The sequence below is a fragment of the Limnomicrobium aquaticum genome (assembly GCF_040545545.1).
Taxonomy (GTDB): Bacteria; Pseudomonadota; Alphaproteobacteria; order Rhizobiales; family Rhizobiaceae; genus Ensifer_A; species Ensifer_A aquaticum.
This window is the reverse complement of the sequence record NZ_JBEPMB010000001.1, coordinates 393,787-451,075: the sequence shown is the minus strand read 5'-3', so window position 1 is coordinate 451,075 and position 57,289 is coordinate 393,787. Positions and strand designations below refer to the sequence as shown.

At 61.3% G+C, this 57,289-nt stretch carries 50 protein-coding genes and 1 other RNA gene (2 of these 51 running past the window's edge); 8 read left to right on the top strand and 43 right to left on the bottom strand.

Annotated features, from left to right (window positions below; translation table 11 throughout):
* From ABID16_RS02220 to mraZ, 30 genes are all read right to left on the bottom strand, one after another.
* Positions 1 to 632, bottom strand: partial view of an AzlC family ABC transporter permease gene (locus ABID16_RS02220; protein ID WP_354554722.1) — the 5' portion only. Its footprint begins 76 nt before the window's first position; only the first 632 of its 708 coding nucleotides appear in the window; the start codon lies at positions 630 to 632; the stop codon falls past the left edge of the window.
* Between the two features lie 118 nt (positions 633 to 750).
* Positions 751 to 1,824 carry a sensor histidine kinase gene (locus ABID16_RS02215; RefSeq protein ID WP_354554721.1) on the bottom strand — a complete coding sequence of 358 codons (1,074 nt, stop codon included), beginning with the start codon at positions 1,822 to 1,824 and terminating at the stop codon, positions 751 to 753.
* Positions 1,821 to 2,267, bottom strand: a complete 447-nt coding sequence (locus ABID16_RS02210) for a response regulator (protein ID WP_354554720.1) — start codon at positions 2,265 to 2,267, stop codon at positions 1,821 to 1,823. Before ABID16_RS02210 ends, ABID16_RS02215 begins: the two co-directional genes overlap by 4 nt.
* Entirely contained in the window at positions 2,267 to 4,366 is a 2,100-nt protein-coding gene (locus ABID16_RS02205; RefSeq protein WP_354554719.1) for a sensor histidine kinase, read from the bottom strand. Before ABID16_RS02205 ends, ABID16_RS02210 begins: the two co-directional genes overlap by 1 nt.
* Positions 4,367 to 4,574: 208 nt before the next feature.
* Positions 4,575 to 6,986: an NAD-dependent DNA ligase LigA gene (gene ligA, locus ABID16_RS02200; RefSeq protein WP_435532346.1), complete on the bottom strand. Its 2,412-nt coding sequence runs from the start codon at positions 6,984 to 6,986 to the stop codon at positions 4,575 to 4,577.
* 69 nt (positions 6,987 to 7,055) lie between these two features.
* Positions 7,056 to 7,865 carry an endonuclease/exonuclease/phosphatase family protein gene (locus ABID16_RS02195; protein WP_354554717.1) on the bottom strand — a complete coding sequence of 270 codons (810 nt, stop codon included), beginning with the start codon at positions 7,863 to 7,865 and terminating at the stop codon, positions 7,056 to 7,058.
* A gap of 21 nt (positions 7,866 to 7,886) precedes the next feature.
* Positions 7,887 to 9,329 (bottom strand): cardiolipin synthase, encoded by a 1,443-nt coding sequence (cls, locus tag ABID16_RS02190; RefSeq protein ID WP_354554716.1) that lies wholly within the window; start codon positions 9,327 to 9,329, stop codon positions 7,887 to 7,889.
* A gap of 32 nt (positions 9,330 to 9,361) precedes the next feature.
* Positions 9,362 to 9,628, bottom strand: a complete 267-nt coding sequence (locus tag ABID16_RS02185; RefSeq protein WP_354554715.1) for a DUF2442 domain-containing protein — start codon at positions 9,626 to 9,628, stop codon at positions 9,362 to 9,364.
* Between the two features lie 4 nt (positions 9,629 to 9,632).
* Entirely contained in the window at positions 9,633 to 9,893 is a 261-nt protein-coding gene (locus tag ABID16_RS02180) for a DUF4160 domain-containing protein (RefSeq protein WP_354554714.1), read from the bottom strand.
* Positions 9,894 to 9,897: 4 nt separating this feature from the next.
* Positions 9,898 to 11,562, bottom strand: a complete 1,665-nt coding sequence (gene recN / locus ABID16_RS02175) for a DNA repair protein RecN (protein WP_354554713.1) — start codon at positions 11,560 to 11,562, stop codon at positions 9,898 to 9,900.
* Between the two features lie 4 nt (positions 11,563 to 11,566).
* Entirely contained in the window at positions 11,567 to 12,439 is an 873-nt protein-coding gene (locus ABID16_RS02170) for an outer membrane protein assembly factor BamD (RefSeq protein ID WP_354554712.1), read from the bottom strand.
* Between the two features lie 243 nt (positions 12,440 to 12,682).
* Positions 12,683 to 13,639 carry a UDP-3-O-acyl-N-acetylglucosamine deacetylase gene (gene lpxC / locus ABID16_RS02165; protein ID WP_354554711.1) on the bottom strand — a complete coding sequence of 319 codons (957 nt, stop codon included), beginning with the start codon at positions 13,637 to 13,639 and terminating at the stop codon, positions 12,683 to 12,685.
* Positions 13,640 to 13,911: 272 nt separating this feature from the next.
* Positions 13,912 to 15,768, bottom strand: coding sequence for a cell division protein FtsZ (gene ftsZ / locus ABID16_RS02160; protein WP_354554710.1), 1,857 nt, complete (start codon positions 15,766 to 15,768; stop codon positions 13,912 to 13,914).
* Positions 15,769 to 15,847: 79 nt separating this feature from the next.
* The gene (ftsA, locus tag ABID16_RS02155) at positions 15,848 to 17,176 is read right to left on the bottom strand and encodes a cell division protein FtsA (RefSeq protein ID WP_354554709.1); all 1,329 of its coding nucleotides are present in this window, start codon (positions 17,174 to 17,176) and stop codon (positions 15,848 to 15,850) included.
* Complete coding sequence (locus ABID16_RS02150) at positions 17,173 to 18,096, bottom strand: cell division protein FtsQ/DivIB (protein WP_354555875.1); 924 nt, start codon at positions 18,094 to 18,096, stop codon at positions 17,173 to 17,175. Before ABID16_RS02150 ends, ftsA begins: the two co-directional genes overlap by 4 nt.
* Entirely contained in the window at positions 18,093 to 19,019 is a 927-nt protein-coding gene (locus ABID16_RS02145) for a D-alanine--D-alanine ligase (protein WP_354554708.1), read from the bottom strand. The genes ABID16_RS02150 and ABID16_RS02145 overlap by 4 nt, the downstream gene beginning before the upstream one ends.
* Positions 19,020 to 19,289: 270 nt before the next feature.
* Complete coding sequence (locus tag ABID16_RS02140) at positions 19,290 to 19,574, bottom strand: MoaD/ThiS family protein (RefSeq protein WP_354554707.1); 285 nt, start codon at positions 19,572 to 19,574, stop codon at positions 19,290 to 19,292.
* Entirely contained in the window at positions 19,567 to 20,649 is a 1,083-nt protein-coding gene (locus tag ABID16_RS02135) for a WD40/YVTN/BNR-like repeat-containing protein (RefSeq protein ID WP_354554706.1), read from the bottom strand. The genes ABID16_RS02140 and ABID16_RS02135 overlap by 8 nt, the downstream gene beginning before the upstream one ends.
* A 108-nt stretch (positions 20,650 to 20,757) precedes the next feature.
* Complete coding sequence (gene murB / locus ABID16_RS02130; RefSeq protein ID WP_354554705.1) at positions 20,758 to 21,732, bottom strand: UDP-N-acetylmuramate dehydrogenase; 975 nt, start codon at positions 21,730 to 21,732, stop codon at positions 20,758 to 20,760.
* Positions 21,733 to 21,737: 5 nt separating this feature from the next.
* The gene (gene murC / locus ABID16_RS02125) at positions 21,738 to 23,144 is read right to left on the bottom strand and encodes a UDP-N-acetylmuramate--L-alanine ligase (RefSeq protein ID WP_354554704.1); all 1,407 of its coding nucleotides are present in this window, start codon (positions 23,142 to 23,144) and stop codon (positions 21,738 to 21,740) included.
* The gene (gene murG, locus ABID16_RS02120; RefSeq protein ID WP_354554703.1) at positions 23,141 to 24,265 is read right to left on the bottom strand and encodes an undecaprenyldiphospho-muramoylpentapeptide beta-N-acetylglucosaminyltransferase; all 1,125 of its coding nucleotides are present in this window, start codon (positions 24,263 to 24,265) and stop codon (positions 23,141 to 23,143) included. Before murG ends, murC begins: the two co-directional genes overlap by 4 nt.
* A 6-nt stretch (positions 24,266 to 24,271) precedes the next feature.
* On the bottom strand, positions 24,272 to 25,426 hold the full coding sequence (gene ftsW / locus ABID16_RS02115) for a putative lipid II flippase FtsW (RefSeq protein WP_354554702.1): 1,155 nt from the start codon (positions 25,424 to 25,426) through the stop codon (positions 24,272 to 24,274).
* A gap of 21 nt (positions 25,427 to 25,447) precedes the next feature.
* Positions 25,448 to 26,839: a UDP-N-acetylmuramoyl-L-alanine--D-glutamate ligase gene (gene murD, locus ABID16_RS02110; protein ID WP_354554701.1), complete on the bottom strand. Its 1,392-nt coding sequence runs from the start codon at positions 26,837 to 26,839 to the stop codon at positions 25,448 to 25,450.
* A 6-nt stretch (positions 26,840 to 26,845) separates the two neighbouring features.
* Positions 26,846 to 27,946: a phospho-N-acetylmuramoyl-pentapeptide-transferase gene (gene mraY / locus ABID16_RS02105; protein WP_354554700.1), complete on the bottom strand. Its 1,101-nt coding sequence runs from the start codon at positions 27,944 to 27,946 to the stop codon at positions 26,846 to 26,848.
* Between the two features lie 24 nt (positions 27,947 to 27,970).
* Positions 27,971 to 29,404: a UDP-N-acetylmuramoylalanyl-D-glutamyl-2,6-diaminopimelate--D-alanyl-D-alanine ligase gene (locus ABID16_RS02100; protein ID WP_354554699.1), complete on the bottom strand. Its 1,434-nt coding sequence runs from the start codon at positions 29,402 to 29,404 to the stop codon at positions 27,971 to 27,973.
* Complete coding sequence (locus ABID16_RS02095) at positions 29,401 to 30,864, bottom strand: UDP-N-acetylmuramoyl-L-alanyl-D-glutamate--2,6-diaminopimelate ligase (RefSeq protein WP_354554698.1); 1,464 nt, start codon at positions 30,862 to 30,864, stop codon at positions 29,401 to 29,403. Before ABID16_RS02095 ends, ABID16_RS02100 begins: the two co-directional genes overlap by 4 nt.
* Positions 30,865 to 30,945: 81 nt before the next feature.
* Positions 30,946 to 32,700 carry a peptidoglycan D,D-transpeptidase FtsI family protein gene (locus ABID16_RS02090; protein ID WP_354554697.1) on the bottom strand — a complete coding sequence of 585 codons (1,755 nt, stop codon included), beginning with the start codon at positions 32,698 to 32,700 and terminating at the stop codon, positions 30,946 to 30,948.
* Positions 32,700 to 33,152: a cell division protein FtsL gene (gene ftsL / locus ABID16_RS02085; RefSeq protein ID WP_354554696.1), complete on the bottom strand. Its 453-nt coding sequence runs from the start codon at positions 33,150 to 33,152 to the stop codon at positions 32,700 to 32,702. The genes ABID16_RS02090 and ftsL overlap by 1 nt, the downstream gene beginning before the upstream one ends.
* 6 nt (positions 33,153 to 33,158) lie before the next feature.
* Positions 33,159 to 34,190, bottom strand: coding sequence for a 16S rRNA (cytosine(1402)-N(4))-methyltransferase RsmH (rsmH, locus tag ABID16_RS02080; RefSeq protein ID WP_354554695.1), 1,032 nt, complete (start codon positions 34,188 to 34,190; stop codon positions 33,159 to 33,161).
* A 32-nt stretch (positions 34,191 to 34,222) separates the two neighbouring features.
* Positions 34,223 to 34,645: a division/cell wall cluster transcriptional repressor MraZ gene (gene mraZ, locus ABID16_RS02075; protein ID WP_354554694.1), complete on the bottom strand. Its 423-nt coding sequence runs from the start codon at positions 34,643 to 34,645 to the stop codon at positions 34,223 to 34,225.
* A gap of 417 nt (positions 34,646 to 35,062) precedes the next feature.
* Between mraZ and ABID16_RS02070 the strand changes: the two genes are divergently transcribed.
* Positions 35,063 to 35,437, top strand: coding sequence for a type II toxin-antitoxin system RelE/ParE family toxin (locus ABID16_RS02070; protein ID WP_354554693.1), 375 nt, complete (start codon positions 35,063 to 35,065; stop codon positions 35,435 to 35,437).
* Entirely contained in the window at positions 35,434 to 35,730 is a 297-nt protein-coding gene (locus ABID16_RS02065; RefSeq protein WP_354554692.1) for a helix-turn-helix domain-containing protein, read from the top strand. Before ABID16_RS02070 ends, ABID16_RS02065 begins: the two co-directional genes overlap by 4 nt.
* Positions 35,731 to 35,764: 34 nt before the next feature.
* Here the strand turns inward: ABID16_RS02065 and rnpB are convergent.
* Positions 35,765 to 36,157, bottom strand: an RNA gene (gene rnpB, locus ABID16_RS02060) — RNase P RNA component class A.
* Between the two features lie 158 nt (positions 36,158 to 36,315).
* Positions 36,316 to 36,570: a DUF1127 domain-containing protein gene (locus ABID16_RS02055; RefSeq protein WP_354554691.1), complete on the bottom strand. Its 255-nt coding sequence runs from the start codon at positions 36,568 to 36,570 to the stop codon at positions 36,316 to 36,318.
* A gap of 110 nt (positions 36,571 to 36,680) precedes the next feature.
* Between ABID16_RS02055 and ABID16_RS02050 the strand changes: the two genes are divergently transcribed.
* Entirely contained in the window at positions 36,681 to 37,625 is a 945-nt protein-coding gene (locus ABID16_RS02050) for a LysR family transcriptional regulator (protein ID WP_354554690.1), read from the top strand.
* Here ABID16_RS02050 and ABID16_RS02045 read toward each other — a convergent pair.
* From ABID16_RS02045 to ABID16_RS02030, 4 genes are all read right to left on the bottom strand, one after another.
* Positions 37,611 to 38,789 (bottom strand): NAD(P)/FAD-dependent oxidoreductase, encoded by a 1,179-nt coding sequence (locus tag ABID16_RS02045; protein ID WP_354554689.1) that lies wholly within the window; start codon positions 38,787 to 38,789, stop codon positions 37,611 to 37,613. The two genes, ABID16_RS02050 and ABID16_RS02045, sit on opposite strands and share 15 nt — an antisense overlap.
* Positions 38,790 to 38,975: 186 nt before the next feature.
* Complete coding sequence (locus ABID16_RS02040; RefSeq protein WP_354554688.1) at positions 38,976 to 39,758, bottom strand: glycoside hydrolase family 25 protein; 783 nt, start codon at positions 39,756 to 39,758, stop codon at positions 38,976 to 38,978.
* A gap of 111 nt (positions 39,759 to 39,869) precedes the next feature.
* Positions 39,870 to 40,481 carry a class I SAM-dependent methyltransferase gene (locus ABID16_RS02035; protein WP_354555874.1) on the bottom strand — a complete coding sequence of 204 codons (612 nt, stop codon included), beginning with the start codon at positions 40,479 to 40,481 and terminating at the stop codon, positions 39,870 to 39,872.
* A 50-nt stretch (positions 40,482 to 40,531) separates the two neighbouring features.
* On the bottom strand, positions 40,532 to 41,779 hold the full coding sequence (locus tag ABID16_RS02030; RefSeq protein ID WP_354554687.1) for a BtaA family protein: 1,248 nt from the start codon (positions 41,777 to 41,779) through the stop codon (positions 40,532 to 40,534).
* A 156-nt stretch (positions 41,780 to 41,935) separates the two neighbouring features.
* Between ABID16_RS02030 and ABID16_RS02025 the strand changes: the two genes are divergently transcribed.
* Entirely contained in the window at positions 41,936 to 43,510 is a 1,575-nt protein-coding gene (locus tag ABID16_RS02025) for a putative bifunctional diguanylate cyclase/phosphodiesterase (protein ID WP_354554686.1), read from the top strand.
* Positions 43,511 to 43,636: 126 nt separating this feature from the next.
* The gene (locus tag ABID16_RS02020; protein ID WP_354554685.1) at positions 43,637 to 45,007 is read left to right on the top strand and encodes a serine hydrolase domain-containing protein; all 1,371 of its coding nucleotides are present in this window, start codon (positions 43,637 to 43,639) and stop codon (positions 45,005 to 45,007) included.
* A 169-nt stretch (positions 45,008 to 45,176) separates the two neighbouring features.
* On the opposite strand, the gene ABID16_RS02015 is transcribed toward ABID16_RS02020, so the two are convergent.
* The 4 genes from ABID16_RS02015 to ABID16_RS02000 all read right to left on the bottom strand — a co-directional run bounded on the left by ABID16_RS02015 (position 45,177) and on the right by ABID16_RS02000 (position 50,581).
* Positions 45,177 to 46,142 (bottom strand): transglycosylase SLT domain-containing protein, encoded by a 966-nt coding sequence (locus tag ABID16_RS02015; protein ID WP_354554684.1) that lies wholly within the window; start codon positions 46,140 to 46,142, stop codon positions 45,177 to 45,179.
* 143 nt (positions 46,143 to 46,285) lie between these two features.
* On the bottom strand, positions 46,286 to 46,918 hold the full coding sequence (locus tag ABID16_RS02010; protein WP_354554683.1) for a LysE family translocator: 633 nt from the start codon (positions 46,916 to 46,918) through the stop codon (positions 46,286 to 46,288).
* A gap of 178 nt (positions 46,919 to 47,096) precedes the next feature.
* Entirely contained in the window at positions 47,097 to 49,130 is a 2,034-nt protein-coding gene (locus tag ABID16_RS02005) for a methyl-accepting chemotaxis protein (RefSeq protein WP_354554682.1), read from the bottom strand.
* 239 nt (positions 49,131 to 49,369) lie between these two features.
* A complete protein-coding gene (locus tag ABID16_RS02000) occupies positions 49,370 to 50,581 on the bottom strand; it encodes a pyrophosphate--fructose-6-phosphate 1-phosphotransferase (protein WP_354554681.1) in 1,212 nt (403 codons plus the stop codon).
* Between the two features lie 290 nt (positions 50,582 to 50,871).
* On the opposite strand from ABID16_RS02000, the gene ABID16_RS01995 reads away from it, so the two are divergent.
* From ABID16_RS01995 to ABID16_RS01985, 3 genes are all read left to right on the top strand, one after another.
* Positions 50,872 to 51,609, top strand: a complete 738-nt coding sequence (locus ABID16_RS01995) for a TerB family tellurite resistance protein (protein ID WP_354554680.1) — start codon at positions 50,872 to 50,874, stop codon at positions 51,607 to 51,609.
* A complete protein-coding gene (locus ABID16_RS01990) occupies positions 51,606 to 52,370 on the top strand; it encodes an N-acetylmuramoyl-L-alanine amidase (protein WP_354554679.1) in 765 nt (254 codons plus the stop codon). The genes ABID16_RS01995 and ABID16_RS01990 overlap by 4 nt, the downstream gene beginning before the upstream one ends.
* Before the next feature lie 196 nt (positions 52,371 to 52,566).
* Positions 52,567 to 53,757: a lytic murein transglycosylase gene (locus tag ABID16_RS01985; protein WP_354554678.1), complete on the top strand. Its 1,191-nt coding sequence runs from the start codon at positions 52,567 to 52,569 to the stop codon at positions 53,755 to 53,757.
* 113 nt (positions 53,758 to 53,870) lie between these two features.
* Here the strand turns inward: ABID16_RS01985 and ABID16_RS01980 are convergent, their stop codons facing one another.
* The 3 genes from ABID16_RS01980 to ABID16_RS01970 form a co-directional block, all read right to left on the bottom strand.
* Entirely contained in the window at positions 53,871 to 55,277 is a 1,407-nt protein-coding gene (locus tag ABID16_RS01980) for a cation:proton antiporter domain-containing protein (protein WP_354554677.1), read from the bottom strand.
* A gap of 591 nt (positions 55,278 to 55,868) precedes the next feature.
* Positions 55,869 to 56,786, bottom strand: a complete 918-nt coding sequence (gene metF / locus ABID16_RS01975; RefSeq protein WP_354554676.1) for a methylenetetrahydrofolate reductase [NAD(P)H] — start codon at positions 56,784 to 56,786, stop codon at positions 55,869 to 55,871.
* Positions 56,787 to 57,289 carry the 3' portion of an ArsR/SmtB family transcription factor gene (locus ABID16_RS01970; RefSeq protein WP_354554675.1) on the bottom strand. Its footprint extends 499 nt past the window's final position, so 503 of the gene's 1,002 nt are visible here — the last part of the coding sequence; its start codon lies beyond the right edge, outside the window — the gene reads right to left on this strand; its stop codon occupies positions 56,787 to 56,789.

Below are 57,289 nucleotides of genomic sequence, written 5' to 3'. Positions count from 1 at the left end.
CCGATGCTGACATGCCAGGGCGAACCGACGAACTTGATGGCGGCAATAGACGCCAGCGAACTGGCAACCACCACCGGCAGCCAGTTCGGCCGCTTGCGGAAGCCCATGACGAGCCCGAGGAAATAGACCGGCAGCAGCACATCGAGCCCGATGGACTTCGGATCGCCGATAAAGGCGCCCAGCACGCAGCCGGCATAGGTCAGCACCATCCATGGAACATACAATCCGATACCAAGCCCCATGACCCAGCCGAAGGTGACCGGCTGACCCGAATGCGCCTGCCGCTCGATCTCGGCATAGTGCGGATCGGTCAGGAGGAAGAAGTTGACCGCCTTCTGCCACGGGGACAAGAGATCGACATGGCGTGCGATCGCGGCAGAGTAGAGAATGTGCCGGAAATTGACCGCCAGGATCGAAAGGATCACCACCCAGGCCGGCAGATGCTGATCGAAAAGGTTGACGCCGACGAGCTGGCTGGCCCCGGCATAAATGACGGCGCTCATCAGCGTTGCTTCCGCGATGCTCATGCCGTGTTGCACGGCCACTGCTCCGAAAAGCACGCCGAAGGGCGCGGCCGAGATAATGATGGGCGCGATGCGCCTAAGCCCGGCCTTGAAGTCTTTAATGAACATGCCGCTACCCTGCTGGAAAGAGTTCTTAAGACAACCCATCCAACGCGCGTTCAAGTGAATTCGCTTGATGACCGCTCAAATTTTTTTGAGGGTCTGGAAACAGACATCCAGCTCTGTGCTAGGCGGCATTGAGCGTGAAGCGGAAAATGCTGCCGCCCGAGGGCCGGGCTTCGCACCAGATGCGACCGCCATGGCGCTCGACGATCTTGCGGCAGATCGCCAGCCCCAGCCCCGTCCCTTCGATCTCCGCCTGCCGGTGCAGCCGTTGGAATGGCTGGAAGATCCGCTGCATCTCTGGCGGTGGCACGCCGATCCCGTTGTCGGAAACGGAAACCGTCACCTCGGGACCATCGCTCTGCGCTGAGATGAGAACCTCCGGACTGGCGGAGCCGCAATATTTGAGGCCGTTCCCCACGAGGTTCTGGAAGAGCTGCGTGAGCAGCGAAAGGTTGCCACGCACCAACGGCAGCGGATCGCAGGACACCGTGGCACCGCGGGCCGATATCTCGCTTGCGAGATTGGAGAGGCAACCCTCGACTGCACCATCCAGCGAAATGACCGACACCTCGATCGGCTTTTCGGTCATGGAGTAGCTCTGGAGGGTATTGATCAGGTCTTCCATCCGCCGTGCCGTGGCGAGCAGCCGATCACGGTTGGTGCGCAGTTGCTCGCGGTTGCCCTCCTCCAGATCGCGTTCGATGAACTCGACTAGATAGCGGATCTGATGGATCGGAGTCTTGAGGTCATGGGCAAGCACATGGCCGAAACGCTCCAGTTCCTCGCGCTGGTCGGTTACGATCCGCTCCAGTTCCGCCTTGCGCAGCGCGCTCTTGATCACATGCGCAATATAGCCTTCCGACAGCTGCGATTTCGGAACATAGTCGGCCGCACCCAGCTTGATCGCCTCGCTGGCGATCAGTTCATCCCCCTGCCCCGTCACCATGACGATGGGCAGCAGCGGGTGACGCTCGCGAATGGCGACGATCCCCTTCAGGCCATTTCCGCCGGGCATGCGATAGTCGATGATGGCGCAATCATAGGCACGCGCCTCGCAGGCAGCTTCGGCCTCGGCCAGATCGAGAGCCTCATCGATCTCGCACAAAAGACCGCAGCCACGGATAAGCCGCCGCAAATGCCTGCGGTCGCCGTCGTCGTCATCCGCGATGAGAAGTCGAAGCTTTGCCGATGTCATGCCGGCAGTTCCACGATCTTCCAGAAACTGTCGATCATCCCGACGAGGTTCAGGAAATCCACCCCGGCATTCTGCTTGACGATATAGCCCGCGACATTCAGGTCATAGGCAGCCGCCATGTCCTCCTCCCGCTTTGATGTCGTCAGGAGGAAAACGACCGTCCGCCGCAACTCCGGATGCGCGCGCAACGCCCTGACCAGCTCGATCCCGTTCATTCTGGGCATGTTCAGGTCAACGAGCAGCAGGATCGGCGGCCGGATCTGCGTCTTTTTCTCCGCTTCCGTGAGATAGGCGAGCGCTTCCACACCGTCCTGCGCCCGAATGATCGGATTTCCGATATTGGCCTTGGCGAAGGCGCGCGTGACCGCCTTCGCATCGCCGTCATCATCTTCGACAAGGAGGATCTTCACATCGGTTGCGCCCGATCTTGCAAACAGCGCCATCAAACAGCCTCCCCATTGTCCCTATCACCGGCCGGCCGCGGGTAGGAGAAAGAGAAAATGCTTCCCCTTTCGCCAGCCCGCACCACAGTGAGACGCATCCCCATGACTTCGATATGCTTGCGGACGATCGCCAGGCCCATGCCGCTGCCTTCCACACGATCGCGCGGTCTGAGCGTCTGAAACATCTTGAATATCTGCTCGTGATACTCATCCGGGATACCCGGCCCATCGTCAATCACGGAGATCAGGTAGGTCTGCGCGCCCTCCTCGCACTTGACAAGCACGGTCCCGACCTCGCGATCGTGATGTTTGAGCGCGTTTCCGATCAGATTGATCAGGATCTGCTGCAACGGCATGCGCGCAAAGGACGTCGCCTCGAAACCCTGGTCGAAGGTCACCGTCATGCCCGCCCGTTGTGGCAGCAGCGCCATGACGTCGTCATGCAACTGCGCACCCGTCACGACCTCGCGCCACTGGTTGTTCGTCTTGCGCCCGATGCGGGAATATTCGAGCAGGTCGTCGAGCAGCCGGTCCATGCGGCTGACCCGGCTGCGCAAGAGGTGCAAATTCTCGCGGCTCTCGGCATCCAGCTTGCCGGCAAGGTCCTCCTCCAGCCAGTTGGACGCATTGTCGATAACACGCAATGGTGCCTTCAGATCGTGCGAGGCCACGAAGGCAAACTCGTCCAGTTCCTGGTTTGAGCGCGCCAGCGCCTCGATCAGTCGCTCCCGCTCCGCCTCGGCCGCCTTGCGTCCGGAAATGTCGCGAACATTGCCTGTATAGATGCGCTGACCGTTGATGTTCGTCTCGCTGACGGAAAGCTCGACCGGAAACAGGGATCCGTCGCTCCGCCGCGCCGTCACCTCCCGCACGTGGCCGATCACCTGTCTGACCCCGGTCTGGCGGTAGCGATCGAGATAGATATCGTGGGCGCCAGGAGCGGCACCTCCCATGAGGGAATCGATACTCCGGCCGATGAGTTCGTCGGGCCGGTAGCCGAAGACCCGTTCCACGGCTGGATTGGCGGACAGGATCTCCCCTGCATCATTGATGGAAACGATGGCGTCGAGCGCACTGTCGATCACCGCCCGAGACCGCCCGGCGACATCGACCACATATTCGGCAAAGCGGCGCGAGGCGAGAAGCGAGACAATGACCACGCACAAAAGAATGAGCGCCCCGATGATCAGCGTCTCCCGCCGCGCCTCCCAGGCGAGTGACAGAAGCCTGCTTTCCGGCTCCCTGAGCGCCACCCCGACAAATCCGTAGGCCTGCTGGGCGTTGAAAAAGCGACGCACGACAAAGGAGATCGCACCGTCCTGGTGCACAGCAGCCTCTGCCCGGCCCGGCGCAATCTGCCGAGGGTCGATGAAAGCCGCGGCACTATCCCGATCGTGCATCAGAAAGCGCACGGTCTCCGAGCCGGCCAGCCGCTCGAAACGATCGCCATCGCTGTTGAACAGCAACACATCGCGTCCCTCCGGCGACTCGCGCAGAACGCTTTCAAGCATGACGGCGTAATCGACATCGATGATGGCGAAGCCGATCGCCCTGCCGGTTGCATCGGGCACCGGATAAAGAACGCGCCAGGTGGCAACGGGTGCTGCTGCAGGGGCATCGGGCCTTGGTGCCATCTCGACATGTGCATAGCGCGCAGTCCTGGTGAGCACATTGGATGCCGCCTCCTGAAAGAAGCGTTCGCGGGCAATCGAGACAAGCTCCGCGGCGGGAACCACTCTTGTCGTCGGCCCATTCTGAACGACCCGAACGACCTCGCGCCCGCCATCGAGCGACACGATCCGAACCTGCAGATAATCGCCGCGCCGCTCGAGAATGCGTCCGTAAACCGACGCAGCGGCGGCCAGATAGCGAACATTGCCCGGCTCCTGGATCAGGCCGGCGGCAAGCGGCCCCTCGGCGGCAAAGGCCGCGTCGCGTTCAACCGCGCCACCAGCAAAATCCAGATGCTGCGCGAGAAGCCGCGTCTCGGACGCGAGGCGCTCCAACGCGGTGGTGATCACCAGATCGGTCGCGCGCCGGTCGTAAAAGAACGCGACCACAGACACCGCAACAAAAGCAATGCCTACAGACAGGACCATGATCCTCGTCTGCAAGGAACGCGACACTTTCAAAGCGCGACTGGGCACGCCCGCTGCTCCCCCGGTTCGTTTCAAAGAGAGACAGTGTTAATCGAGCAGGCCCGAGCTGTGTATCGCGCAATCTAGGGGCTATATTTTTGATTCTTTGGCGATTTCGGAAAATCCACCAGAGACCGGCGAGCGTAGACCGTTAGCCATCCGGGCGTTTTCAAAGCCCCGCGATCAGCGACAACCAGCCATCCTCGTCCATGACCTGCACGCCAAGCTCCTGCGCCTTGGCGAGCTTCGATCCTGCACCCGGCCCGGCGACCAGGATATCGGTCTTGGACGACACCGAGCCCGCCACTTTCGCCCCAAGGCTCTCGGCCTTCGCCTTGGCCTCATCGCGAGTGAACTTCTCCAGCGAGCCGGTAAAGACGACCGTCTTGCCGGCAACCGGCGAGCCGGTCGTGTCGGCCGCCACCATCTGCTCAGGCTTCACTTCGGCGAGCAGCCGGTCGATCACCTCGATATTGCGCGGTTCATGGAAAAATTCGACCACGGCGCGCGCGACGACCTCGCCGATGCCGTCAATGTTGTTCAGGTCATTCCACGCATCCCCCGTAAACGTGCCGGCGGCCTGCATCCCCTCCAGAAACGCTTCGACCGACCCGTAAGACCGTGCGAGCAACTTCGCCGTCGTCTCACCGACATGGCGGATGCCGAGGGCGAAGATGAAGCGATTGAGCGCAATCGAACGGCGCGAATTGATCGCGGCATAAAGCTTCGTGACGCTGGTCGCGCCCCAGCCGTCACGATTTTCAAGCTTCGCCAGCGACCCGCGCTGCCGCTCCTCCAGCGTGAAAATGTCTGGCGCTGTGCGGATGGAAAGCGCCGGGTCGTCGGCAGTGAAGAAGAACTCGACCTGCTTCGTGCCCATCCCCTCGATATCGAAGGCGTTGCGAGAGACGAAATGGCGCAGATGTTCGATCGCCTGTGCCGAGCAGACGAAGCCGCCGGTGCAGCGGCGCACGCTGTCTTCCTTGCCGGTCTTCTCATTGATTTCCCGCACCGCATGGCTGCCGCAGACCGGGCACGTCCGGGGGAACTGATACGGCCCAGCCCCCTCGGGCCGCTTTTCCATCACGATATCGACGATCTGCGGAATGACGTCGCCGGCGCGCTGGACGATGACGGTGTCGCCGACGCGGATATCGCGGCCTTCGCGCAGTGGCTCGCCGGAATTGCCGATGCCCTTGATGTAATCCTCGTTGTGCAGCGTCGCATTGGTGACGACCACGCCGCCGACCGTGATCGGCTTCAACCGCGCCACCGGCGTCAGTGCCCCGGTGCGGCCAACCTGAATGTCGATCTCCAGCAGCTCGGTCGTTGCCTGCTCTGCCGGGAACTTGTGGGCGGTCGCCCAGCGCGGTGAGCGCGAGCGGAAGCCGAGCCGTTCCTGCAGGTCGAGCCGGTCCACCTTGTAGACAACGCCGTCGATATCGTAGTCGAGGCCGGCGCGAGCCATGCCGATTTGGCGATAATGTTCAATGAGTTCCGCTGCCGAATGGAATCGTTTCATGAGCGGATTGACCGGGAAACCCCAGCGCTCGAATACCTCGACATTGCCGAGCTGCGTTTCCGAAAGCGGCTCGGAAAGCTCGCCCCAGGCATAAGCGAAGAATTTCAGCTTGCGGCTCGCCGTCACCTTCGGGTCGAGCTGGCGAAGCGACCCCGCCGCCGTATTGCGCGGGTTCACATAGGTCTGCTTGCCCTCAGCCTCCATTTGCGCATTCAGCGCCAGAAAGGCGCTCTTGGCCATGTAGACCTCGCCGCGCACCTCGACGACGGCCGGGGCATCGGCGGGAAGCTGCTGCGGAATTTCGGAAATCGTGCGGATATTGGCCGTCACGTTTTCGCCAACCGCGCCGTCGCCGCGCGTGGCGGCGCTCACCATCTTCCCATTCTCGTAGCGGATCGACATGGAAAGCCCGTCGATCTTGGGTTCAGAGGTGAAGGCGATGGAATTGTCAGGCAAGCGTCCGAGGAAGCGATAGACGCTGGCGACAAAGTCCGTCACGTCCTCGTCGGTGAAAAGGTTGTCGAGCGAGAGCATCGGCCGCGCATGGACTACTTGTGAGAATGTCACAAGCGGCGCAGCACCCTTCATGTTTGCGATATCTCGAAGCAGTTCGGCGAACGGCTCACTATTTCTCAACAAAGCTTTATAGAAGCGGAGTAGCTCATCAAAAGCTGCATCCGACATCATTGGCTTGTCATATGTGTGATACTGTTCGTTGGCGTCCTTAATCACATCGTGCAGACTGTTCACATAGGCTGCAACAAATTTATCACCGTCATTTACTAATTGATTAAGCCTCTGAACACGCTTCTTTTCAGGTAGTTCATGAATAAATTCGTGAACTTCAAACAGAACATTGACCACATCATTGCCATAGCGCTGATCGAAAGATCGCAAAGCTTCTGCGAGCGGTGCTTTGTGCAGATTGGGAGCAATCAACAAATAATCGTCAGCAATCGAGTTGATTATTTCATTCCGATTTAGACCGAGCAATTTCATCGCGGATTCCTCAAACACAAGTAAGGGAAACACGACCACGGTCGCACGGTTCCCATTCATGACCAAAGCCAAGCGGAGTGTTCTTATCCCGTCGATTATTCTCGAACAACCTCACATCCAATTCGGCAGTCAAGTTATGACAGCATCGAGATCCACAACCGCCGCCAACGGCAGATGATCCGACGCCAGCCGCGCCAGCGGCGTGTCGTGAACGGCGATGTTGGCGATCATGCCCCTCCGATTGCCGATGATGCGATCGAGCGACAGGATCGGCATCCGCGCCGGAAAGCTCGGCAACGCCGGCGGAAGAGGCCCGACCACGGCTTCAAAATGCTTGAGCGCCGAACGCTTGCCGAGCCGCCATTCGTTGAAATCACCCATGAGCAACGTCGGGCAGTCACCGCGCCGGGACATGAGTTCGAGCAGGAATTCCGCCTGCTGCTGGCGCGACCGGCGCAGCAGACCGAGATGGGCAGCGATGATCCGCAGGCTCGCGCCGTTGTCGAGTTCCAGCTCCGCCACCAGCGCGCCGCGCGGCTCCAGCCCCGGCAGCGCCACTTCATGCACATCCTTCAACGCGCCCTTCCGCACAAGGATGACATTGCCGCGCCAGCCATGCGACTTGGAAACGGTCTTCATCGGCACGGCGACAAGTCCCGTCTCCAGCCGCAGGCGGTTGAGATCCAGCAACCCGGCGCGCTCGCCGAAACGCATGTCGGCTTCCTGCAGCGCCATGACGTCAGGGCCGATCTCGCGGATGACATCCATCACCCGGCCCGGATCGAACCTGCCGTCCGTGCCCACGCATTTGTGGACATTGTAGGAGGCAACGACCAGCCTCTCCTCCGCCTCGCCGAAAGCATGGCGCACCGATGCCTCCGTCCGCTTGCGCCGGATGGAGGAGACGAAAGCTTCTGCCAGATTTCGATGGGGTTTCATGACGGGATCGCGCATGGAAAACTACAGATAGGGTGAGGCAAGCCAGAAGATACGGTCGAGAAGACGGATCGGAAACGGCCGGCCGCGCAGCGTCTCCTGCGTCACTTCGCTCGCACCCTCCAACGCCTCGTCGAACCGGGCGTGAAGGTCGCGCACGAATGCGCGGTCATGCACCTCCATGTCGATTTCGAAATTCAGTCTCAGCGAGCGCGAGTCCATGTTGGAGGAGCCGATATAGGCCCATTTGTCATCGACGATCATCAGCTTCGAATGATTGAACACAGCGCCGGCCTTGAAGATGCGAACGCCACTGCGGATCGTCTCGCCGAACTGCGCGGTCATGGCGCGTGCAACAATGCCGAGATTGTTCTTGGCAGGCACGACGACCTCCACCGCCACGCCGCGCAGCGCGGCGGTGGCAATCGCACCCAGCAGAATGCCGTCCGGCAGGAAATACGGAGACATGATGCGAACGGAACGCTCGGCAACCGAAATTGCTCCCATCATGACCTTGTGATTGGTTTCGAGATTGGCGTCGGGCCCGGAAACCACCACGCGCGCCATCATCGACGTATCCTCGACAGGCTCGGTTGTTGCGCGCCAGGCGTCCCCCTCGAGCAATTCGCCAGTATCGAAATGCCAGTCATCAGCCGCGACAGCGAGAAGATCGCCGACAATCGGCCCGGTGACACGGAAATGCGTATCGAGCGCAGCCCCCGGCCCGCTGAAGGCCGCGCGGATATTCATGCCACCCATGAAGCCGATCCTGCCGTCGATCACCGCAATCTTGCGGTGGGTGCGCAGGTTTGCATAGGGAAGACGCAAGCCGGCGATGACCTGCCCGTTGAAGTCGGCAACGGGAATGGCCCGGTCGCGCAGAGTGGGCACGATGCTGGGCACCGAGTAGCGCGCGCCGACCGCATCGATCAGCACCCGCACCTCGACGCCACGCTGGACCGCCGCCGCAAGCCGTTCGGCAATGCGCAGACCGACCCGGTCGCGATCGAAGATATAGGTTTCCAGAATGACGCTGCGTTCGGCTGTGTCTATGGCCGTGCAAAGCGCATCATAGGTCTCGTCGCCGCTCGCCAGCACCGTGACCAGATTGCCGTCACGGAGCGGCCCGGCCACCCGGTCGCCCAGCGTCTTGAGCGCGCCGAAATGCGGACCGAAAGCCGTCTCGTAGTCCTCCTGCGACACCGGCTGCGACACGCGCTCGCCTCGCAGCCTCTCATTGCGCATCGTGCCGCGCGCGATAATTGACTGCCTACGCATCCGGTTGATCCCGGCCACCGCATAGATGACGGCGCCGAGAATGGGCGACAGTAGAATAACGCCCACCCAGCCGACCGCCGATCGTACATCCCGCTTGCTCATCGTCGCATGAATGGCCGCCACACCGCCCATGACGATCGAAAGCACGAGCAGAATATGCGGCCAGTAGGTCGTCAGAAGGGCATACACACGCGAACTCCTCGTGGATGGAGATGTTTGCCCTAGAGAACTCGCTCGACGGAGCCTCTTGTTCGGTCGGCGGTCAAGCTCTTGTACAGCGCATCTGGATCCAAATCCGCGCCATTGGGCCACAGCGGAGCACCGAAGGCGTCAATTTCAACGCGCTCGAAAAATGTCGGATCGCGCAAGGGCTCGAACATCGGGCCGAACAACCGATCCTTGAGCGCTATAACACCGGACAGACCATCGTCGAAAACGACTTCCAACTGATAATCCGGTCTGGCTGTCACCTTTGAGAGTTTTCTCATCAACCTATTCCAGTGGCTCGATCTTGTTCAAAGGCATGTGCTTCACCGCCAACGCCCAATCTGCGAGCAGTTCGTGTCGATGTTCCAAAGCCCACTCGACGACCATAACCTTCGCGCGCCTCGAAAGCGACCCTTCCATAAGCTCAAGCGTTTCTATGGAGAAGATTGCCTGTTCATCACCATAGTAGGCGTGAAAATGCGGCGGATTGTGATCGTCATAATACATGCGGATCACAATTCCAAAGAACTGGCAGATGATTGGCATCGCCCTATCCGCCCAGCAGGCTCGCCGCTGCGGCCCTCGCCTCATCGGTGACAGTCGCGCCTGCGAGCATGCGGGCGATTTCTTCGCGGCGGGCGGCCTCGTCCATGCGGTGGACACGGGTGGCGATCGTGCCGGCGTCACCCGTCGGTCCCTTGGAGATGAGGAGATGCGTGGCGGCGCGCGCGGCAACCTGCGGCGCATGGGTCACGGACAGGACTTGAACCTTCTCCGAAAGGCGCTTCAGCCGCTGGCCGATGGCATCCGCCACGGCCCCGCCCACACCGGTGTCGATTTCATCGAAGACCAGTGTCGGCGCCGAACCGCGGTCGGCAAGCGCCACCTTCAGCGCCAGCAGGAAGCGCGAAAGCTCGCCGCCTGACGCAACCTTCATGATGGGGCCGGGCCGCGTACCGGGATTGGTCTGGACGTGGAATTCGACAAGATCGATCCCCGAAGAAGCCGCATTGGCATCGTCGCTGGCCACATTGGCAAAGAAGCGGGCGCGCTCGAGCTTGAGCGCCGGAAGTTCCGCCATGACCGCTTCGGCCAGCGCCACGGCACCATTGTGCCGCTTGTCGGACAGCGTGCGGGCAAGCGCGAAGTAATGCTGCTTCGCCTCAGCAACGGCCGCCTCCAGCTTGCCGAGCTTTTCTTCGCCAGCATCAAGGTCTGCCAGATCGCCGATCATCCGCACGGCGAGCGCGGGCAAGTCGGACACAGGAACATTATACTTCCGCGACGCAGCGCGTAGAGCAAACAAGCGCTCTTCGACGCGCTCCAGTTCGCGCGGATCGAATTCCGTCTTGCGCAGTGCTGCCTCCACCGCCATCTGCGCATCGGACAACTGATTCAGCGCGCCATCGAGCAGCGCGACAGTGTCTTCAAGAAGACCTGGAACCTCATGGCTCTTGCGCTCCAGCCGTCTCAGCATGGAGGCAATTTCCGGCACGGGCGAGTGATTGCCATTGAGGAATTCGGAAGCCTCGGAAATGTCACCCGCAATGCGCTCGGACTTCTGCATGGCGGTGCGGCGCTCGGCCAGCACATCCTCTTCGCCGTCCTCCGGCGACAACTTTTCCAGCTCTTCAACGGCGGAGCGCAGGAAGTCGGCTTCGCGCGCGGCCGCCTCGACCTTCTGCCGATGCGTTTCGAACGCCTTCTCCGCCTGCTTCCAGCTTCGCCACGCCTGCCCCACCCGCTCGGCCTCTGCGGAAAGACCGGCAAAGGCGTCAAGCAGCAGGCGATGCGCATGCATGTCGACCAAAGCCCGGTCGTCATGCTGACCATGAATTTCGACAAGCAGGGCGCCCGCGTCGCGCATCAGTTGCACGCTGACCGGCTGGTCGTTGACATAGGCCTTGGTACGTCCGTCGGCGGATTGCTGACGGCGGAAAATCAGGTCGCCGTCGTCGTCGATCCCGTTTTCGCGCAGCAGGAGGCGCGTCGGATGCTCCATGCCGACATCGAACGAGGCAGTCACCTGCCCCTTTTCCATGCCGTGACGCACGAGCGAGCCATCGCCGCGTCCGCCCAGCGCAAGCGACAAACTGTCGAGGAGAATGGATTTGCCGGCACCCGTTTCGCCGGTCAAAACAGACAGGCCGGCAGAGAACTCAAGGTCCAGCCGTTCGATCAGAACGATATCGCGGATCGACAACTGGGCAAGCATGGTATCAGCCTTCGCCGAGCACCAGCTTCTTGGCAGCGCGGGAAATCCACGAGCCGGAATTTTCGCGCGGCTCCAGGCCGCCGGACTGCAGCAGCTTGTACGAATCCGCGTACCACTGGCTGTCGGGATAGTTGGCACCGAGGACCGCAGCAGCCGTCTGGGCTTCCGACGTCACGCCCATGGCGTAATAGCACTCCACCAGACGAGCGAGCGCTTCCTGGGTCTGGTTGGTGCTCTGGTAGCTTTCGACCACGTTGCGATAGCGCGAAACGGCGGCGATATATTCCTTGCGCTCCTGATAGTAGCGCCCCACCTGCATTTCCTTGCCGGCCAGCTGGTCCTTCGCCATGCGAACCTTGGCACGCGCATCGTCGGCATATTCGGAGGTCGGATAATTGTCGACGACAGCCTGCATCGCCTTCATCGTTTCGGCGGCATAACGCTGGTCCTGCGTCACGTCCGGGATCTTCTTGTAGAAGGCCAGGCCGACCAGATACTGAACGTAAGCTGCGTCCTTCGATTCCGGATACAGCTTCATGTAGCGGTTGCCGGCCGTGATGGCTTCGTCAAACTGGCCGTTGCGATAGTTGAGGAAGGTGCTCATCACGAGCGCCTTGCGGGCTTCTTCCGAGAAGGGATCCTGCTTGTCGATGGCGGCAAACTTTGCCTTCGCTTCGCCGACATTGCCGGCATTCAGGTTGGCCAACCCCTGAGCATAGAGCTTGTCCGCCGGATCCGTATTCGCCTTGATCTTGGTGATGTCGATATCCGGGTCGCTGTTGCACGCCGTCAGACCGGCCCCGGCCACGGCAAGCGCGACAGAGACGAGAACAAATCGTACTTTCTTGTTCAGCGCGGCGGTATTCGCAAATTCCATCGGAAAAGTCCCATTTGAAGCGGCCATGCTGAATATGTCAGAACCGCCAGTGACGCGTTTCTATCTCCAAACGCATGTCGAGAGCAACGCCATGATCGGCCTTTGCCGCAATTTTGTGGCGTTTCTAACAAAGAACAGCCCAATCGGGCTGTTCATCACGCAAGAATTTTTGAGATGAATGTCGTTTGTTCGAAATCAAGTCTCGTCACTCGACAAGTCTCAAGCCGATGAGACCTGCCCGGCTCAGGCGCTCCAGGGCGCGAATTCCGGCGCGTTAACCGCGATCATCTCGAAAGCGCGAACGCGCTGACGGCTCACGGGCGCTTCCACAACTTCGTAAGCCGACGGATCCTGCAACAGCGCCTTGAGCGCCAGTGCATTCATCTTGTGGCCGCCGCGATAGGAGCGGTAGCAGCCGATGAACTGTGCGCCGGCCAGCGCAAGGTCGCCCACGGCGTCCAGCGTCTTGTGACGGACGAACTCGTCGCCCTTGTAACGCAGGCCTTCCGGGTTCACGACCGTATCGTTGTCCGAAATGACCACCGAGTTTTCGAGCGAGGAGCCGAGCGCCAGACCGGCCGCCCAAAGACGCTCCACATCGCGCATGAAGCCGAACGTGCGGGCGCGGGAGAGCTCGTTCTTGAAGGAGGCTGCCGTCAGTTCGCCCTTCCAGGACTGCTTGCCGATCAGCGGTGTCGGAAAATCGATTTCCACTTCGAATCGCGTGCCGTCATGCGGAACGAACTCGCTCCAGCAATTGCCGGCTTCGATGCGCACGGGCTTGATCACACGAATGTAACGGCGCTTGACGCCCAGCGTCTGCGTCCCGGCCAGTTCCATGGCTTCGATAAACGGAGCGGAACTGCCGTCCATCACCGGAATTTCAGCGCCGGTGACCTGGATGACGACATTATCGACACCCATGGCATAGAGCGCTGCCATCAGATGTTCGATCGTGGCAACGGAGGTTGCGGGCGAAAAGCCGAGCATGGTGCAAAGATCGGTGTTGCCGACCTGCGACGAAACCGCCTTCAGCTCGGTGACATCACCATTCTCATGCATGCGATGGAAAACGATACCCGTACCGGCTTCAGCGGGCAGAAAGGTAACACTCACCTCCGATCCCGAATGAACGCCTACGCCCTCCAGCGTAAAAGAGTTTGCAATGGTTGTTTGCAAGCCCAGAAAATCAACGCCCATCAGAACCTTCCGATCATTACCTGCGGCCTTGGCCACCATTACGCATACTCGCTGACACCCGGAGCTTTCTTGGTCCATGTCTGCGCGGACTCACATAGATGAGCCCCTTGTCATGAAACTAGATAGTCCCCTCGCCCGAAAAGGCCAAATCACTGTTTTTATCGCTTTGTAACGTTTTGAAGCGATGCAGAGATCGAAATGTTTCCAATGTGTTAAAACGAAAACGCCCGGCCGTTTTCAGGCCGGGCGTTTGTAAGTCCCTGTGGACAAACTCAGTTCGACTGACGGCGCAGGAAGGCCGGGATTTCGAGCTGGTCATCCTCATGCGACGAGGCCGGCTTCGGCGCCGTGCGACCGAGGTCGTCGAGCTGACCGCGACGCGGAGCGTAGAGGCTGGCTTCAGCCGAAAGACCACGCCGCTGCTGCTGGGCAGCCTGGGGTGCGGTCATGTCGACGGGCGCTGCCGGCATCTCGTCTTCCTTGCGGCCGAGCGAGTTCGTCAGGCGCTTGAGCAGGCCCATCGGGCCGCGCTCATCACCATGCGAGGGCACATCGCGCGTGCGATGATCCATCTCGGCCTTCACGACCGGCGGGAAGTCTTCGATGCGCGGCATGCGGGCCATGTCGGGCTCGCGACGCTCCGTGACGGGCTGCATCACCGGCTCCGGCGCGATGGCGGCGACCATCGGCTGCGGCGCAACCGGCATCGGAGCGGGCTGCTCGACGCGCGGGGCAATTTCCATCATGGGCTCGGCACGGCGCGGCTCTTCCATGCGGGGAGCGGCGGCAACCGGCTCGACGCGCGGCAGGGGAGCCGGGGCGACGGGTGCTGCAGCGACCGGCTGCGGAACGGGACGCGGAGCAACCGGAGCCGGAGCAATGTCGGCCGGAGGCGCCGTGAAGAGACGGCTCTGCGGGCGGAACGTGTCTTGCTGGGCTGCCGGCTGCTGAACAGCGGCCGGAGCCGGCTGAACGGCGATTTCAAGCTCCCGCTCCATGGCGACTTCCGCCTGACGGATGGTTTCGGCGACCGGGTCAACGGTCTTGGCAGCCGGCTGCTGATAGGCCGGCGAAATGGCGGCAACCGGAGCAGACGTCACGGCTGCCGCCGGACGAGCGATCGGGCGTACCGGGGCGGCCGGGCGGACGTCCTCGGAGGAAACATTGCGGTCGATGCCGGTGGCAACGACCGACACGCGGATGATGCCTTCCAGCGATTCGTCGAAGGTGGCGCCGAGAATGATGTTGGCGTCCTGGTCGACTTCCTCGCGGATGCGGGTCGCAGCTTCGTCAACCTCGAACAGCGTCATGTCGCGACCGCCGGTGATGGAGATCAGCAACCCTTGCGCACCCTTCATCGAGGTTTCGTCGAGCAGCGGGTTGGCGATTGCAGCTTCCGCGGCAGCCATGGCGCGGCCATCGCCCGAAGCTTCGCCCGTACCCATCATCGCACGGCCCATTTCGCGCATGACGGAACGGACGTCGGCGAAATCGAGGTTGATGAGGCCTTCCTTGACCATCAGGTCGGTGATGCAGGCCACGCCCGAATAGAGCACCTGGTCGGCCATCGCAAAAGCATCTGCGAAGGTCGTCTTGTCGTTGGCGATGCGGAACAGGTTCTGGTTCGGGATGACGATCAGCGTGTCGACCGACTTCTGCAGTTCGGCGATACCCTGATCGGCCAGGCGCATGCGGCGCTGGCCTTCGAAGTGGAACGGCTTGGTGACGACGCCGACGGTCAGGATGCCCTTGTTGCGGGCGGCCTGGGCGACGATGGGGGCCGCACCCGTACCCGTGCCGCCGCCCATGCCGGCGGTGACGAAGCACATGTGGGTGCCGTTCAGGTGATCGATGATTTCATCGATGCATTCTTCAGCGGCAGCGCGACCGACTTCCGGCTGCGAACCCGCGCCGAGACCTTCGGTGACCTGCACGCCCATCTGGATGATGCGATCGGCCTTGCTCATGGTGAGCGCCTGCGCGTCGGTGTTCGCGACAACGAACTCCACGCCCTGCAGACCGGAATTGATCATGTTGTTGACTGCGTTACCGCCGCCACCGCCAACACCGAAAACGGTGATGCGTGGCTTCAGCTCCGTGATATCCGGCTTCTGCAACTTGATAGTCATGGTACCCGTTCCTTCCTGGTTCTTGCCGTTTCGCCGTAACGGCAGATTCGTGTTGTTCATGTGTTGACCGCCGTGGCGGTCAGAAACTGTCTTTGAGCCACTGCCCCACACGGGCGATGCGACCGTTGCCGCTGCCGAACCCGCTGAGCAGGCCACTTTGCGTCGCCAGCTGTTCAAGCTCGGCAACCTGCGGATAGATCATCAGACCCACCGCCGTCGAAAATGCAGGACCCTTGGCCGCAGCCGGCAGGCCCGAGACGCCCAGCGGACGTCCGACCCGCACATTGCGGGCCAGGATCTTGCGCGCCGTTTCCGGCAGGCCGATCAGCTGGCTGGCGCCACCCGTCAGCACGACCCGCTTGCCAACGACCGGCGAGAAGCCGGACTTGTGGATGCGGTCGCGGATCAGCTCCAGCGTTTCCTCGATGCGGGCGCGCACGATTCGCGAAACAAGCGCGCGAGGCACATTGACCGGCTGGCTCTCGCTGTCGCCGTCCATGGGCGGAACAGAAATGATCTCGCGCTCGTCCATCGTCGTCGCAATCGCCGACCCATGCACCGTCTTCAACCGCTCCGCGTCCTCGATCCGGGTGGAGAGGCCGCGCGCCAGGTCCGTCGTCACATGATGACCGCCGAGATTGACGGCATCGGTATGAACAAGCCGGCCTTCCGCGAAGACCGAGATCGTCGTCGTGCCACCGCCCATGTCGATGGCCGCACAGCCGAGTTCGGCCTCGTCGTCAACAAGTGCCGCAAGGCCGCTCGCATAGGGGGTCGCGATCATGCCTTCGACAGACAGATGCGCGCGGTTTACGGCCAATTCGAGATTCTTCAGCGCCGAGCGCTCGGCCGTCACGACATGCATGTCGACGCCGAGCAACTCGCCATACATTGAAACCGGGTCCTTGATGCCGCGTTCGCCGTCGAGCGAATAGCCCGTAGGCAGCGCATGCAGCATGGCGCGGTCCTGCTTCATCGACGACTGACTGGCAGCCTGCAGAACGCGGCGAAGATCAGTTTCCTGGACCTCCTGCCCGCCGAGATCGATCGACGCGGTATAAATGTCGCTTCCGAGACGTCCGCACGAGACGTTGACGATCAGGCTTTCGACCGTGAGGCCCGCCATCCGCTCGGCAGCATCGACGGCAAGGCGCACAACGCCCTCAGCGGCTTCCAGATCGGTGATCACGCCGTTCTTCACACCGCGCGACTTGTGATGGCCGATGCCGAGAATTTCGACATTGTGCGTGCGACCCGGAAGCACTTCGCTTTCCGGACGCGGCGTCAGCTTGCCGATCATGCAGACAATCTTCGTCGAACCGATGTCGAGCACCGAAACCACATGCGACCGCTTTGACGAAAGCGGCCGGAGGCGGGGCAGACCGAAGGAGGAACCAAACAGACTCACGCGCCCTTCTCCATCAGCTTCTTGAGCATTTTCGCGCGATCCGCGACCGCCTTGTCGCGGCGCGCAGCCGCACCTTCGGTCAGCTGGATCGTCGTGCGATCAGGCAGGCGCAGGTCAACCGTTTCGATATCACGCTCCAGAACCTGCTGATCCTGTTCCAACGTCGAGAGCGTGTGCATCGCACGGGCGATATTCTCTTCCGGCAGGCGAACGACCACGCCATTGTCCATGCGCAGATCCCAGCGGCGTCCGCCGACGCAGATATAGGCCTTGATACGCGCCTGAACGTCGGGCCAGTTCGAAAGCTGTTCGGCAAAGGCCGCAGCCTCGAGCTGTGCGCCATCACCGACGAAGAGCGGAAGGCTGGCAAACTTGTTGTCACGCAGCGGTGCGATCACCTTGCCATCCTTCTCGATCAGCGAAAGCTCGTCGCCATGCTGCCAGATACCATAGGCGGTGCGCTCGAAAAGCTTGATCTCGACCGTGCTCGGATAGACCTTGCGCACTTCGGCATTCTCGACCCAGGGCAGCGAAATCAGACGTTCGCGCGCACTGGCGGCACTGAGGAAGACAACCGAGGACGAGCCGTCGAGGCCAAGCTGCTGCAGAATGTCGATTTCGGACGTCTGCAGATTGCCGGAGACCTTCACGTTGTCGATGGAGAAACCGATGGCGGACGTCGTGGCTTCCGCAACCGCGCCCGTATGACCACCCAGCACCATGCCATAGAGGCCGGTCGCAGCAAAAAGCGACATGGCGGCGGCAATACCGGCAAAGCGTGGAATTGTGACCCGGCCGTTGGCCAGGGATACAGCCAGGCGAAACGCGCGACGAACCGGACGCGGCAGCACGCCCGCAGCATCCGGATCGGATGCCGCCGCACCGCCAAGACCGTAATACACCCTGCCCCGACGTCTCATCGCAAACACGACGCGTCCTCCACCATCCACGTGAGGAATTCACCAAAGGAATGACCGGCGTGCGCGGCCATTTCAGGCACAAGGGAGGTCGGGGTCATGCCCGGCTGCGTGTTGATCTCGAGCCAGATAAGTTCGCCATCTTCGGAAAAACGGTCGTCATACCTGAAGTCCGATCGGCTCACGCCACGGCAGCCGACCGCCTGATGCGCCTTCAGGGCCAATGTTTGTATTTTTTGGTAAATTTTCGGTGAAATCTGCGCAGGAAGAATGTGTTCCGAGCCACCAACTGCGTATTTCGAATCATAATCGTAGAAGCTATTCGCCTTCGACACGATTTCCGTGACGCCGAGCGCCACATCGCCCATGACGGCGCAGGTCAGCTCGCGGCCGTAGACATAGCGCTCCGCCATGACGCGGTCACCATAGCGCCATTCCGACGAGGTGATAACCTGCGGCGGATGCGACTGATCTTCCTTGACGATGATGACCCCGAACGACGAACCTTCCGCGACCGGCTTCACGACATAAGGCGGCTTGATCGGATGCTCGCTGGTGAAATCGAAGCGGTTCAGCACCTTGGCCTCGGCCACCGGCACGCCGGCAGCCTTGACGAGCGTCTTTGCAACCGCCTTGTCCATGGCAAGCGCCGAGGCCATGACGCCCGAATGCGTGTAGGGAATTTCCAGATATTCGAGAATTCCCTGGATCTTGCCGTCTTCGCCGAAAGGGCCATGCAGCGCATTGAACACGACGTCGGGCTTCAACTCAAGCAGAACGCTCGCGACATCATGCTCGACGTCGATGCGTGTGACCTTGTAGCCCGCAGTCTCAAGCGCGTCAGCGCAGGCGTTCCCCGACGAGAGGCTCACCGGCCGCTCGGAAGAAAACCCGCCCATCAGAACTGCGACATGCTTGACGCCCACGATACACCCCAATCTCTCTACACGATATTTTCCCGCCGCAGGCTTGCACGAGCCTTTTGTGAAACTCGAGCGCAATACCGCGAAAATCGTTAACCAATAGACCCACGAATGGTTAATGAAGCGTTTACTTTCGTTAACCGCGGGGCGTTACCGACAAAAATATTTCGGAAATGGCAAGAAAGGCACGTGGCGCCGAAGCCCCGAGAAATCAGGGGGTTGAGGAAGAGAATGAAGACAGGCCCGGCTCGTGTTCCAGGCTAGAACAAGGCGTCAACCGCCGCTGACGGCCGTGAGTACAAAGACCGTGGCGCCGGGCGCAATTTTCGTCGCCAGTGCGCTCCGCTCGCCGTCGATCATGATCGAAATGTGCTTGCGCACGGATGGCCGCGAATCTCTGAGGCACGCGCCCATTCCCGGCCAGCGCTGATCGAGTTCATCGATCAGCGTACCGACATTGGTGGCGGAGACGGTCAGCCGCCGCTCCGCCTCCGGATAGAGCCTCAGAAGCGCATCTGGCAGGACCACCTCGCAGGATGTGTCAGGTGTTTCACGCATCAATGACCATGGTCTCCACGGAATGAATGACCGGCAGATGCTGCGCGACCACACCCCATGTATCGCCCTCATCGCGGCTGCCGTAAAGCGTGCCCGTGTTGGTGCCGAAATAGATGCCCGCCTGATCGAGGTTATCGGTGGCCATCGCCTGGCGCAGCACGCCGAAGAAGGCATTCTCCTGCGGCAACCCGTTGCGCAGTGCCGACCATGTCGAGCCTGCATCACGGCTGCGCCACACGGCCGTCTTGCCATCCGGCACATAACGGCCCTCGATCGCCCCGTTGAGCGGAATGAAAAAAACCGTGTCCGCATCATGCGGATGGGCCGCTGCCGGGAAGCCGAACTCGGAAGGTAGCCCCTCCTCGATGCTCACCCACTGCTCACCGCCATCGTCGCAGCGATACATGCCCGTGTGATTCTGCTGGTAGAGCCGGTCGGGCCGTCCCGCAGCCATGACGATGCAATGCACGCATTGCCCCGTTTCGGGATATTGCATGCCTTCCGGCATGAAGCCGGCGCGCGTGCCCTTGTTGCGCGCGTCAAACGTCCTGCCGCCATCGGCGGTGTGGAAGACGCCCGCCGTCGAGATCGCCACCCAGAGTTCATTAGGATCATCGGGATGCGGCACGATCGAATGCAGGATAAGACCGCCCGCGCCCGGAACCCATGTTTCACGCGAAGGATGCGCGCGAAGTGACTCAACATGTTCGAAATTTTCGCCGTCGTCACCACTGACGAAAAGCCCTGCCGGCTCGACGCCGACATGAAGCCGGCCATGCGATTTCGCGAGGCTCCAGGCCGATTTTACCGGATCTTCGCCCTCAGCGTAGTTGAAGCCGTTGCCCGAGCGCGTCCACGTTACACCGAGATCGGTGGACTTCCAGACCGAGGGCCCGAACCACTCGTTGCCGCCCGCCGCATAGATCGTGCCTGTCGCGGCATCGCCAACGACATGGTTGATCGGCCAGGCGTCGCAGAATGGGCCCCTCAACGACCAGTCCTGCCGCGCCTCGTCGCTTTCCGCGATAAACGTGCCCTTCTTCGTACCGATCAACAGGATAACGCGCTTTGCCATGAACTCCCCTCCCTTGGATGGAGTTACCATAGCGCAAGTTTTCAATATGTTGAAGTCAACCTTTTATGAAAAGAAAAACGCCGGTGTCTCCGCCGGCGTCCGCTTCTTTTACTCGGTGGTGACGCCGAGAAACGGTTTGATCTCCAGCCCCGGCATGAAATTGCCGAGCCGCTTGATCTCCCATTCCAGCTTGATGCCGGAATGTTCGAACACGCGGGCGCGGACCATTTCGCCAAGATATTCGAGATCGTGGGCGGTGGCCTGCCCCGTATTGATCATGAAGTTGCAATGCAGCGGCGACATCTGCGCGCCCCCATTCAGCACGCCACGGCAGCCGGCCTCGTCGATCAGCACCCAGGCAGAGTGACCCTCCGGGTTCTTGAAGGTCGAGCCGCCGGTTTTCTCGCGCACGGGCTGCACCGTCTCGCGATGATGGCGCACGGCGTCCATTTCCTGGCGGATCTTCGCCTTGTCATCCGCATAGCCTTCGAAGACGCCATGGGTGAAGATCAGGCCTTCCGGAGCCGAGGAATGGCGATAGGCATAGCCCATCTCGGCCTTGGAGAGCACATGGATATTGCCCTTGCGGTCCACCGCATGCGCCTCGATGAGACGCTCGCTCGTGTCGCCGCCATTGGCGCCGGCATTCATGCGCAACGCGCCGCCGATAGAGCCGGGAATGCCATAGTAAAAGGCAAAGCCGCCGATGCCGTTGTCGAGCGCCATGGCGGAGAGGTTCTTGTCCGGGCAGATCGCACCGGCCTTGATGCGGTTCTCGCCCGCGAGTTCGACATCGCCAAAGCCCTTGGCCGAAAGGCGCACCACGACGCCCCTGATGCCGCCATCGCGCACCAGCAGGTTCGATCCGACGCCGACCACGGTCAGCGGCACATCGTCCGGCAGGCCTTTCAGAAAGGTGACGAGATCGTCAACGTCATGCGGCTGAAACATGAGTTCGGCCAGACCGCCGGCATGGAACCAGGTGACGCGGTCCATCGGCGCGTCCGGTGTCATGCGGCCGCGCACGTCCTTCATCGCATCGCCGAAGGACTCCAAGAGTTTCTGACCGTCAACCTGTTTCATGCGCCTTAACCTGCAATCTTCTTCAATTCTTCCGGCAATGCTGCCGCCCAGCTTGTAATATTACCTGCGCCCAACATGACTACGAAATCACCCGGCTTGGCAAGGCCCGCCACCACCGGCGCAATATCTGCCGGACCGGAAACAAGGCGCGCGTCGCGATGGCCGGCGGACTTGATGCGCGAGACAAGCTCTTCCGCAGTCACGCCCTCGATCGGGTCTTCGCCCGCCGCATAGATCGGCGCGATCATGATCGTGTCGGCATCGTTGAAACAGCCGGCGAAGTCTTCGAAGAGGCTTGCCACGCGGCTGTAGCGATGCGGCTGATGAACCGCAATGATACGGCCCTGGCAGGCCTCGCGGGCCGCACGCAGCACTGCCTTGATCTCGACCGGATGATGGCCGTAGTCATCATAGACCGACACACCGTTCCAATCGCCGACAAAAGTGAAGCGTCGCTTGACGCCGCCGAAGGACGAAATGCCCTTGCGGATCGCATCCGGCGAAATGCCGAGGCGCTGCGCCACGGCCACGGCCGCGGTCGCGTTGGAAACGTTATGCCGTCCTGGCATGGGCAGGCGGAGATTATCGATGAGGATCGTCTCTCCTGTGCGACGGCGACGGATTTCGACGTCGAAAACCGAAACTGGCCCTTCCATGCGGATATTCATGAACCGGACATCGGCCTGCGGGTTTGCACCATAGGTGACGACCTTGCGGTCCTCGATGCGGCTGACCAGCGCCTGCACTTCCGGATGGTCGAGGCACATGACGCCGAAGCCATAGAAGGGCACGTTCTCGACGAACTGCTTGAAGGCCGCGCGCACCGCATCGAAATTGCCGTAGTGGTCGAGATGCTCCGGGTCGATATTGGTGACGATCGCCACATCGGCCGGAAGCTTGAGGAAGGTGCCGTCGGACTCATCCGCCTCGACCACCATCCACTCGCCCTCGCCCATGCGGGCATTGGTGCCATAGGCATTGATGATGCCGCCATTGATGACCGTCGGGTCCAGCCCACCGGCTTCGAGAAGCGCCGCGACCATCGAGGTTGTCGTCGTCTTGCCATGCGTGCCGCCGATGGCAATCGCATTGCGGAAGCGCATCAGTTCGGCCAGCATCTCGGCGCGGCGCACGACAGGCAGCAGCTTTTCGCGCGCGGCGATCAGCTCCGGATTGTTCTTCTTGATCGCGGTCGAGACAACGACCACTTCTGCATCGCCGAGGTTCTCGGCCTTGTGCCCGACAAAAACATCGATGCCCTTGGCACGCAGGCGCTGCACATTGGCGCTGTCGGACTGATCCGAACCCTGCACGCGATGCCCGAGATTATGCAGTACCTCGGCAATGCCGCTCATGCCGATGCCGCCGATGCCGATGAAATGGACGAGCCCGATGCTCTGGGGCATTTTCATGTGCGTTGACCCTTGAATTCTGAAACCGTCTTTCCCGCCGCAATAGCCTCCACGAGATCGGCAAGCAAGTTCGCCGCATCCGGTTTGCCTGCAAGTTTGGCGGCATGCGCGGTCTCAAGCAGCCGCTGCGGCTGTTCCATGGCGATCTTCAGGACATCAGCCAGCTTTTCGGCGGAGAGCTTCGATTGCTGCACAACCTTGGCTCCGCCCTTCTCTACCAGAAGCGCTGCATTGGCCGCCTGATCGTGATCAAGCGCAAACGGATAGGGCACGAACAGTGCCGGCCGCCCGATCACCGCGATTTCCGATACGGTAGACGCGCCGGAACGGCAGATGACGAAATGCGCGCCACCAATCCGTTCGGCCATGTCCGTGAAGAAGGGAGCAACTTCCGCGTTGATTCCAAGTTTCTGATAGCAGGCCTTTACGCCCTCGGCATCCTCGGGCCGCGCCTGCTGGGAAATCACCAGACGCTGCTGCAGTTCCGGCGACAACAACGTAACCGCGGTCGGCACTGCGGTCGAGAAGAACTGCGCGCCCTGACTGCCGCCAAAGACAACGAGCTTGAATGGATTGGAACCCGCTGACGGCACATAAGGTTGTGCTGCAGCTTTCAGGACCGCAGGACGGACCGGGTTGCCGGTCGTGACCGTCTTCGACGCATATTCTCCCTCGGTCTCCGGCAGAAAGCCCCCGGCAATCGCCTTGACCTTCGGTGCCAGCATCTTGTTGGCACGACCCATCACGGCATTCTGCTCATGGATCATGGTCGGCAGGCCGAGACGGGACGCAGCGAGAAGCGGCGGAACGGTCGGATACCCGCCAAAGCCGGCGACAGCGACTGGCTTGATGCGACGCATCAGCGCCTTCGCCTGGTTCGTACCCTGCCAGAGCGTGAAGAGCGCCTTGGCAACGGCAATCGGGTTCTTCGAACCGATGGTCGCTGAAGGGACGATATGAATTTCATCGGCCGGGAACTTGCCGGCATAACGCTCGGCACGCGAATCGGTCACCAGATGAACCGAATAGCCGCGCGCCTTGAGGCTATGCGCGAGCGCTTCCGCGGGGAAAAGATGGCCGCCGGTTCCCCCGGCTGCCAGCATGACGATACCTTTGCTCATGAAACCTCACTCGGCGGGATGACCGTGGGCGATGCTGAACAGGCTGCGCTCGCGCGAGCGCGTCTCGGGCCTGTGCCGCGTCAACGCCAGGATGAAACCGGCCGTGATGCAGATCGCGATCATCGACGAACCGCCATAGGAGATGAAGGGCAAGGTCATGCCCTTCGCCGGCAGCAGTTCGAGATTGACCCCGACATTGATGAAGGACTGGATGCCGAACTGCAGCACCAGACCGGAAATGGCGAACCGGTTGAACGGATCCTTCTCGCGATAGGCAATCGACAGACCGCGCATCACGATGAAGGCAAAGAGCGCAACCAGCGCCATGCAGAAGATAATGCCGAATTCTTCCGCCGCCACGGAGAAGACGAAGTCGGTATGGGCGTCGGGGATGATCTTCTTCATTTGCCCCTCGCCCGGCCCCTGGCCGAACCAGCCGCCGCGAAAGATCGCCTGACGCGCTGTGTCCACCTGGAACGTATCGCCCTCGCCCGTCAGGAACTTGTCGATACGGGCCGCCACGTGCGGCAGCAGTATGTAGGCCGAGGTCAGGCCACCGACGGCAAAGACCGCCATCAGCGTGATCCACAGCCACGGCATGCCGGCCATAAAGAACATACCACCCCACACCGAAGTCGTCAGAATCGTCTGACCAAGGTCCGGCTCGGCCACGAGCAGCGCAACCACAATGCCGTAAAGCAGGATTGCGAAGAGATTTCCCGGAATTTCCGGCTGCTTCTGATGCTCGGCAAAGAGCCATGCACAGACAACGATAAAGGCCGGCTTCATGAATTCCGACGCCTGAATGCCGAGCGGTCCCAGCGAAATCCAGCGCCGCGACCCCTTCACCTCAACACCGATAAAGAGAACCAGCACCATCAGCGTCAGCGAAACGATCAGCATGATCACCGCCGTGCGCCGCACGGTCTTCGGTGTCATGAAAGACACCCCGATCATCACCATAAGGGCCGGCAACAGAAATTCGGCATGCTTGGTCACGAAGTGGAATTCGCTCGCTCCGATGCGTTCGGCCACCGCCGGCGATGCGGCAAAGGACAGCATGAAGCCGATGCCCATCAGCAGCACGAAAACGAAAAGGAAATAACGGTCTATGGTCCAGAACCAGTCTGCAACCCGACCTCTATCCGCGCGGCTTACCATTCGACCGATCTCCTGCCGTGTTCAAACCAGCATCGTGACGCCATCAAGGTCCGATACGATCGCAACGAACGAATCACCACGGACCTCGAAATTCTTGTACTGATCGAAGCTTGCGCAAGCCGGGGACAGCATGACGGCCACGGGGCCAGTCTTGTCTTCCGCCGCATCCTTTGCCGCATGGGCAACCGCGAAATCGAGGGTTCCGGAAATCTCGTAAGGCACGGCCTCGCCGAGCGTCGCGGCAAACTGCGGCGCGGCCTCGCCGATCAGATAGGCCTTGGCGATTTTCGAGAAGAGCGGCTGCAGCGCCGTGATCCCGCCCTCCTTCGGCAGGCCGCCGGCAATCCAGTAAATCCGGTCATAGCTTGAGAGCGCCGGCGCCGCAGCCTCCGCATTCGTCGCCTTGGAATCGTTGACGAAGGTCACATGGTCACGCTTGCCAACCGGCTGCATGCGATGCTTGAGGCCGGGGAAGGAACGGATGCCGGCGCGGATGTCGTCAAGGCTGACGCCAACAGCAAGGCATGCACCGATCGCCGCCGCCGCATTCTGCGCATTGTGCCCGCCGCGCAGCGTCTCGACACCCTTGAGGTCCAGAAGTTCGGTCACTTGGCCAGCCTCAGCCTTCAGGATGCGGCTGCCATCGGCATAGATCCCGTCCGTCAGCGCCAGCCGGCGCGAAATGCGCGTAACCGATACGCCGGCGCGTTCGATGCGGTCGGCGATCTGGCTGCAATAGCTGTCATCGACGCCGACAATGGCGTTTTTGCTCCCCGCGACCAGCCGTTCCTTGACGTCGGCATAGTGCTGCATCGTGCCGTGACGATCGAGATGGTCGGGCGTCAGGTTGAGCAGAATGCCGGCGGACGGATTGATCGATGGTGCCAGATCGATCTGGTAGGACGAGCATTCCACCACGTAGAAGCGGTTCGCCGCCGGCGGATCGAGCGTCAGCACGGCGGTGCCGATATTGCCGCCGAGCTGCGTATCGCGGCCGGAAGATTTCAGGATATGCGCGATCAGCGCTGTCGTCGTGGATTTACCGTTGGTGCCGGTGATCGCAATGAAGGGGCAATCGGCAGCGAGCTTCATCCGCTCACGCACGAAAAGCTCGACATCACCGATGATCTCGACGCCGGCGGCATGCGCCAGATCGACCGTCCAGTGTGGCTTCGGATGCGTCAGCGGCACGCCGGGCGACAGCACGAAGCAATCCATCCCCTTCCAGTCGATGCCATGCAGATCTGCGGTCGCGATGCCCGCCGCCTTTGCCTTCTCGACGCTCGCGGGATTATCATCCCAGGCGGTCACGTCCGCCCCACCAGCCATCAGCGCCTGCGCGGTCGCAAGCCCCGAACCGCCTAGCCCGAAAAGGGCGACCTTGCGGCCACCGAGTGACGTTACCGGCATCATGGGCAATTACCTGAGCTTGAGCGTGGCAAGGCCGACCATGGCAAGCCCGACGGCGATGATCCAGAATCGGATCACGACCTGACTTTCCGTCCAGCCGAGCTTTTCGAAATGGTGGTGGATGGGCGCCATGAGGAAGACGCGTTTTCCCGTCCGCTTGAACCAGAAGACCTGGATGATGACCGACAGCGTCTCCATGACGAAGAGCCCGCCGATGATCGCCATGACGATCTCGTGCTTGGTGGCGACAGCCACCGTGCCGATCATGCCGCCGAGCGCCAGCGACCCCGTGTCGCCCATGAAGATGGCGGCCGGCGGCGCGTTGAACCAGAGGAAGCCGAGCCCCGCCCCGATCACCGCGCCCATGATGACGGCGAGTTCACCCGTGCCGGGTACGAAATTGATCTGCAGATAGTTCGCGAACACCGCGTTGCCGGCGAGATAGGCAATCACGCCGAACGAGGCGGAAGCAATCATCACCGGCACGATGGCGAGCCCGTCGAGGCCGTCCGTCAGGTTCACGGCGTTGCCAGCGCCGACGATGACGAAGCCGCCGAAGAGCACGAAGAACATGCCGAGATTGACGAAGAAGTCCTTGAAGAACGGGAACGCGATCGACGTCCCGATGATCGAGCCGTTCGGCGCGGACGCCATCGAGCTGCGCATCATGAAATAAACGGCAAGGCCAGCAATCACGAATTCAATGCCCAGGCGCGCTTTGCCTGAGAAGCCTTTGTCCGACTGCTTGGTCACCTTGAGATAGTCATCGTAGAAGCCGATGGCACCGAAGCCGAGCGTCACGAGCAGCGTCGAGACCACGTAGACGTTGGAGAGGTCTGCCCAGAGCAGCGACGAAACCACGATGCCTGCTAGGATCATCAACCCGCCCATGGTGGGCGTGCCGGCCTTCTTGAAATGCGTCTGCGGCCCATCGGCGCGGATCGGCTGGCCCTTGCCCTGGCGGATGCGCAGCGAGGCAATGATGCGCGGCCCGAACAGGAAGACGATGAAAGCGGAGGTGAAGAGGGCTGCGCCGGCTCTGAAGGTAATGTAGCGGAACAGATTGAAAAACTGGATATGATGCGACAGTTCCACAAGCCAGATCAGCATAGCGGCTCTTTCTAATCTAAGTTGTCAGATTCCAGTGGCTTGTGCCGGCTGGAATGCATTGAGAAGGGCCGCCGTGATCTTGCCGAATCCTGTTCCCAGCGACGATTTGACGACCAGCACATCGCCGTCGGATACATGAGAAACCGCATAGTCTGCAAGCTCTTCGGCAGTCTGACGGTAAGCAACATCCGCAGACCCAGCCATGGCTTCCGCAAGCAGACGCATGTCGCGCCCTGCGAGCCACAGATGCCTGATACCGGCCTGACGCAGTGGTTGTGCCAGATTGCCATGAATGGACGGCGAGTTCTCGCCCATTTCCAGCATGTCACCCAGAACCGCAATCTGCCGCCCCTCGCCCGTGGCCGGCGTGACAGCGAGCAAGCCGATGGCCGCACGCATGGAAGCGGGATTGGCGTTGTAGCTTTCGTCGATCAGCGTGAACGTGCCCTTGCCTTCGCCAAGCGACAGGATATGCCGCTGCCCTCTGCCCTTTTCCGGCATGAAGGACGCAAGCGCTTCGGCCGCGCGGTCGAGATCGGCGCCGGCAAGCGATACGGCGCCCAGCACCGCAAGCGCATTTTCCGCGATGTGCCGCCCGGGAGCCCCGATCGTCACTTCGATAGTGCGGCCACCGATCACGGCCCAGAGGTTGGAGCTTGTGGCATGGCCGTTGAATTCCGCAAGACGGAAATCGGCACGGGCATTGTTGCCGAAGGAATGGATATGCGGAACGCGGTTTTCGATCGCGACTTTTTCAAGGATCGGAAAATACTCGATATCGCGATTGAGGATCGCATGACCGTCGGCCTCGATGCCTTCGAGGATTTCAGACTTCGCATAGGCAATCTCTTCGACAGAGCGGAAATTGCCGAGATGTGCACCGGCCACCGTGGTAATGATGGCGATGTCCGGCCGCACCATCGAAACCAGCGCACGGATTTCGCCCGGATGGTTCATGCCGATTTCGAAGACGCCGTAATCGACATCCTTCGGCATGCGGGCGAGCGTCAGCGGCACCCCCCAATGGTTGTTGAACGAAGCAACGGAGGCGTGAACGGTGCCGGACGATTCCAGCGCCTTGCGCAGCATCTCCTTCGTCGTCGTCTTGCCGACCGAGCCGGTGACCGCAATGACCTTGGCAGCCGAGCGCACCCGCGCCGCACGCCCGAGGCGCTCCAACCCGGCCAGCACATCATCCACCACGATCATCGGCGTCGTCACGCGACCGAGAGCCGGCAACTTTGCCTCGCTGACAACCAGCAGCGCCGCACCATTGGCGGCGGCGACGGAAGCATAATCATGCCCGTCAACCCGGTCGCCCTTGATGGCGAAGAAAGCCTCACCCTTACCGATCGAACGGCTGTCGATGGAAATGCCGGTCACCCCTTGCGGCAGCGAGCCGAAGGGTCTCCCATGCATCGCGCTGACGAGTTCGTCCGACGTCCAGAGCGTGTTCAAGCCTGAAGCCCTCCCAAAGCCTTGTCGATCTCGGCCTGATCCGAGAAAGGCAGCACCTTGTCTCCGACGATCTGGCCTTCTTCGTGACCCTTGCCGGCAACGATCAGCGTGTCCCCGGATTTCAGCATGCCGCAGGCCGTGCGGATCGCTTCGGCCCGATCTGCGATTTCAAGTGCCTTCGGCGCGGCAGCGAGAATCTCCGAGCGGATCACGGCAGGCACTTCCGAACGCGGATTGTCGTCGGTCACGATGACGACATCGGCGAGCCGCGAAGCGATCTCGCCCATCAGCGGCCGCTTGCCCTTGTCGCGATCCCCACCGCAGCCGAAGACCACGATGACGCGGCCGGTCGTGAAGGGACGAACGGAGGTCAGAACATTTTCCAGCGCATCCGGCTTGTGCGCGTAGTCCACATAGGCGAGCGCTCCGTCGACCGTGTGGCCAACCAGCTCAAGGCGGCCCGAAGCGCCAACAAGCTTGCCGAGTGCTGCCATGACGGCCGCCGGGCTGACGCCCGTGGACATGGCAAGGCCCGCGGCGACCAGCGCATTCGCCACCTGGAAATCGCCGGCGAGCGGAATATCCACTTCGTAGATGTCAGCGCCGCAATGGATTTCGGCCATCTGCTTGTGGCGGAAATGCTCGACCCGTTTCAGCGTCAGGAACGTCCCCTTGCGGCCCACTGTCAACACTTCGCAGCCAGCCCGGCCGGCCGCCTCGATGGCGTGAAGCGAATAGGCATCGTCGGCAAAAATCACCGCCGGAGCGCCGTGGGGCAGAAGGCTGAACAACCGCATCTTGGAGGCAAGGTAATGCTCGACCGTCGGATGATAATCCATATGGTCGCGGCCGAGATTAGTGAAGGCGGCAGCCGCAAGCTGCACGCCGTCAAGCCGATGCTGGTCGAGACCATGGCTTGAGGCCTCCATCGCCGCATGCGTGACGCCCTCCCGCGACAGCTCGGCAAGAAGCTTGTGCAAAGAGACCGGATCGGGCGTCGTCAGCGTTCCATAATCGGCGCGGCCGGGCGCAATCACGCCCGTCGTGCCGATCATGGCGGCGGCAAAGCCGGCATGCGCCCAGATCTGGCGTGTGAAGGAGGCGACCGATGTCTTGCCGGCCGTTCCCGTGACGGCAGTCATGACCGCCGGCTGCGCTCCGAAGAAACGCGCGGCAGCCAATGAGAGGAAACGACGAGGTTCCTCCACTTTCAGGACTGGAACGGAGGCGTCTACGGAGGCGTTGGCAGAGATGACGATGGCGCTTGCGCCCTTCGTCACCGCCTCGCCCGCAAAGGTCGAGCCATCCGCCTTTGAGCCCGACACCGCCACGAAAAGCGCGCCATGAGCAACCTGACGGCTATCGGCCGTGATGGACGTGATCTGAACGTCTCCGGCAGAGCTCGCAAGCAATGCATCGATTTCCGGAAAGTCTGAACCTGCGAGGTCACGAAGCTTCATCGATGATATTCGCCTTTCACGCCCGCTTATCCGGACGCCTCGAATCGGGATTAGTCCATTTTAAACGGAATTGCGTCGATCTTAATAAGAAACGAGCGTTGCCGATCCATCTGGGCCAAATTTCGGCTGAACACCAAGAAGAGGTGCAACCCGCGCAATAACGCGCCCGACCATGGGGGTGGCCGTGTTACCGGCAATATTGGAATTACGTTCGCCGGTGCGCGGATCGTCGATGAAGACAAGAACCACATATTGTGGATCACTCATCGGGAAAGCCGAAAGAAACGCGTTGAAGTTATGGCCGTTGACGTAGCGCCCGCGCACGAGCTTTTCCGCAGTCCCGGTCTTGCCGCCGACATCGAAGCCCGGAACGCCGGCCTGCTTGCCGGAGCCAACCGACTCCACGACGTTGTCGCGGAACAGCTTGCGCATATCGCGCACGGTCGAATCCTTGACCACCTTCACGGCGATCTTGTCCGCTGCCTCACGGGTGCGTGGCAGGAAGGTCGGCTGGATGAGATAGCCGCCATTGACGAGTGCGGCACCCGCCATGGCGGTCTGCAGCGGCGTGGTGGCCACACCGTGACCATAGGCAATCGTCATAGAGTTGATGCGCTTCCAGGTCCGCGGCTGTGAAGGCGAGGCCACTTCCGGAAGCTCGGTATCCATGCGGCTGAGCAGCCCCATGCGCTGGAGGAAGGCCTTGTGCGCATCGATACCCACGGCATCAGCCATGCGGGCAGCGCCAATGTTGGATGAATGGACGAAAACTTCATCAACCGTCAGCACGCGGCGCGTGCCGTGAAAGTCGTGAATGGTGAAGCCGCCGATATAGAGCGGCTTGGTCGCGTCGAACGTCGTGTTCAGTGTCATCGTGCCGTAGTCGAGGCCCATCGCGATCGTAAAGGCCTTGAAGGTCGAGCCCATTTCGTAGGTGCCGGCCGAAACACGGTTCAGGCGATCCGGGTCAAGGGCATGGGTCGGCTCGTTCGGATCGAAATCCGGGTAAGACGCCAGCGCCACGACCTCACCGGTATGGGCGTTCAGCACGACACCGCCGGCGCCAATGCCCTGGTAGCGCTGCATCCCGTCGACCAGAACGTCGCGAAGCGCGTTCTGCACACGCAGATCGATCGAAAGCTTGACCGGCTCCAGCTTGGCGTCGTTCGTCATGCCCACCGCAGCCAAGTCCGCAAGCCCCTGGCTGTCGACATATTTTTCCATTCCGGCAATGCCGCGGTTGTCGATATTGACGAGGCCCAGCACGTGGGAGGCCGTCGCGCCGCCCGGATAGAAGCGGCGCTTTTCCGGACGGAAGCCGATGCCGGGGATACCAAGCGCCAGGATCTGGCTCTGCTGACGCGGCGTCAACTGGCGGCGCAGCCACTGAAAATGGCTCTTGGAGGAAAGCTTCCGATAGGTGGATTTCGGTTCAAGATCGGGCAACACGCTGGTCAACTCTTCCAGCGCCTCGTCCGGATCGATGATCTTTGACGGTTCGGCATAGAGCGAGACGGTGCGGATGTCGGTGGCCAGCACCTGCCCGTTGCGATCCAGAATGTCCGGACGAGAGGCGAGCAGATTGTCGGACGGCATGATGCTGGACACCGTCTCCGGCTTGGCCATTCCGTATTCGACAAGACGTCCGCCGATGACGAGATAGGCAACCGTGAAGCCCGCAAAAATGATGCCGACGCGGCTCTTGGCCTGCGCACCCGAACGCTTGAGCGTGCCCTCGAAACGAGCCTTGCCGTCACCTGCCCTGCGAGCACCGCGAGGTGTCGCAGAAAAATGCGCCTTGCTCTTGATGTTCATGATGCGGGACAGGAATGACATCAGTGCTTCACCGATCCGGTCTTGATGCTATCGGGCTTGGACATGGGCGTGGGGATGGACGCCTTCGCCGTATCGTTCCTGGCAGGCGCGGACCTGACCACTTCGTCGGTCTTGCGGGCATCCGGCGCCAGACCAGCGGCCTCTGCATCTGCAAGTCCGACGTCAGCCTTCATCATCGGCAGTTCCTTCGGCCGGATGATCTGGTTGGAATCGGTCAACTGCAGCTTGAGATCGCCTTTGAACGTGTCGGCCAACCGCGCCAGCCGGTTCGGCTGGGTCGCCAGCGCCCAGTCAGCCTTCAGAAGATCGATCGTGTCCTTCTCCAGCTTGATTTCCGCATCGAGCTTGTGAACATCTTCAAGCACGCCCTCAGCCTTGTGCTTGATGGAATAGGTGATCGTCGCGGCGACCGTCATGATCACGATCAAAAAGATATCGAATGTACGAAACATGGACGGTCAGCTCCCCAATTTTGCAAGGCTGGCGAGATCAGGCAGATCGAAGATCGCCATGTCGGCAGGACCGGCGGCGGCCGTGGTACGAATGCCGGCGCGAAGCTTGGCCGAGCGGGCACGCGGATTGATCTCCGCCTCCGCATCGCTCGCCTGAAGCGCCGATTTATGAACGAGATCGAATTGCGCCGGCTTGTCGTGAACCTGCGGCAGGTGCCGCGAGCCGGCCGCCTTACCCGAGCGATCGGCAAAGAAGCGCTTGACGATCCGGTCCTCGAGCGAATGGAACGTAACGACGACGAGACGTCCGCCGGGCTTCAACGAAGCCTCTGCCGCAAACAGGGCCTTGGCGAGTTCGCCCAGCTCGTCATTGACGAATACACGCAGCGCCTGGAAGACCCGCGTGGCCGGATGGATCTTGTCCTTGGCCTTGCGCGGCGTGACGATTTCGATGAGGCCGGCCAGATCGCGCGTCGTCTCGAACGGCTTTTCCGCCCGACGCTTCTCGATGGCGCGGGCTATGCGGCCCGCCTGCTTCTCTTCGCCGAGAAAACCGAAGATGCGGATGAGATCGCCGACCTTGGCGCGATTGACGACATCGGCAGCGCTGACGCCGGAAGCCGACATGCGCATGTCGAGCGGTCCGTTTCGCTGAAACGAAAAGCCGCGCTCGGCCTCGTCAATCTGCATGGAGGAAACGCCGATATCCAGTACGACGCCATCGAGCCCCTCAGCCGGAGCATGCGAGGCGAGATCGGAAAAGCGGGAATGGACGAGCGTCAGCGCGCCGCCAGACTTTTCAACGAGCGCCTTGCCGCCGGCAATCGCATTCGGGTCGCGATCGAGCGCGATCACGCGCGCACCCGCGCTCAGGATCGCGGACGTGTAGCCGCCCGCACCGAAGGTGCCATCGAGAATGACCTGACCGGGTTGCACGGCAAGCGCGTCGAGAACTTCCGGCAGCATGACCGGGATATGCGGGCGATCACCCGTATAATCGGCGCCCTCGTGAACGCCGTCAGCCTCGACCGCCGCCATGCCAAATTCCCTCGTATGGGGGCACGAGCCTCTCAGCGCCCCAGCCCCTCGCGGGCCGCCTCTCGCGCAGTCTCCCACGCCTCCGGCCGCCACAACTGGAAATGATCCCCTCGCCCGACAAAGGCGACGTGATCGGTAATGCCCGTGAAGTTGCGGATGAAGTCCGTGACCATCAACCGCCCCTCCTGATCGAGCTTCATGAAGACGCCGCCACCGTGAACCAGCAGCGACATCCGGTTGGCTTCCGGCGAGAATGGGTCCGCCACCTCGATCCGCCTTTCGAGGCGCGCCAGCAGCTCGGGGCCGCCAACGCTGATCGCCGGAAACACAAAGTCCTGGAAACAATAAAGATCCTGCACATCCGCCGAAACGAGAATGGAACGAAAGCTCGAAGGCACGGAAACCCGCCCCTTGGCATCGATCCTGTTCACAAAATTCGACAGGAAGCGGATCATGACGCGATACAACCGTTTCCGAAATGGCAGGACAGATCATCCGCCCTACCGCGCCCGCAACAAGCCTCCCGCATGAGGTGCCACAGACATTCCGCCGCCGCAGCGCAACAAGGGTGCTAACCCCTTCCACTTTCTGCATTTTTAGGACGCTAAAGAGCATCCTTTCGGCTGACTTATGGGATAGCATGGGACCACATGGGCGTCAATGGGAAACGGCATTTCGAGCGGCGCGCGCACTCGAAAAATTATTAAGCCGTTAAACTTAATGAAGTTTTAAGCGGGGGTGGGAACGAGTCGTCAGGCTTGAACGAGGACGCGATTGTGCGGCCAAATCCCCGATCACGGGCCATGCATCACTTGTGCGGAATTTCCGCACATAAATTTGACGTTCATGCGGAAATTCCGTATGAATGACTCATGCACACCGTGATCGAAACGCCAGCCTACCTAACCTCCGCGAAGGAGGAGGGCCTGACTGACGCCGAACGGGAGGCAATCGTCTCGCATTTGGTTGCCAACCCCGACGCGGGCGACATCGTGGCGGGAACGGGCGGCGCGAGAAAGCTGCGTTTTGCAGGTCGCGGCAAAGGCAAAAGTGGCGGCTATCGGGTCATCACATTTTATGCAGCCGCGGACATCCCGGTGTTTTTGCTCGACGTGTTTAGCAAAGACACCCAGACTAACCTTTCAAAAGCGGAGCGTAATGCGCTTCGAGGCATTCTGACGGCGCTGCCCCAGGCATGGCGCGCGCACGCCCGGACAAGAGCGGGCAAAAGCAGGAGTGACAAATGACCAGAGCTGGATCCCGGATTCTGCAAGGTGCACGTGAAGCCTTGGCTTTCGCCTCGGGTGAAGCGGACGTGGAAGGGTATAACGTCCACATTCCGGCAGAGGTGGATGTGAAAGCCATTCGCCGTAAGCTGGGTCTTTCTCAGCAGGCATTTGCGGCGCGCTTCGGCTTCTCGGTCGGACGCATCCGCGATTGGGAGCAAAACCGCTCCAATATGGACGCACCCTCGCGCATTCTCCTGACGATCATCGACAAGGAACCGGAGGCCGTGGAGCGCGCGTTGAGCGCCGCCTGATTACGCGCCGCCTCGCCCCGTCAAAGAGGGAAAATTCGCCAGTTGGCCTGTAAGCCGGGTTCTGTATGGCTCCGGCGAACCGGAACGTGGCAGCCATTCATCTGGGACGACATTTGCATGCCGCCTCGCGCAACCCACCCGGATGACTGGCCCGGAAACAGGCTGACGGGTTGCCCCGCCGCGTCATCCCTATTCGGTCTTGCTCCCGGTGGGGTTTGCCGTGCCGCCCCTGTTGCCAGGCGCGCGGTGGGCTCTTACCCCACCCTTTCACCCTGACCTCCCAATGGAAGGCGGTTTGCTTTCTGTGGCACTTTCCCTAGGGTCGCCCCCGCCGGACGTTATCCGGCACCGTATCTCCGTGGAGCCCGGACTTTCCTCACCCCATCGCCTTTCGGCATTGATGAAGCGCGGCTGCCCGGCCAACTGGCGCGCGGGTGATAGCGCCTTTGCAGCCAAAACACCACAGCAAATCCGACAGATAGGATGTCGGCTTCAAAACAGAAGCGGCCCGGAAGCCGTTTCGAGACCTCCGGACCCTCTATTCCTGGTAACACGCGCCCCTCATCGGTAGGAACGGCGCCGGTCTCAAGCCACCCAGAACGGCTTACGCACTTCGCGCTCCGCCTCTTTGCGCGTCATGCCGGCGTCCTCGATCATCGCGTCCGTGAAGGTCCGCATGTCGCGCGCCATGTCGCGCCGCATGCGTCGCCGCGCCTGCCACACATTGAACGTGGCAAGCACCGCCGCGAAACCGCTGACATGATGCGGGGCTTCAATCAGAAGCCCGGCAATCTGCCCTTGTTCGTACCGTGTGTATTCACCTTCAATCGCGTGCCGCATGGCGCTTCTCCTTTTTCCAACGATCGGAATTTATCTCTTTTCATTCACCGAAAAAATTGAATAATGCGCTCAGACTATGTGAGAAAAATTCCAACAGCCGGGATGTCGCCATGGACAAGTTGCCGCCGCTCACCGCGCTTGCGACGCTGGAGGCCTTCTTCCGCACAGGTTCGGTAGGCGCCGCCGCCGACATGCTCGGCCGCACGCACAGCGCGGTGAGCAAGCAGCTCCATCAATTGCAGGATCATGCCGGAACCGAGCTGTTCATCAAGCGTGGCCTGCAGCTGGAACTGACCGACGAAGGCCGCCAGCTGGCCGAAACCGTCGCGCGCAGCATGGACGAAATGCGCCGCACCTATTCAACGATCACCGGAGGCGGCCGCGCATCCGTCACGGTCGCGGCCAGCTCAACCTTCGCCCGTCAATGGATGATCCCGACGATCGCGCGCTTCAATGTCGACTACCCCGACATCGACGTGCTGATCCGCCTCACCGGTCCGCACGGCAGCCGCAGGCTCGAAGGTCCAGTCGATCTGGTGGTCTCCTGGGACCGGCTGCTGAGCCCGCATGTCGAACATCCGGATGCCCGCTCGCTCGGCGATGTCCATATCGGCCTCGTCATGGCACCCGGCTCCCCCTGCGAACTGACGGAAACGACGATCAAGGTCCCAACCATCATCCACCGCCGCGAAGGCGAGGTTGCCTGGAAACATTGGTCGCAGCTGACCGGCCTCACCCTCATACGCGAACGCGAACTCACCTTCGATCTCTCGTCGCTCGCCTTCGAGGCGGCCGAGCGCGGCATGGGCGCGACGCTCGCACCGAAATTCCTGATCGAACGGGAGTTGAAGAACGGAAGCCTCGTCGCGCCGGTTGGCTTCCTGAAATTCGAGAACGGATTGCTGGTACGCCCATCGAGCGAAAGGCCGAAGACGTCAAAGCCCGCGCAGGTCTTCATGAACTGGCTGGTCGAGAACGCGCAACTCAGCCCGGAGGGTTTCATCGCCGCCCCGGAACGCGACTGGCCCTTCGCTTCGCTCTCACTGGACTGGTGAGAAATCGAAGTCGAAGGAGGAAATCCTGTCCTCGAAGACCAGTTCCGCACCCAGCCGGCCGATTTCGTCGGAGCTTTTGGCCGCCGCCCCGCAACCGCCCGTCACCAAGGCGATCCGCCCCGGCGTCAGCCAACCGATCGCCGGATAGCCGGTCGAAGTATAGGACGTGACGCAGGAAGCGGAGGAGATGGAGAGTACGTCGAGCCCCGGCACAAGCGCCTTCATCCGCGCCACGAGATGGTCGCGCGCATGCGGCCGGCCATCGCTGCGGAACCAGTCGCCCAGATCTTCCGGCTGAAGCTCCATCTCATCCGGATCTCCGCCAATCTTGAGATAATATGTCCCGTCCGGATAACGGATCGGCGGCAGCATGTAGATATCGTCACGCGCCTCGACCGCCCTGTGAATCATCGACGGCATGGCGCCCATCGCCTGCGCATCGGCCTCGGACACCTCGAAAAAGACGACCGTGCGGCCATAAACCTTCAGATCAACCGGACGCGGCAACAGGCCGTTTTGAATCGAGAAACCGCCGGCCGCGCAAAGCACCCGCTCCGCCTCAATGACTTCGCCATCGGCCAGCGTGATCACCACATGCCCACCCGCCTCGCGGATCGAGCCAACGGCGGCATCAATCCGCTCCGCCCCTGCCCGCTCGGCCAGTTGCGCCTGCGCCATGACCAGCCGACGCGGGCTGATATGCCCGGCTCCCGTCGCCTCGAAAATCCCCTCTGTCCCCTCCGGAAACGAGAACCAGGGAAACTTCGACTGCATGCCTTGCTGCGAAAGCCGCTCGGCAGCGACGCCTGCGAGGTCAGCCGCAGTCTGCGTCCGCTCGACATAGCGGCGCCCCTCCTCCGTTCCGACTCCCGTCAGCAAACTGCCGACCTCGCGATAGAAAGAAATGCCGGTGGCAGCCTCGATGTCTCGGTAACGTCCGATAGAGTTGCGGGCCAGCCTCGCCCAGACCGGATCGGGATCGATGGTCCGCGTAATGCGCCCCTCGTCATAGTGACTGGCAAATACGCCCCGATGATGCGCCTTGTTCACCGGCTCCGACGGCCCGATCAACGCCACGTCCGGCGCCATGTTGGCCAGATGCCGGGCCGCCGCCGCACCCATGAGGCCGCATCCGACGACGGCATAGCGGAAGCGAGCGGACATGGGACATCTCCTTCATGAAATCAAAAACTTGGCGCAACGGCGTGAATCAATCCGTAAAGGCGTTCACTGCCTGTCTTAACAAGTGACGTTCGCCGTTTGAAGCAAACAAGAGGGCAAAAAGGAGAGCACGCGACACCGTGAGCACGCCGCGATCTATGCCAGGATCATCCTTGGAGGAGACACGGCTCAGCGCGCGTCCGCATAAGCCAGCCAGGACTTCCAGTTATCCTGCGTGCCAGCAAAGACATTGATGTCTGTCTGCCCGCTGACGCCCGGCACGACGCCGGTGGACGTATATTGCCAGAAGGCCCACTTGCGGTCGGCGTATTTCTCGTCCGGATGGGAGGCAACGGAGCGCAGCCAGAACTGGTAATCCTTGAAATAGCCGACGAAATTGTCGCGGTGGAAATCGACCGACGTGTAGATGATCGGCCTCTTGCCGTAATGGGCCTGCAGCCGGTCTAGGAAGCGTTTCATGTCGGTGCGCACGGTCGCGGGATCGGGTCTGGTCTTGCAGGTCGGCGATGCCGGGTTCCATTCCGCATCCAGCACAGGCGGCAGCTTGACGGCCTCGCGCGGCACATTGGCGATGAACCAGTCGGCCTGCTGGTCGGGCGTCGAGCAGAAATAGTAGAAGTGATAGGGCGCATAGGCGACGTTGGCAGCCTTGGCGCCACGCCAGAACTCGTCGAACTTCGGATCCACACGGTCCTTGCCTTCCGTCGCCTTGATGAAGGCGAAGGAAACGCCGGACTTCTTCGCCGTTTCCCAGTCAATACGCTCGTTGTACTTGGAGACATCGATGCCATGGATCGGATGCCGGTGCGGACTGCGCGCGCCGAAATCCTGCGGGTCGTTGTCCTTGAATTTGGAGGACACGGCCGCCGTCTTCATCAGGTCATAGTCAGTGCTCGTGCAGCCGGCAATCAAAGCTGCAAGCGGCAGAAGGGCCAGGGCAAAACGGCGCATGAAAGTCCCGCAAATCAACGAGTCGAAAGAATGTTATCCTGTTCGGGCACGTTGTAAAGAAGGCCCGGCAAGACGTGCCTTCCAGCCAACCATGACATGGTAAATAATCCGTTACGCGGCGGGCTTGATGATCGTTGCCGACCAGGCATAGCCGCGGTAGAGCGGCCGGAACTGCGACGCGCAACCATGGCGTCTGGCAACCGCCGCAACGACGGAATCGAGATCCCTGCGCGGATCGACATGGAACCTTGCCAGCCACGCCTTCAGCATCCGCCGAAACCAGCCGGGCAAACGCTCCTGCTGGCCGAAATCGACGATGTGCAGCTCGCCGCCCGGATTGAGCGCATCGACTGCCGCATCGATCGTTGCTTCCCAGGCCGGGATCATCGACAGCGCATAGGAAATCATGATCCGGTCGAAGCCCGGACGACCCAGCTCCTCAGCCGAGAAGTCCGAAGCGTCGCCCGCCTTCAGCACCGTGTCGGAGGGCAGCTTGGCACGCGCCGAGATCAGCATTTCCTCCGAAATATCCAGCCCGTAGAGCCGGCATCCGGGATAGAGCGCGCCGGCAAGCGCGAGATTGCGCCCCGTGCCGCAGCCGAGTTCCAGAATGCTCTGGCCGGGCTTTGCGGCGAGATGCCGGATCGTCCGGTCGCGGCCGAGCAGATAGTATTTCCGCGTCAGATCGTAGATGTGGCGCTGGGTGCGGTACATGCTGTCCATGCGCGCGGCATGTTCAGTGTCAACGGCAATGCCGGTTGTATCGAGAACTGTCACGATGCTTTCCTGTAGACATGGAAGCCGCCATAGATCGCCGAGCGATCGCGAGCCAGCATTTCATTCGAGAGATCTGGCAGATAGTCCCAGACATCCAGCGTCCGCGGATCAAGTTTGGCCTCCAGCGGGCTTGCCACGGCGGCGGTACGGAAGATCACCCGCGCACCGGGGGCAGCCGCCCGGTTGATCTCGGTCCAGAGCTCGTTGAGCTGCCCCGCCGTCATCCAGTCCTGCGCATCGAGCAGGACAAACCGATCGACCGAGCCCGCGTGCTTCTGCTTCAGGAGCTCTGTGAAGCTCTTGTGATGGACCTCGACCCGTCGCGTATTGGCGCGGATCTTCGAGAAATTGTCAGGATGCAGATAGAGCGGCAGGCTGCCCTCATGGGTTTTCGGATAGCGGCGTGAGAAGGCCTGCCAGGCGAAGTAATTGTCCTTGAGCGGAAAGCCGCAGGCGAGCTTTTCCAGCCGCTCGCGCAACACATCGGCGACATGGCCCGACGCACTGCTACCGGCCAGTTCATCATATTGCTGCGGCGGAATGCCGAGACCGAAGAGCGAGCTCTTGCGGCTAGTGATCCAGCGAACCAGCGCACTGTCGAACATCGGCGCGATTTCGCGGTCGAAGATGTCGCGCTGCTCTTGAAGCGTGCGGGCCGCCATCAGGCGGTCGAAACTCTTGCCATGCAGGCGCGCAGCCAGATGCCCTGCCCCGATGAAGCGGCCGAGAAGGCCGGTTCGATAGATATTGCGGTCGAAGGTCGAAATCCGGCGGCGACCGAGCTTGTCGCGGCCGTTCCAGTACTGGAAGGTCTCGTTGTCGAGGCCGGACGCGATGAAGCGGTCGAATGCATCCGAATTGGCGGCATTGCCCGGCTCGGCGAACATGCGGCGGACATCGGCATAGGACGGCAGTGTCTCGAAGGCGGCAAGCTTCAGCCGGTTGAGCGCCACGTGATGGTGATTGAGGTCAACCACGTCGATCTGCGCCGGACCTTCGGCGAGATAGGCGAGCATGTTGCAGCCGCCCGAACCGATGGTGACGATGCTGTGGTGCGGCTCCAGCCGCATGGCCTCGATATCGACCGCCGGGTCTTCCCAAATCTGTGGATAAACCAGCCCTGAAAACATGAGCCCGAAAAGGCGTTCCGACAACCCTTTGCCGCTCAGCGCACGGTGTCTGATGAAGGCCGATTTGAGCCTTGTATTCTTTAAGTATCCGGTAATCGGAGCGATACCCGTCATCGGCGCTGAACCCCACTGAAATCCTTCAAAGCGGGCGCAGTCATAGTCACGATTCGCTACAGTTTGATGACCCTTTACCCGCCATTAACCGCCCTGGATAACGAGCTGTTAACGTGAATGGCCCTAGAGTCCGCGCACAGACCAGGAGCGTTTAACATGATGTTAAATTCGTTTCTGCCGAAAATTGAGCAACGTTATGTTTTCGTTGGTTCGGCAGTGGGTGCGGTTTTACCTGCATCGTTTTTCTTCATTGCCAGATATACAGGCTACGACGGCTCGTTTCTGAGCTGGGCATCGGCCAACCCCTCGCAGTTTACGCTCGCGGCCATGCCGGCCTGGATGGGGCTCGTCGCGCTGCAGTTCGCGCGCAACCGCCGGCGGCAGCAGGAGGTTGAAGAGGCGCGCCGCCAGCAGGAGCAGCGCCTGCTGCACGATGCGCTTCACGATCATCTGACGGGTCTGAAGAACCGCGCCGCCTTCCACAGCACGGCGCGCCGGATTGCCGCCGAGGGCGACACCTATGCACTGATGCTTCTCGACCTCGACAAGTTCAAGCTGGTCAACGATACGAAGGGTCATCAGGCCGGCGACCAGCTGCTCATCGAGATCGCGGCCAGACTGCGTTCGTTCGAGGCCGCCCATGACAATCTCACAGTCTTTCGGCTGGGCGGGGACGAATTCGCGATATTCGTGCGGGCAGCCGCCAGCCGGGATCAATTGTCCGGGCTCGGCGAGGCGATCGCAAACCTGATCTGCGAACCCGTCAGCCTCGCGGAAGGCACGGTCGAAGTCGGGGTCAGTATCGGAATTTCGGAAGCCTCGCGCGCCGCCGAGCCGATTGAGGACGTCATGCAGCGCGCGGATCTCGCGCTTTACAGCGCCAAGGATCGTCCGAGCTCGGCCTGCATGTTCTATGACAGGGTCCTCGCGGAAGCTTCGCTCAGCCGCCTGGAAATGGAACGCGATCTCGCCAGCGCGATCTCGAAGGGCGAATTCATGCTGGAGTTTCAGCCGATCCTGGCCTCCGGCGATGGCCGGGTCGTTGCCATGGAAGCGCTCCTGCGCTGGCTGCATCCGCAGAAGGGGCTCATGGCGGCAGAGCGGTTTCTTCCCGCTGCGGAGCGATGCGGCCTGATGCGCAAGATCGACGCCTGGGTGCTCAACGCCGCATGCATCGACGCGGCAAGCTGGCCTGACCAGGTCGCTGTCTCCGTGGCCGTTTCCAAGGCAAAGTTCGAGGACGACAACTTCCCTGCCTATCTGGTGCGCTGTCTGGACAAATCCGGCCTTCCCCCGCAACGGCTGACGGTCGAGCTTTCCGAAAACGTGATTGCTCTCGGAATGGAGCGCGTGCGGGAACGCCTGGCGCAGCTTCATGCCCTGGGCATCCGGGTGACATTGCACGATTTTGGCGTCTCCCTTCATGCGCTCAATCAGGTCATCAAGATGGACGTGGATGGGCTGAAGCTCGAGCGGTCGCTGACGCAAAGCGTTCTGACCGATGCCGACGGTGCGGGCCTTTTGGACGCGATGATGGAGTTTGGTGCGGCACTCAAGGTCGCCAACGCCAACGCCAACAGCCCGCAGGACAGGGGCAATACGATCGATTTCGTCCGGCACAGGGGCGCCTCGCAGGTACAGGGTTATCTGTCGTCAACGCCCATCCCCGCCTCGGGGGTCGCCGAATTCATCGCGGCACGCAGAGCCGAGGAGGCACCGCGCCGGGCCTGAAAGATTTCCTCATAGACATTGTTCAGCGATGGACAAGCCGACATCTATGCTGTTCATTCTGGACCTGCAGCCATCAACGAATGGCGCGCGGCCGCGCGCACGAAAACACCGGCTGCGGGAGGCTCCATGCGTATCGTCTTCAAGCTGTTGAAATGGTTCTTCGGCGCACTCGTGGCCGCCGTCATTGCATTCCTGATCACCATCCGCGTCGCGCCGCCGGAACTCCTCCAGGTCGGAGACAGCTACGCCGCCAAGATTGCCTGCACCAATGTCTTCCTTGCCGGCCGCGATGCACAGAAAGTGCTAGCCGACGACGTACAGGCGCCCGGCAACCCGATCCTCAAGGCCGTCATGCTCGATGTCGACAAGGACAAGGGCAAGGTGACCGCGCGCCTTCTCGGCTATGCTGCTCCGCGCAGCTCTGTCTATCGCCCAGGCTATGGCTGCACGAATCTTGCGGATGAGGCGATTGCGCCGACCGCGCTCCCCGCTCTACCGCAACCCACAGCCCCCGACGCCAATGTGGAATGGCCAACCGGCAATCATGCCGGGGCGAGCTTCGATCCCGCGCTCTCAGGTCTCCTGTCCGACGAGACGCTGCGAGGCCCCGGCATGCGCGCCATTGTCGTCGTTCACCACGGCAAGATCGTCGCCGAGACCTACGGTCCCGGCTTTGACGACAAGACCCCGCTGATCGGCTGGTCGATGACGAAGACGGTCAATGCCATTCTCGCCGGCCGTGCCGCGCAGATGGGTCTCCTCTCCTTCGACGACAAGAACCTCTTCCCTGAATGGGCAAAAGACGACCGCAAGGACATCAGCCTGAAGAGCCTCGCCGCCATGCAGAGCGGCCTTGCCTTCAACGAAGACTATGGCGACGTGTCCGACGTCACGCGCATGCTCTATCTGCAGCCGGACATGGCGAAGTTCACCATCTCCCAGCCGCTCGTTGCCAAACCGGATACGCAGTTCAACTATTCGACCGGCACATCCATTGCCATCGCGCGCTACTGGATGAACAAGATGCCGGACAAGGCAGCGGCGCTGGCCTTCCCCCGCAAGGAACTGTTCAACCCGCTCGGCATGCAGTCCGCCGTTCTGGAAGTCGACCAGACCGACACCTTCGCCTCCGGCTCCTATCTCTATGCCTCGGCGCGCGATTGGGCCCGCATCGGCCAGTTCCTGCTGCAGGACGGTATCTGGAGCGGAACGCGCCTCGTCAGCGAAGACTTCATGAAGATGATGCGCACCGCGAATTCCACCTCGGATGGCGTCTATACGCAGATGCAGGGCTGGCTGACCGGCCCCGGCGAAGAACCGAATGCCTCGTTCGGCGTGCCGGCCGACACGTACTGGCTGCAGGGTCATGACGGGCAGACCGTCGCCGTCGTTCCCTCGCGCGACCTTGTCGTCGTTCGTATGGGCCTCACGCCGGGACGGCTTGGCTATCGGCCGCAGACGCTGCTTGCCGCCATCGCCGGCAAGCTGAAGGATTGATACCAAGGAGCGAGGGCTTTCAGACCTCGCCAACACCCCGAACGCAAAAAGGCCCCGGACTTCATCAGTCCGGGGCCTTGATCGTTCATTCATTTGCGCTTGAGCAATTCCAGCGAAAGTGGAAACCGGTTTCGCGTCCGGAATTGCATGAAAACAAAGAGATAGCAGCTTACTGGATATCGTCCAGCAGGCCCTTGCGCTTGGCGTCGTAATAATAGCCGGTGCGATACAGCCAGTCGGCGGCCTTCTCGTTCTTGCCGGCGACGATCCAGGCGCCGCGCAGGTATTTCACGGCATATTTCAGATTGGTTTCCGCATCGAGCAGACCCGTCGGCGCACCGTCATAGCCGAGGCTCTTGGCGGTGTTGTAGCGGATCTGCATGAGGCCGTAATTGCCGCGATGCTGCGCCCGCGGATTATAGGTGCTTTCGCGCTTGGCAACGCGATGAACCAGCGTTTCCGGTACACCATACATGGAAGCGTATTTCGAAATCAGCAGGTTTATTCGGCCGTTATTGGCGTCTGGAGCGGCCATCGCGATCGTCATCGAGGCCGGTGCGCTCGCCATCACGATACCCGAGCCCTGCATGGCCTCGGTCTGAGCAGCAAACGCATCGCTGCTCGCCGGCAACGGCGGAGCAGCATAGGCGAGCGAGGAATTAACGCTCGTGGCAGGTGTATTCACGGCTTCCGCAAGTTCAACGGTCGGGCCGGCCTTTTCGGCGGCAGCCGTTACCGGATCACCGGCCTTGGCCGGGCAGTTGACGGCGGGAGCACCTTTGGCAGCCGGAGCGCCTGCTGCGGTCGCCTTAGCCGTATTCGCAGCCCCGGCGGCGCAAAGGGCTGCCTGTTCGCGGGCTGCAGCAGCGGCAGCGGCCGCTGCGATGCGCTTTTCTTCCATCGCCTTGGCGCGGGCATTGGCGACTTCGGTCTCCATCTGCGCCATGGCCTGAATATCGTCTGCCGACGGAATGCCTGCGATCTGCGTTCCGGGCTTCGCCGAGGGAACAACAATCTGTTCCGACATCAGCTGATCGACCGGTGTCTGGGCGACTGACGTACACCCTGCTGCAAAGAGCGCTGAGAGTACACCTGTAGCCGCAAGGCCGGTTTTGACGGTCTTCTTCAAAATCACGCGGTCATGTTCCCCGTTGATCCCACGGTCGATCACAAGTTTGTGACCGCTCCGATAACTCTCTCTTAACCACGAATAAGGCAAATTCGTGTTATACTTGTGGCGAAATTTCGCCATGGGCTTACCAAGACCTCCCGGAGGCCTCAAGCGGCGCGGCTGTAAATGGCCGTCACGGTGCCAGCCGAGATCAGCATGGCACCACCCGTGCGATTGACCGTCTTCTGCACCGAAGCCTTACGGATGAGGCTGCGGGCGCGGTCAGCCAGGAACGCATAACCCAGCGCGTTCAATGTGGCAAGAGTGACGAAGGTCGCCTCCATCACCGCCATCTGCGGCAGGAAGTCCGCATTGCGGTCGATAAACTGCGGTACGAAGGATACGAAAAAGATGATGCTCTTGGGGTTCAGCGCCGTCACCATGAAGGCGTGAACGAAGATGCGATAGCCCTTGCGCTCCGGCAGATTGTCGTTGTCGCTGATGGGGCCCGTCTGGATCGGCGCCCGCCACAGCTTGATGCCGAGATAGATCAGGTAAGCGCCGCCGATCCAGCGCAGCACCGTGAAGAGGTCGGCGGAGGTGGCAAGCAATGCACCCAGCCCCAGCATGGAGGCCGTCATGGCGACAAAATCGCCAAGTGCAACGCCCGACGCCGTGACCGCCGCAGTCTTGCGCCCGTAGCCCAGCGAATAGGACACGACCAGAAGGATCGTTGGCCCCGGAATCACCAAGATCACCGCGGCAGCCGCCGCGAATGCCAGCCAGGTTTCAACGGACATGATTGCCTCCCAACCACCGACCGCCTCATGGGGCGGCGTTCATGAGCGAAAAGTGAAGCCACCATTTCCCCGCGCTGTCAACGCCGCGTTTCGCGCATCTTGACGAACGAAAAGCGCCCCGGCCTCCATGAAAGACGCCGGGGCTGCCAGATTGCAGGAGGTTGATGGAGCGCAAGCATCAGGCGGCAGACGCCACGGCTCCCATCATCCTGTGCCGGTTTGCCGCATCGTGGAACTGGAAACGGCCGACAAGATCACGCAGACGGATCGCTTCCTGCGCCAGCGACGACGAGGCCGCCGTCGACTGCTCCACCATGGCCGCATTTTGCTGAGTCGTCTGGTCCATGCTGTTGACGGCGGTGTTGACCTCATGGAGACCGACGGACTGTTCCTTCGCCGAGGTGGCGATGGCGTCCATATGCGCGTTGATGTCCACGATAAAGCTGCCGATCTTCTGCAGCGCGTCGCCGGCATCGCGAACCAGCGTCACGCCGCCCTCGACTTCGAGCGAGGAATTCTGGATCAGGCCCTTGATTTCCTTTGCGGCAGCGGCGGAGCGCTGGGCGAGTTCACGAACTTCCTGAGCCACCACGGCGAAGCCCTTTCCGGCATCCCCTGCCCGCGCGGCCTCGACGCCGGCATTCAGCGCCAGCAGATTGGTCTGGAAGGCAATCTGGTCGATGACGCCAATGATGCTGGCAATCTGCAGGGAACTCGCTTCGATGCGCTGCATCGCATTCACCGCATTGCCGACGACCTCAAACGAAAGGTCGGCAGACTGGTTCGCCTGCGCGGCCAGCTGGCGCGCCTCTTCTGTCCTGCGGGTGGCGCTGGACACGTTGGAGGTGATCTCATCCAGCGCGGCTGCCGTCTGCTCCAGCGATGCGGCCTGCCGCTCGGTGCGATGAGACAGGTCGCTGGCCGCAGCCGCGATCTCCTGCGCGCCGCCATCGATCACCTGGATCGAGCCGACGATCGAGGCCAGCGTTTCAGCAAGGCCTGCGACCGAATCGTTGAAATCAACCATCAGCCCCTGGAAATCCTCGGTAAATCGTGCCCCGATGCGTACAGTCAGATCGCCCTGGGCCAGACGGCGCAGGCCCTGACCCAGCTCGTCCGTGACATCTGCCATTTCGCGGGCGCGTCGACGATCTTCCTCGATCCGCGCGTTGCGTTCCTCTTCCTGGGCCACGCGGTTGGCGTTGAGCATGTCCTCGCTGAGAACCCGCTGGACGGCAGTTTCGCGGAAGGAGCTGATCGCACGCGACATCTCGCCGATTTCGTCGCTGCGGTCCGTATCGGTCACGACGAAATTCGTGTCGCCCTGCTCCAGCCGGCGCATCAGGCCGATGCTTCTGCCGAGCGGGCGAGCAATCGACCGGCCGATAAGCCAGATCACGCCGCCGAGCAGCAGACCGAGCAAGGCGGCCACGGACCAGGTCACGACTGACGCCGTCGCCGACGTTCGATCCTTCTCGCGCGTCACGTCGGCAAGGATGCTCTGGACAGAACTCCTGATCGAATCCAGCGCCGGCTCCGCCGGCTTGAAGGTGGCGGACAATTGCTTGCGCATATCCGCCTCGCTCATCAATTTGTCAGAAAGCTGCTTGAAGGCGTCGTAATAGGCATTGATGGACGCCACAGCCGCTTCGCGGGCAGCCGCGCCGCCGAAATCGGCCTCGGGGCGCTTGAGCAGCCTGGCCACCACCTCACCCAGCTGCCTGCGGCTTTTCTCATCAAGCCGCATGATGAAATCCTTCTCATGCCGGCGCAACATCAGGAGAACGGTCAGAATGGCCTCGTGGTCGCCGTCAGACACCTGCTTTTCGAGATCGTGAGCCGCGACGCGCATCTTGCCCTGCAGCCCATCGTCTGGCGTCAGGCCGATCTCTGCATCGAGGGCCACGATCTGGGCGAATTCCGAGCCATAAGCCTTCAGTGTCGTCGATAGCGTGTCGATGGCGTCACGGCCGGCGCTCTCAGGCAGATTGGCCTTCAGGACCTGAAGATCGTCCTCGGTTCTCTTGAGATATTGCGCGTGTTTCGCGGCATAGGCATTGTCCTTGCGAAGAAGGAAGTCCTTCTCGTTTCGGCGCAACTGCAGGAGGTCGATCTCGGCTTGATCGACGGCTCTGCTCAAGGTGACCGCCTGCGTCTCGCGCGCGGCCTGCTCATCGATCACACCATCGCGAACGCTGTATATCTGCGTCACCGCAACGATCCCGCAAATTGCCAATGGCGCAACGGCCATCAGTTTCGTGACGATTTTAAACTGAACCCGCATAAGCCACCCCCAAGTCGTTTTCTCAACCTATAGCTTTATCTCACATCGTTAATATTTGAATAAAAACACGCGCTGCGCGCCGGACGAGGCCGGCGCACAACCTAGCTAGAACTAGCGAATTTCAAGACTGGGGCGGTCGCCAGGGGACCTGAAGACGACCTGCGGATTTAAGCCGGCTTCCAGCTCTGCCCGACGAAATCCATCACGTCGGAAAACCACTTGGCCGACGTGTCGAAATGCTTGCCGCCCTTGATGCGCGGGAATTCGATCGTCCGCAGCCTGCCGCCCTGGTCTTCATCGTGACCGATGACGCCCGAAACCTTGTTCAGCGCGCTTTCAACCGCGGAGTCGACCATGGAGTGGATGAGGTGCCGGTCGCGGGCATTGGCCGGCGCCGAACGGGCATAGTAGCCCGACTTCTGCACCATCGCGCGTTCGGCGCCTATCAAAGCACCAAACTGCTTGGAGAACCAGTTGCCGACATTGATCGTGTCGATCTTCACATGTCCGAAAGCGTCGCGCTTGACGCTTTCGCCCGCCGCTTCCCGCTCGGCAACGATGGCATCGAGGCAGGCGCCTTCCGAGACGAAGATCGTGACGAACCCGGTCTTGTCCATGATCGCCTTGAGGCGCGCGGCCTCCTTGTCGAGATCGAAGGCGATCTCCGGCAGATAGACGCCGTCGATATTCTTGAGTTCCGTGTTCATCATCAGGCCCTCGATATACTCGTGACCCTTGGTGCGATCGATATAGGCAAGTGCGGTTGCCGCCGTCAGCCAGCCGCAATGGCGGCCCATGACCTCATGAACCACGAGTGTGCGCGGCGCGGCACTCTGCTCGTTGGAGACATGGTCGAAGAAATGCGCGCCGACTTCGGCTGCGGTCCACGCGCCGAGCGACTGGCGGATCGGAACCACGTCGTTATCCACCGTCTTCGGCAGGCCGACAACGGTCAGGTTGTAGCCGTTGGCGCCGAGATAAGCGGCAAGATCGGCCGCCGTCGTGTTGGTGTCGTCGCCACCGATCGTGTGCAGGATCGTCACGCCGTCCTTGGCAAGCCGGTCGGCCGCGACGGCCAGCGGGTTCTGCCCCTCCTTGACCAGCCCGCGCTTCACGCAGTCGGCGGCGTTCGTCAGCTTCACGCGGCTATTGCCGATCGGCGAGCCGCCGTGGTGGTGGAGGATATAGGCCTTCTCGCGCATGTCCTGCGTGATCGGGATGATGTCGCCGAGCAGAAGCCCATGATAGCCGGAGCGATAGGCAATCATCTCGAGATCGGGCGCCACGTCATTATAGCGCTCGATCAGGCCACCGACGGACGAAGACAGACAGGGCGCAAGGCCCCCGGCGGTGAGCATTGCGACTTTCTGTTTGGCCATGAAATCCTCCGGATGACTGAACGCGGCTGCGCATGAATTGGCGCTGTGGCTTTGTCTTGTAAAGTGACAGTTTGAAGAAAAGTCCTTGATTTGGCGGGATTTTCGCGCCAGCGCACAATAAAATCGATTCAATTTTCGCTGCGTTCGCGACCGGCGGAGCACGTGGGCGCAAATTGAACCGGATACATCCGTCCTCGGTTTGAATCCGTAAACCGTGAACAGTCCTTTTGATGAAACGATGAGGAAAACTGACTTGAAAAGGTCCGGATTATTTGGTCAACCTCGTTGCCATGATCGTTGATTTTCTTTGCGAACAGGCTTCGTCCTTCCTGGAACGTGTTGCGGCCGCTGTGGCGGATGCCGCGAGCAACGCGCTGTCCGGCGTGATCGAGGCCGTTCGCACGCTCTTCGAAGGCGACCCGGAGACCCGTCGCAAGGTCGCCTTCTCGGTCGCGATGATCGCGCTCTCCGCCAAGATGGCGAAGGCCGACGGCATCGTGACGGAGAAGGAAGTCAACGCTTTCAAGGACATCTTCGAGTTTCCGGATTCAGAAGCCAAGAATGTGGCCCGCCTCTATAATCTCGCCCGTCAGGACGTGGCCGGTTATGAGGCCTATGCCGAGCGCATGGCGGCCCTGTGCGGCTGCGGCGCGCCCGATTGCCCGGTCCTGACCGAAATCCTCGACGGCCTGTTCCACATTGCCAAGGCAGACGGCCTCGTGCATGAAGATGAACTGGCCTTCCTGCACCGCATCGCGGAAATTTTCGACATCACCGAAGCGGGCTTCGATCGCATCATGGCGCGCCATGTGATTGTCGGTGAGGATCCCTACAAGGTTCTGGGCGTCCCGCCGGAAACAGACTTCGCAGAAATTCGCAAGCGCTACCGCTCGCTCGTGTCCGAACATCACCCAGACCGGCTGATTGCGCGCGGCGTGCCGGAGGAGTTCCACGGCATTGCCAACGAGCGCATGGCCGCGCTCAACCAGGCCTACGCGGCCATCGAGAAAGAACGCCGCGCCGCATGAGCGCCTTTACCCCCGACTACAAGACCGCGATTGTCCGCGCCTCCCCCAATCATACGGAGCGCCGTGGCACCGACCGCCCGGATATGATCATCCTGCATTACACCGGCATGCCGACCGAGGCCGGCGCATTGGACTGGCTCTGCACGCCGGAAAGCGAAGTGTCCTGCCACTATGTCGTGAACATGGACGGCACGGTCTACCAGCTTGTGCCCGAAGACCGCCGCGCCTGGCATGCCGGCAAGAGCCACTGGAAGGGCGAGACGGACATCAACTCGCATTCCGTCGGCATCGAGATCGCCAATCCCGGCCACCCCTCCCTGCCGGATTTCACCGAGCCGCAGATCGAAGCCGTGATCGAACTCTGCCGCGACATCATCGACCGCTGGGAGATCGCACCGGAACGCGTGCTCGCCCATTCCGATGTCGCACCCGTCCGCAAGATCGATCCGGGCGAACATTTCCCGTGGGGGAAGCTCCACGCGGCAGGCGTCGGCCATTGGGTGCCGCCCGCCCCCATCGCCGGAGGACGCTTCTTCCAGCACGGCGAAGCCGGTCCACCAGTTGAGGCAATCCAGTCCATGCTGACGCTCTATGGTTACGGCGTTCCCGTCTCCGGCGAGTTCTGCGACAGGACGAAGGGCGTCATCGAAGCCTTCCAGCGCCATTTCCGCCCCGAGAAGATAGACGGCGTCGCCGACATCTCGACGCTCGACACACTGCATCGGCTTCTGGCCGGGTTGCCGCGTTTCAAGAACGCCTAGAATTTTCCCGCCTTCGCCACGCGTTCACCGTATTCCTGCGGTTTCTGCACGCTGCCTTGCCGATTTGAGATACACTTGCGCCCGATTGTCATGAATTTTGACCGGACGCCGATCGAATCGCCGAAGGCAGCGTTTGCTCTTGGCCGCACCTGCGGTATAGAGCGTCCATTCTTTCAATTCTCGGGAAAGTCATCGTATGTCGTCCGTTCGTTTGCCTGCCATCCTCGCCGTCGCCACACTCCTGTCCAGCACGGCCTCGGGATACGCGGCGGAATGCGGGAGCGACCTTTCGACCTTCCTGGCCGGCATCAAGACGGAAGCCGTCGCGTCGGGCATAGCCGCGGACGCCGTCGACAAGGCGCTCACCGGTGCGCAGATCGACCAGAAGGTGCTCAAGATGGACCGCGCCCAAGGCGTGTTTCGCCAGACCTTCCTCGAATTCTCCAAGCGCACCGTCAGCGGTGCCCGCTACCAGATCGGCAAGAAGAAGATCGAGCAATATGCCAGCGTCTTCGCCAGGGCCGAGCAGGAGACCGGCGTGCCCGCCGCCGTCATCACCGCCTTCTGGGGCATGGAAACCGACTTCGGCGCCGTGCAGGGCGATTTCAACACCCGCAACGCGCTCGTCACCCTCTCCAACGACTGCCGCCGTCCGGAAGTCTTCCGCCCGCAGCTGATCGCGCTCATCAAGCTGGCCTCGCTCAACGACATCGACCCGCAAACGACGACGGGCGCCTGGGCCGGCGAAATCGGCCAGACGCAGATGCTTCCCGCCGATATCATCAAGTATGGCGAAGATGGCGACGGCGACGGCCTGGTCAGCCTCAAGACCTCGGCGCCGGATGTGATCCTGACGACGGCCCGCTTCCTCGCCGGCCTCGGCTTCAAGCGCGGCGAACCGTGGCTTCAGGAAGTGAAGCTTCCAGAGACCCTTCCTTACGAAAAGTCCGGCCTCGGCGGCACGCTGACGGCGGGCGACTGGTTCAATCTCGGCGTGATGCCGCGCAACGGCGACAAGTCGGCTGCCGCGCTCAACGCTTCGCTTGTCCTGCCGCAGGGCCGCTTCGGGCCGGCTTTCCTCGCCTACCCGAACTTCAACGTCTATCTCTCGTGGAACCAGTCTCTGGTCTATACGCTCTCGGCCGCCTATTTCGCGACCCGCCTCTCCGGCGCAGAAGCCTATGATCCCGGCAATCCGGAACCGGGCCTTTCCGTCGAGGACATGAAGGTCCTGCAGGAGAAGCTTGATGCCAAGAGCCATGACGTCGGCAAGATCGACGGCATTCTCGGCTCCGGCACCCGCACCGCGGTCCAGAAGGTGCAGGCCGAACTTGGCCTCCCGGCCGATGGCTGGCCGGATGCCAAGCTTCTCGAAACGATGAAGTAATCAGCGCTCCTAGAGCAATTCCGAGCCGAAAGTGGAAACCGGTTTCGCGTACGGAATTGCGTAAAAACAAGGAGATAGAGCGTTTAAGCGTTTCTGTGAAACGGTGAAACGCTCTAGGTCTGTTTACGCTTGACCGCCTTGCGGTGATAGATCGCAAGGCGCAGCGCTCGATAGCGCACATGCGCTCCGTGGGTGAAGCGCGAGAACGCGGCCGTCCCCCTGTGCACTTCGTAAAGCTCGTGCGCATAGGCCGCCGCGAGCGCCTCGCGATAGGTCTCCATGCCCTGGCTCGCCACGCTTTCCAGCCGGTGCATGACGCCAACCCAGATTGGTGAGACGAGCAGCGACACCGCCGTGACCGCAATGGATAGTCGGTATAGATCGTTCCCCAGCACGCCGGTCGCATGCCCCGCCGAGGCGAGCACGAAGGAAAATTCCCCTATCTGCGCCATCGAGAGCCCGGCAATCAGCGCCGTCTCCGTCGAAAAGCCTGTCTTTCGAATGAGGAAGATATTCAGCACCGACTTCGCCGCAATGACGATGATGGAAGCAGCCAGCACTTCGAAGAGGTTTGCGCGGATGAAGGAAAGGTCTATCAGGAGGCCGATCGACAGAAAGAAGACCACGACCAGCACGCTCTGGATTGGCTCGATCACCGGGATGACGCGGCTGCGCAGCGTCGAATTGCCCGTCACGATCCCCGCAAGAAATGCGCCATAGACGGGCGACAGCCCTGCAAGGCCCGAAATGGCGGCAGCGGCAAAGCAGACCGCGAGCGCGCCGAGGGCGAGCAGTTCGGTCTTCTCGGCGATCTCCTCGGCAAAGGGAACACGGATCTTCTTGTGCCCGCCGAACCACCAGAGAATGAAGCCCAACAGACCGACAGCCACAAGCATCTTGACGGCGACCTCGCCGACCTGCCCGCCGCCGCCCGACAGGCTGGAGACGAAGATCAGCATCGGCACGACGGCAATGTCCTGTGCAATCAGTACTCCGACGGCAATCCGCCCCGCCTCCCCGCGAAGCACGCCCATATCCTCCAGCATCTTCATCGCAACAACCGTCGACGACAGTGCGATGATGAAGCCCATGATCACGGCCTCTTCCGGCCCCGCACCTGTGACCAGCACGATCGCACCGCCGGCAAGCATCGCCGCAAGAAGCTGGCCGCCGGCAACCGTCAGCGCCTGCCGCAAGGTCAATATGAAGGCCTTGATCGACAGTTCCATGCCTATGAAGAAGAGAAGGACGACGACGCCCATTTCCGCCAGCAGTGAAACGGATTCATTGCTGGAGATCAGCCCGACACCCGTAGGCCCAAGTGCGACGCCGGCCACAATGAACCCGACCAGCGGCGGCTGCCTCAGACGCATGAAACAGAGGCCGAGGATCGCAGCAACCGCCACCACCAGGGCGATGGCCGTCAGGGCAGAGCCATGATAGCCGGGAGCCGCCTCGATCGATCCCGTGATGATGTCGTCCAGCCCCGCCTCCTTCGATTCCCCTAGGGGGAATCGCATGCTCGTATCACTCCAAAACTATGCGCCGATTCACGCTGACATGCCAACCGCAGCGCAGCAAAAACACCCGCGAAGCCTGCCAAAACGCGACAACCAAAATGTCCAGTAATGGAACGGATATTTCAAGATGGCGGAAACACCAACGCTTTCAAGAATTTGTCACATTGCGCCAAAATGATGCAATGCAACAGAACCGTTAACCCCATCTTAATTCGCCCACAAATTTTCTCGACTTAAAAAACATTGATTTTTCAATATATTGAATGTCAGAGGCAGGCTCTGCAAGAATGTTTCTGCGGCAGCGCAGCACAAGTTTCGCTTTTCAACGGACCCGAGTGCTGCCTATGATGATGCTCGTTAACGCGAAGGAGGTCAGCCATGGGACTTATGCAATCGCTCAATGTCCTGATGATCGGTGCAGCGTTTTTGTTTGTGGCGTCGATGCTGTTCATTTGAAATGACAGGACGTCTTGACGGCCTTGTCGGAGAAGGCCGGAGAGGAGCTTGAGGCTCTAAGAAGAATAGGAAAACGCGCGGGAGCTTGGACACTCCCGCGCGTTTTTCCTTTTCATACCGAAGATTTTCCGGCCTTCAGGCCGCAGCGCCGCTCTGCGTATTATTGCGCGCCTCGGCTGCAACACGCTGGAAGCCGGAGAGTTCGAGAACCCGGCTGACGAGTGCCGAACGGTTCATCGTGTAGAAATGGAACTCGCTCACCCCTCGATGGATGAGGTCCTTCACCTGCTCGGCGGCAAGCTGTGAAGCCGCCTTGAAACGCTCTTCCGGCAGATCGTCGATGGTGCCGAGACGGGCGATCACATAGTCCGGCACGCTCGCGCCGCACATGCCGGCGAATTTGCGCACCTGTGCCAGATTATGGATCGGCAGAATGCCCGGCACGATGGGAATGGTGATGCCGGCGGCAACGACCTTGTCCAGATAGCGCTCGTACTGATCGTTCTCGAAGAAGAACTGCGTCAGCGCCCGTGTGGCACCCGCATCGACCTTGCGCTTCAGCATGTCGATATCGGCCGCCACGTCGGCGCTCTCAGGGTGCTTTTCCGGATAGGCCGACACGCTGATCTCGAAATCGCCTAGCGCCTTCAGCCCCGCCGTCAACTCCGCAGCATTGGCATAGCCCCCCGGATGCGGCTCGTAAGCCGTACCGATGCCGCCCCGCGGATCGCCGCGCAGCGCCAGGAAATGATGGATGCCCGCCGCGTGGAATTCCTCCACGATGGCATGCGTCTCTTCCCGCGTGGACCCCACGCAGGTGAGATGTGAGGCAGAGGGAATATGCGAGCGCTGGAGAATGCCCTTGAGTGTGGCCAGCGTCGGCGTGCGCGTCGAGCCGCCCGCGCCATAGGTCACCGATACGAAATCAGGGTCCCAGCCAGACAAATCCTCCAGCGTCTCCCAAAGCTGTACCTCCATTTCCGGAGTTTTTGCCGGAAAGAATTCGAAGGACAGACGGACGCCTTCGGCGCCGATCGTGGGGTTGACGGTCATTCACGCTCTCCTTGCTTGGCTCAGGCCGTCTTCTTCTGCCATTAGAAGGCGCGGGTCGCGCGCCAGCCAGAGTGTGACGGTCAGAGCGCCCTTGCCGGCAGCCTCGTCCTGCAGATCAACGGTCTTTTCCACGTCAAGGCCGGCCTTGGCCAGCCAGGACGCCATCGTCTCATGCGAAAATCCGAGACGCCGGTGGGCATGCGCCTCGCGCAGGTGTTCAAGCTCATGCGGCGCGAAATCGATGATCGCCAGCCGCCCGCCCGGACGCAGTACGCGCGCGGCCTCGGCAATGGCAGCCTGCGGGTCGTCCAGGAAATGAAGGACCTGATGAATGGTGATCAGGTCGAAATCCTGCCCTTCCAGGGGCAGATTGAAAATATCACCATGGCGCACGCTCGCCCGCGACGTGCCGGACTTGTCGAGATTGGTGCGGGCAACAGAAAGCATGTCGCGGCTGGCATCGACGCCAACGGCCTTGCGATATCTGCCATCGAGAAGCTGAA

What these genes read in the sequence shown, in the direction of transcription:
- ABID16_RS02215 (WP_354554721.1), bottom strand. Translation starts at nt 1,824, where the DNA reads ATGACATCGGCAAAGCTTCGACTTCTCATCGCGGATGACGACGACGGC.
- ABID16_RS02210 (WP_354554720.1), bottom strand. Translation starts at nt 2,267, where the DNA reads ATGGCGCTGTTTGCAAGATCGGGCGCAACCGATGTGAAGATCCTCCTT.
- ABID16_RS02205 (WP_354554719.1), bottom strand. Translation starts at nt 4,366, where the DNA reads ATGGTCCTGTCTGTAGGCATTGCTTTTGTTGCGGTGTCTGTGGTCGCG.
- ligA (WP_435532346.1), bottom strand. Translation starts at nt 6,986, where the DNA reads ATGAATGGGAACCGTGCGACCGTGGTCGTGTTTCCCTTACTTGTGTTT.
- ABID16_RS02195 (WP_354554717.1), bottom strand. Translation starts at nt 7,865, where the DNA reads ATGAAACCCCATCGAAATCTGGCAGAAGCTTTCGTCTCCTCCATCCGG.
- ABID16_RS02185 (WP_354554715.1), bottom strand. Translation starts at nt 9,628, where the DNA reads ATGAGAAAACTCTCAAAGGTGACAGCCAGACCGGATTATCAGTTGGAA.
- ABID16_RS02180 (WP_354554714.1), bottom strand. Translation starts at nt 9,893, where the DNA reads ATGCCAATCATCTGCCAGTTCTTTGGAATTGTGATCCGCATGTATTAT.
- recN (WP_354554713.1), bottom strand. Translation starts at nt 11,562, where the DNA reads ATGCTTGCCCAGTTGTCGATCCGCGATATCGTTCTGATCGAACGGCTG.
- ABID16_RS02170 (WP_354554712.1), bottom strand. Translation starts at nt 12,439, where the DNA reads ATGGAATTTGCGAATACCGCCGCGCTGAACAAGAAAGTACGATTTGTT.
- lpxC (WP_354554711.1), bottom strand. Translation starts at nt 13,639, where the DNA reads ATGGGCGTTGATTTTCTGGGCTTGCAAACAACCATTGCAAACTCTTTT.
- ftsZ (WP_354554710.1), bottom strand. Translation starts at nt 15,768, where the DNA reads ATGACTATCAAGTTGCAGAAGCCGGATATCACGGAGCTGAAGCCACGC.
- ABID16_RS02150 (WP_354555875.1), bottom strand. Translation starts at nt 18,096, where the DNA reads ATGAGACGTCGGGGCAGGGTGTATTACGGTCTTGGCGGTGCGGCGGCA.
- ABID16_RS02140 (WP_354554707.1), bottom strand. Translation starts at nt 19,574, where the DNA reads ATGCGTGAAACACCTGACACATCCTGCGAGGTGGTCCTGCCAGATGCG.
- ABID16_RS02135 (WP_354554706.1), bottom strand. Translation starts at nt 20,649, where the DNA reads ATGGCAAAGCGCGTTATCCTGTTGATCGGTACGAAGAAGGGCACGTTT.
- murB (WP_354554705.1), bottom strand. Translation starts at nt 21,732, where the DNA reads ATGAAACAGGTTGACGGTCAGAAACTCTTGGAGTCCTTCGGCGATGCG.
- murC (WP_354554704.1), bottom strand. Translation starts at nt 23,144, where the DNA reads ATGAAAATGCCCCAGAGCATCGGGCTCGTCCATTTCATCGGCATCGGC.
- murG (WP_354554703.1), bottom strand. Translation starts at nt 24,265, where the DNA reads ATGAGCAAAGGTATCGTCATGCTGGCAGCCGGGGGAACCGGCGGCCAT.
- ftsW (WP_354554702.1), bottom strand. Translation starts at nt 25,426, where the DNA reads ATGGTAAGCCGCGCGGATAGAGGTCGGGTTGCAGACTGGTTCTGGACC.
- murD (WP_354554701.1), bottom strand. Translation starts at nt 26,839, where the DNA reads ATGATGCCGGTAACGTCACTCGGTGGCCGCAAGGTCGCCCTTTTCGGG.
- mraY (WP_354554700.1), bottom strand. Translation starts at nt 27,946, where the DNA reads ATGCTGATCTGGCTTGTGGAACTGTCGCATCATATCCAGTTTTTCAAT.
- ABID16_RS02095 (WP_354554698.1), bottom strand. Translation starts at nt 30,864, where the DNA reads ATGAAGCTTCGTGACCTCGCAGGTTCAGACTTTCCGGAAATCGATGCA.
- ABID16_RS02090 (WP_354554697.1), bottom strand. Translation starts at nt 32,700, where the DNA reads ATGTCATTCCTGTCCCGCATCATGAACATCAAGAGCAAGGCGCATTTT.
- ftsL (WP_354554696.1), bottom strand. Translation starts at nt 33,152, where the DNA reads ATGTTTCGTACATTCGATATCTTTTTGATCGTGATCATGACGGTCGCC.
- rsmH (WP_354554695.1), bottom strand. Translation starts at nt 34,190, where the DNA reads ATGGCGGCGGTCGAGGCTGACGGCGTTCACGAGGGCGCCGATTATACG.
- mraZ (WP_354554694.1), bottom strand. Translation starts at nt 34,645, where the DNA reads ATGATCCGCTTCCTGTCGAATTTTGTGAACAGGATCGATGCCAAGGGG.
- ABID16_RS02070 (WP_354554693.1), top strand. Translation starts at nt 35,063, where the DNA reads ATGCACACCGTGATCGAAACGCCAGCCTACCTAACCTCCGCGAAGGAG.
- ABID16_RS02065 (WP_354554692.1), top strand. Translation starts at nt 35,434, where the DNA reads ATGACCAGAGCTGGATCCCGGATTCTGCAAGGTGCACGTGAAGCCTTG.
- ABID16_RS02055 (WP_354554691.1), bottom strand. Translation starts at nt 36,570, where the DNA reads ATGCGGCACGCGATTGAAGGTGAATACACACGGTACGAACAAGGGCAG.
- ABID16_RS02050 (WP_354554690.1), top strand. Translation starts at nt 36,681, where the DNA reads ATGGACAAGTTGCCGCCGCTCACCGCGCTTGCGACGCTGGAGGCCTTC.
- ABID16_RS02045 (WP_354554689.1), bottom strand. Translation starts at nt 38,789, where the DNA reads ATGTCCGCTCGCTTCCGCTATGCCGTCGTCGGATGCGGCCTCATGGGT.
- ABID16_RS02040 (WP_354554688.1), bottom strand. Translation starts at nt 39,758, where the DNA reads ATGCGCCGTTTTGCCCTGGCCCTTCTGCCGCTTGCAGCTTTGATTGCC.
- ABID16_RS02035 (WP_354555874.1), bottom strand. Translation starts at nt 40,481, where the DNA reads ATGGACAGCATGTACCGCACCCAGCGCCACATCTACGATCTGACGCGG.
- ABID16_RS02030 (WP_354554687.1), bottom strand. Translation starts at nt 41,779, where the DNA reads ATGACGGGTATCGCTCCGATTACCGGATACTTAAAGAATACAAGGCTC.
- ABID16_RS02025 (WP_354554686.1), top strand. Translation starts at nt 41,936, where the DNA reads ATGATGTTAAATTCGTTTCTGCCGAAAATTGAGCAACGTTATGTTTTC.
- ABID16_RS02020 (WP_354554685.1), top strand. Translation starts at nt 43,637, where the DNA reads ATGCGTATCGTCTTCAAGCTGTTGAAATGGTTCTTCGGCGCACTCGTG.
- ABID16_RS02010 (WP_354554683.1), bottom strand. Translation starts at nt 46,918, where the DNA reads ATGTCCGTTGAAACCTGGCTGGCATTCGCGGCGGCTGCCGCGGTGATC.
- ABID16_RS02000 (WP_354554681.1), bottom strand. Translation starts at nt 50,581, where the DNA reads ATGGCCAAACAGAAAGTCGCAATGCTCACCGCCGGGGGCCTTGCGCCC.
- ABID16_RS01995 (WP_354554680.1), top strand. Translation starts at nt 50,872, where the DNA reads ATGATCGTTGATTTTCTTTGCGAACAGGCTTCGTCCTTCCTGGAACGT.
- ABID16_RS01990 (WP_354554679.1), top strand. Translation starts at nt 51,606, where the DNA reads ATGAGCGCCTTTACCCCCGACTACAAGACCGCGATTGTCCGCGCCTCC.
- ABID16_RS01985 (WP_354554678.1), top strand. Translation starts at nt 52,567, where the DNA reads ATGTCGTCCGTTCGTTTGCCTGCCATCCTCGCCGTCGCCACACTCCTG.
- ABID16_RS01980 (WP_354554677.1), bottom strand. Translation starts at nt 55,277, where the DNA reads ATGCGATTCCCCCTAGGGGAATCGAAGGAGGCGGGGCTGGACGACATC.
- metF (WP_354554676.1), bottom strand. Translation starts at nt 56,786, where the DNA reads ATGACCGTCAACCCCACGATCGGCGCCGAAGGCGTCCGTCTGTCCTTC.